The sequence below is a fragment of the Janibacter limosus NBRC 16128 genome, assembly GCF_001570985.1.
Classification (GTDB): Bacteria; Actinomycetota; Actinomycetes; order Actinomycetales; family Dermatophilaceae; genus Janibacter; species Janibacter limosus.
In genome coordinates this window covers 55677-110670 of sequence record NZ_BCSS01000006.1, presented here as the reverse complement: position 1 = coordinate 110670, position 54994 = coordinate 55677, and the positions used below count along the sequence as shown (strand labels likewise).

55 protein-coding genes and 1 tRNA gene (2 of these 56 only partly in view) are annotated in these 54994 nt (G+C 70.8%); 29 read left to right on the top strand and 27 right to left on the bottom strand.

All coding sequences use genetic code 11. The features are described from left to right. Both JLI01S_RS03685 and JLI01S_RS03680 read left to right on the top strand, forming a co-directional pair. A protein-coding gene (locus tag JLI01S_RS03685) for an ABC transporter ATP-binding protein (RefSeq protein WP_068260092.1) crosses the window boundary here: on the top strand, window positions 1–688 show its 3' portion. 290 nt of this gene lie to the left of the window's left edge; the window shows 688 of its 978 coding nt (coding positions 291–978); its start codon lies off the left edge, out of view; its stop codon occupies window positions 686–688. Continuing rightward, window positions 685–2274 (top strand): ABC transporter permease, encoded by a 1590-nt coding sequence (locus JLI01S_RS03680; RefSeq protein ID WP_068260089.1) that lies wholly within the window; start codon window positions 685–687, stop codon window positions 2272–2274. Before JLI01S_RS03685 ends, JLI01S_RS03680 begins: the two co-directional genes overlap by 4 nt. Window positions 2275–2407: 133 nt before the next feature. On the opposite strand, the gene JLI01S_RS03675 is transcribed toward JLI01S_RS03680, so the two are convergent. Continuing rightward, complete coding sequence (locus JLI01S_RS03675; protein WP_157074810.1) at window positions 2408–3133, bottom strand: hypothetical protein; 726 nt, start codon at window positions 3131–3133, stop codon at window positions 2408–2410. 156 nt (window positions 3134–3289) lie between these two features. Here JLI01S_RS03675 and JLI01S_RS03670 point away from each other — a divergent pair, with 156 nt between their 5' ends. Further along, window positions 3290–4537, top strand: coding sequence for a YncE family protein (locus tag JLI01S_RS03670; protein ID WP_068260084.1), 1248 nt, complete (start codon window positions 3290–3292; stop codon window positions 4535–4537). After that, entirely contained in the window at window positions 4534–5424 is an 891-nt protein-coding gene (locus JLI01S_RS03665; protein WP_068260081.1) for a diacylglycerol/lipid kinase family protein, read from the top strand. The genes JLI01S_RS03670 and JLI01S_RS03665 overlap by 4 nt, the downstream gene beginning before the upstream one ends. On the opposite strand, the gene JLI01S_RS03660 is transcribed toward JLI01S_RS03665, so the two are convergent. The 3 genes from JLI01S_RS03660 to JLI01S_RS03650 all read right to left on the bottom strand — a co-directional run bounded on the left by JLI01S_RS03660 (window position 5421) and on the right by JLI01S_RS03650 (window position 7832). After that, entirely contained in the window at window positions 5421–5690 is a 270-nt protein-coding gene (locus tag JLI01S_RS03660) for a WhiB family transcriptional regulator (RefSeq protein WP_281177447.1), read from the bottom strand. The genes JLI01S_RS03665 and JLI01S_RS03660 overlap by 4 nt on opposite strands. Then, complete coding sequence (locus tag JLI01S_RS03655) at window positions 5687–6154, bottom strand: pyridoxamine 5'-phosphate oxidase family protein (protein ID WP_068260078.1); 468 nt, start codon at window positions 6152–6154, stop codon at window positions 5687–5689. Before JLI01S_RS03655 ends, JLI01S_RS03660 begins: the two co-directional genes overlap by 4 nt. A gap of 187 nt (window positions 6155–6341) precedes the next feature. Continuing rightward, entirely contained in the window at window positions 6342–7832 is a 1491-nt protein-coding gene (locus JLI01S_RS03650) for a peptide MFS transporter (RefSeq protein ID WP_068260075.1), read from the bottom strand. 165 nt (window positions 7833–7997) lie between these two features. Here JLI01S_RS03650 and JLI01S_RS03645 point away from each other — a divergent pair, with 165 nt between their 5' ends. Both JLI01S_RS03645 and JLI01S_RS03640 read left to right on the top strand, forming a co-directional pair. After that, the gene (locus tag JLI01S_RS03645; protein ID WP_068260072.1) at window positions 7998–9062 is read left to right on the top strand and encodes a phosphotransferase family protein; all 1065 of its coding nucleotides are present in this window, start codon (window positions 7998–8000) and stop codon (window positions 9060–9062) included. A 31-nt stretch (window positions 9063–9093) separates the two neighbouring features. Continuing rightward, window positions 9094–9852 (top strand): SDR family oxidoreductase, encoded by a 759-nt coding sequence (locus JLI01S_RS03640; RefSeq protein WP_068260066.1) that lies wholly within the window; start codon window positions 9094–9096, stop codon window positions 9850–9852. Between the two features lie 49 nt (window positions 9853–9901). On the opposite strand, the gene JLI01S_RS03635 is transcribed toward JLI01S_RS03640, so the two are convergent. After that, the gene (locus JLI01S_RS03635; protein WP_068260061.1) at window positions 9902–10873 is read right to left on the bottom strand and encodes a helix-turn-helix transcriptional regulator; all 972 of its coding nucleotides are present in this window, start codon (window positions 10871–10873) and stop codon (window positions 9902–9904) included. Between the two features lie 111 nt (window positions 10874–10984). On the opposite strand from JLI01S_RS03635, the gene JLI01S_RS03630 reads away from it, so the two are divergent. The 4 genes from JLI01S_RS03630 (at window position 10985) to JLI01S_RS03615 (ending at window position 14515) form a co-directional block, all read left to right on the top strand. Continuing rightward, window positions 10985–11575 (top strand): mycothiol transferase, encoded by a 591-nt coding sequence (locus JLI01S_RS03630; protein WP_068260053.1) that lies wholly within the window; start codon window positions 10985–10987, stop codon window positions 11573–11575. 7 nt (window positions 11576–11582) lie between these two features. After that, window positions 11583–12227 (top strand): VOC family protein, encoded by a 645-nt coding sequence (locus JLI01S_RS03625; RefSeq protein WP_068260050.1) that lies wholly within the window; start codon window positions 11583–11585, stop codon window positions 12225–12227. 150 nt (window positions 12228–12377) lie between these two features. Further along, window positions 12378–12884, top strand: a complete 507-nt coding sequence (locus JLI01S_RS03620; protein WP_157074809.1) for a MarR family winged helix-turn-helix transcriptional regulator — start codon at window positions 12378–12380, stop codon at window positions 12882–12884. Further along, window positions 12881–14515 (top strand): MDR family MFS transporter, encoded by a 1635-nt coding sequence (locus JLI01S_RS03615; RefSeq protein ID WP_084349179.1) that lies wholly within the window; start codon window positions 12881–12883, stop codon window positions 14513–14515. The genes JLI01S_RS03620 and JLI01S_RS03615 overlap by 4 nt, the downstream gene beginning before the upstream one ends. 196 nt (window positions 14516–14711) lie before the next feature. Here the strand turns inward: JLI01S_RS03615 and JLI01S_RS03610 are convergent, their stop codons facing one another. Then, window positions 14712–15626 carry a pseudouridine synthase gene (locus JLI01S_RS03610; protein ID WP_068260042.1) on the bottom strand — a complete coding sequence of 305 codons (915 nt, stop codon included), beginning with the start codon at window positions 15624–15626 and terminating at the stop codon, window positions 14712–14714. 138 nt (window positions 15627–15764) lie between these two features. On the opposite strand from JLI01S_RS03610, the gene JLI01S_RS03605 reads away from it, so the two are divergent. Next, window positions 15765–16787, top strand: a complete 1023-nt coding sequence (locus tag JLI01S_RS03605; RefSeq protein ID WP_084349178.1) for a pirin family protein — start codon at window positions 15765–15767, stop codon at window positions 16785–16787. A 38-nt stretch (window positions 16788–16825) separates the two neighbouring features. Here the strand turns inward: JLI01S_RS03605 and JLI01S_RS03600 are convergent, their stop codons facing one another. From JLI01S_RS03600 to JLI01S_RS03580, 5 genes are all read right to left on the bottom strand, one after another. Continuing rightward, a complete protein-coding gene (locus tag JLI01S_RS03600; RefSeq protein WP_068260040.1) occupies window positions 16826–17272 on the bottom strand; it encodes a hypothetical protein in 447 nt (148 codons plus the stop codon). Beyond that, window positions 17269–18456, bottom strand: coding sequence for a hypothetical protein (locus JLI01S_RS03595; protein ID WP_068260037.1), 1188 nt, complete (start codon window positions 18454–18456; stop codon window positions 17269–17271). The genes JLI01S_RS03600 and JLI01S_RS03595 overlap by 4 nt, the downstream gene beginning before the upstream one ends. Before the next feature lie 104 nt (window positions 18457–18560). Then, on the bottom strand, window positions 18561–19646 hold the full coding sequence (gene rsgA, locus JLI01S_RS03590) for a ribosome small subunit-dependent GTPase A (RefSeq protein ID WP_068260035.1): 1086 nt from the start codon (window positions 19644–19646) through the stop codon (window positions 18561–18563). A gap of 52 nt (window positions 19647–19698) precedes the next feature. Further along, the gene (locus JLI01S_RS03585; protein WP_068260030.1) at window positions 19699–20208 is read right to left on the bottom strand and encodes a hypothetical protein; all 510 of its coding nucleotides are present in this window, start codon (window positions 20206–20208) and stop codon (window positions 19699–19701) included. After that, window positions 20205–20726: an ATP-binding protein gene (locus JLI01S_RS03580; RefSeq protein ID WP_245634515.1), complete on the bottom strand. Its 522-nt coding sequence runs from the start codon at window positions 20724–20726 to the stop codon at window positions 20205–20207. Before JLI01S_RS03580 ends, JLI01S_RS03585 begins: the two co-directional genes overlap by 4 nt. Before the next feature lie 59 nt (window positions 20727–20785). Here JLI01S_RS03580 and JLI01S_RS03575 point away from each other — a divergent pair, with 59 nt between their 5' ends. Genes JLI01S_RS03575 through JLI01S_RS03560 form a run of 4 tightly spaced genes read left to right on the top strand, consistent with a single transcriptional unit; the run spans window position 20786 to window position 24792 of the window. Further along, a complete protein-coding gene (locus tag JLI01S_RS03575; RefSeq protein ID WP_068260027.1) occupies window positions 20786–21670 on the top strand; it encodes a DUF5926 family protein in 885 nt (294 codons plus the stop codon). A 2-nt stretch (window positions 21671–21672) separates the two neighbouring features. After that, a complete protein-coding gene (locus tag JLI01S_RS03570; RefSeq protein ID WP_068260024.1) occupies window positions 21673–22374 on the top strand; it encodes a glycosyltransferase in 702 nt (233 codons plus the stop codon). Further along, complete coding sequence (locus tag JLI01S_RS03565) at window positions 22371–23828, top strand: MptA/MptB family glycosyltransferase (RefSeq protein WP_068260019.1); 1458 nt, start codon at window positions 22371–22373, stop codon at window positions 23826–23828. The genes JLI01S_RS03570 and JLI01S_RS03565 overlap by 4 nt, the downstream gene beginning before the upstream one ends. A gap of 34 nt (window positions 23829–23862) precedes the next feature. Next, the gene (locus tag JLI01S_RS03560) at window positions 23863–24792 is read left to right on the top strand and encodes a hypothetical protein (protein WP_068260016.1); all 930 of its coding nucleotides are present in this window, start codon (window positions 23863–23865) and stop codon (window positions 24790–24792) included. 8 nt (window positions 24793–24800) lie between these two features. On the opposite strand, the gene JLI01S_RS03555 is transcribed toward JLI01S_RS03560, so the two are convergent. After that, window positions 24801–26945: a DUF2339 domain-containing protein gene (locus JLI01S_RS03555; protein WP_157074808.1), complete on the bottom strand. Its 2145-nt coding sequence runs from the start codon at window positions 26943–26945 to the stop codon at window positions 24801–24803. Window positions 26946–27001: 56 nt separating this feature from the next. On the opposite strand from JLI01S_RS03555, the gene JLI01S_RS03550 reads away from it, so the two are divergent. The 3 genes from JLI01S_RS03550 to pheA are packed head-to-tail and all read left to right on the top strand — an operon-like array spanning window position 27002 to window position 29654. Then, window positions 27002–28273 (top strand): glycosyltransferase 87 family protein, encoded by a 1272-nt coding sequence (locus tag JLI01S_RS03550; protein ID WP_084349177.1) that lies wholly within the window; start codon window positions 27002–27004, stop codon window positions 28271–28273. Between the two features lie 9 nt (window positions 28274–28282). Next, on the top strand, window positions 28283–28690 hold the full coding sequence (locus JLI01S_RS03545; protein WP_068260008.1) for a DUF4446 family protein: 408 nt from the start codon (window positions 28283–28285) through the stop codon (window positions 28688–28690). A 31-nt stretch (window positions 28691–28721) separates the two neighbouring features. Continuing rightward, the gene (gene pheA / locus JLI01S_RS03540; protein WP_068260005.1) at window positions 28722–29654 is read left to right on the top strand and encodes a prephenate dehydratase; all 933 of its coding nucleotides are present in this window, start codon (window positions 28722–28724) and stop codon (window positions 29652–29654) included. A 133-nt stretch (window positions 29655–29787) separates the two neighbouring features. Here pheA and JLI01S_RS03535 read toward each other — a convergent pair whose 3' ends face one another. The 6 genes from JLI01S_RS03535 to JLI01S_RS03510 all read right to left on the bottom strand — a co-directional run bounded on the left by JLI01S_RS03535 (window position 29788) and on the right by JLI01S_RS03510 (window position 37564). After that, the gene (locus JLI01S_RS03535) at window positions 29788–30765 is read right to left on the bottom strand and encodes an alpha/beta hydrolase (protein ID WP_068260003.1); all 978 of its coding nucleotides are present in this window, start codon (window positions 30763–30765) and stop codon (window positions 29788–29790) included. Continuing rightward, window positions 30762–31790 (bottom strand): 1-acyl-sn-glycerol-3-phosphate acyltransferase, encoded by a 1029-nt coding sequence (locus JLI01S_RS03530; protein ID WP_084349176.1) that lies wholly within the window; start codon window positions 31788–31790, stop codon window positions 30762–30764. Before JLI01S_RS03530 ends, JLI01S_RS03535 begins: the two co-directional genes overlap by 4 nt. Beyond that, window positions 31787–32611 carry a patatin-like phospholipase family protein gene (locus JLI01S_RS03525; protein ID WP_218005451.1) on the bottom strand — a complete coding sequence of 275 codons (825 nt, stop codon included), beginning with the start codon at window positions 32609–32611 and terminating at the stop codon, window positions 31787–31789. Before JLI01S_RS03525 ends, JLI01S_RS03530 begins: the two co-directional genes overlap by 4 nt. A 10-nt stretch (window positions 32612–32621) precedes the next feature. Further along, window positions 32622–33629: a transglutaminase family protein gene (locus JLI01S_RS03520; protein WP_068259993.1), complete on the bottom strand. Its 1008-nt coding sequence runs from the start codon at window positions 33627–33629 to the stop codon at window positions 32622–32624. Continuing rightward, window positions 33626–36220: a circularly permuted type 2 ATP-grasp protein gene (locus JLI01S_RS03515; protein WP_068259990.1), complete on the bottom strand. Its 2595-nt coding sequence runs from the start codon at window positions 36218–36220 to the stop codon at window positions 33626–33628. The genes JLI01S_RS03520 and JLI01S_RS03515 overlap by 4 nt, the downstream gene beginning before the upstream one ends. 78 nt (window positions 36221–36298) lie before the next feature. Next, the gene (locus JLI01S_RS03510) at window positions 36299–37564 is read right to left on the bottom strand and encodes an endonuclease/exonuclease/phosphatase family protein (protein ID WP_068259987.1); all 1266 of its coding nucleotides are present in this window, start codon (window positions 37562–37564) and stop codon (window positions 36299–36301) included. Window positions 37565–37678: 114 nt separating this feature from the next. Here JLI01S_RS03510 and JLI01S_RS03505 point away from each other — a divergent pair, with 114 nt between their 5' ends. Next, window positions 37679–38263 (top strand): ArsR/SmtB family transcription factor, encoded by a 585-nt coding sequence (locus JLI01S_RS03505; protein ID WP_084349175.1) that lies wholly within the window; start codon window positions 37679–37681, stop codon window positions 38261–38263. Beyond that, on the top strand, window positions 38256–39536 hold the full coding sequence (locus JLI01S_RS03500; RefSeq protein WP_068259981.1) for an MFS transporter: 1281 nt from the start codon (window positions 38256–38258) through the stop codon (window positions 39534–39536). The genes JLI01S_RS03505 and JLI01S_RS03500 overlap by 8 nt, the downstream gene beginning before the upstream one ends. 51 nt (window positions 39537–39587) lie before the next feature. Here the strand turns inward: JLI01S_RS03500 and JLI01S_RS03495 are convergent, their stop codons facing one another. The 4 genes from JLI01S_RS03495 to JLI01S_RS03480 form a co-directional block, all read right to left on the bottom strand. Beyond that, entirely contained in the window at window positions 39588–40751 is a 1164-nt protein-coding gene (locus JLI01S_RS03495) for an acyl-CoA dehydrogenase family protein (RefSeq protein ID WP_068259978.1), read from the bottom strand. A 70-nt stretch (window positions 40752–40821) separates the two neighbouring features. After that, window positions 40822–41709, bottom strand: a complete 888-nt coding sequence (locus JLI01S_RS03490) for a CoA transferase (RefSeq protein WP_157074807.1) — start codon at window positions 41707–41709, stop codon at window positions 40822–40824. A gap of 5 nt (window positions 41710–41714) precedes the next feature. Beyond that, complete coding sequence (locus JLI01S_RS03485; protein WP_068259975.1) at window positions 41715–43889, bottom strand: 3-hydroxyacyl-CoA dehydrogenase NAD-binding domain-containing protein; 2175 nt, start codon at window positions 43887–43889, stop codon at window positions 41715–41717. A 25-nt stretch (window positions 43890–43914) separates the two neighbouring features. After that, window positions 43915–45135, bottom strand: coding sequence for an acetyl-CoA C-acetyltransferase (locus JLI01S_RS03480; RefSeq protein ID WP_068259971.1), 1221 nt, complete (start codon window positions 45133–45135; stop codon window positions 43915–43917). A gap of 108 nt (window positions 45136–45243) precedes the next feature. Between JLI01S_RS03480 and JLI01S_RS03475 the strand changes: the two genes are divergently transcribed. After that, on the top strand, window positions 45244–45816 hold the full coding sequence (locus JLI01S_RS03475) for a TetR/AcrR family transcriptional regulator (protein WP_068259968.1): 573 nt from the start codon (window positions 45244–45246) through the stop codon (window positions 45814–45816). Here JLI01S_RS03475 and JLI01S_RS17620 read toward each other — a convergent pair whose 3' ends face one another. Beyond that, entirely contained in the window at window positions 45817–45948 is a 132-nt protein-coding gene (locus tag JLI01S_RS17620; protein ID WP_281177448.1) for a DUF8730 family Cys-rich protein, read from the bottom strand. It abuts the gene before it with no gap. 79 nt (window positions 45949–46027) lie between these two features. Here JLI01S_RS17620 and JLI01S_RS03470 point away from each other — a divergent pair, with 79 nt between their 5' ends. Together JLI01S_RS03470 and JLI01S_RS03465 are read left to right on the top strand one after the other, a co-directional pair. Continuing rightward, window positions 46028–46318: a YrhK family protein gene (locus JLI01S_RS03470; protein ID WP_068260133.1), complete on the top strand. Its 291-nt coding sequence runs from the start codon at window positions 46028–46030 to the stop codon at window positions 46316–46318. Window positions 46319–46345: 27 nt separating this feature from the next. Further along, a complete protein-coding gene (locus JLI01S_RS03465) occupies window positions 46346–46894 on the top strand; it encodes an NYN domain-containing protein (RefSeq protein WP_055989593.1) in 549 nt (182 codons plus the stop codon). 275 nt (window positions 46895–47169) lie between these two features. Here the strand turns inward: JLI01S_RS03465 and JLI01S_RS03460 are convergent, their stop codons facing one another. From JLI01S_RS03460 to JLI01S_RS17430, 4 genes are all read right to left on the bottom strand, one after another. After that, window positions 47170–48090 carry an acyltransferase gene (locus JLI01S_RS03460; protein ID WP_068259965.1) on the bottom strand — a complete coding sequence of 307 codons (921 nt, stop codon included), beginning with the start codon at window positions 48088–48090 and terminating at the stop codon, window positions 47170–47172. 52 nt (window positions 48091–48142) lie between these two features. Continuing rightward, the gene (locus JLI01S_RS03455; protein WP_068260128.1) at window positions 48143–49030 is read right to left on the bottom strand and encodes a crotonase/enoyl-CoA hydratase family protein; all 888 of its coding nucleotides are present in this window, start codon (window positions 49028–49030) and stop codon (window positions 48143–48145) included. A gap of 78 nt (window positions 49031–49108) precedes the next feature. Further along, window positions 49109–49191, bottom strand: a tRNA-Leu gene (locus JLI01S_RS03450). Window positions 49192–49271: 80 nt separating this feature from the next. Beyond that, window positions 49272–49427, bottom strand: coding sequence for a hypothetical protein (locus JLI01S_RS17430; RefSeq protein ID WP_245634514.1), 156 nt, complete (start codon window positions 49425–49427; stop codon window positions 49272–49274). A 342-nt stretch (window positions 49428–49769) separates the two neighbouring features. Between JLI01S_RS17430 and JLI01S_RS03445 the strand changes: the two genes are divergently transcribed. From JLI01S_RS03445 to JLI01S_RS03420, 6 genes are all read left to right on the top strand, one after another. Next, entirely contained in the window at window positions 49770–50267 is a 498-nt protein-coding gene (locus JLI01S_RS03445; protein WP_068259955.1) for a DUF4188 domain-containing protein, read from the top strand. A 147-nt stretch (window positions 50268–50414) separates the two neighbouring features. After that, window positions 50415–51335, top strand: a complete 921-nt coding sequence (locus tag JLI01S_RS03440; protein WP_068259953.1) for an FHA domain-containing protein — start codon at window positions 50415–50417, stop codon at window positions 51333–51335. A 26-nt stretch (window positions 51336–51361) separates the two neighbouring features. Further along, a complete protein-coding gene (locus JLI01S_RS03435; protein WP_068259951.1) occupies window positions 51362–51853 on the top strand; it encodes an FHA domain-containing protein FhaB/FipA in 492 nt (163 codons plus the stop codon). Window positions 51854–51855: 2 nt separating this feature from the next. Next, window positions 51856–53091: a Stp1/IreP family PP2C-type Ser/Thr phosphatase gene (locus tag JLI01S_RS03430; RefSeq protein ID WP_068259948.1), complete on the top strand. Its 1236-nt coding sequence runs from the start codon at window positions 51856–51858 to the stop codon at window positions 53089–53091. Next, on the top strand, window positions 53091–54464 hold the full coding sequence (locus JLI01S_RS03425) for an FtsW/RodA/SpoVE family cell cycle protein (protein WP_068260124.1): 1374 nt from the start codon (window positions 53091–53093) through the stop codon (window positions 54462–54464). Before JLI01S_RS03430 ends, JLI01S_RS03425 begins: the two co-directional genes overlap by 1 nt. After that, window positions 54461–54994: the start of a peptidoglycan D,D-transpeptidase FtsI family protein gene (locus tag JLI01S_RS03420; RefSeq protein WP_068259945.1), read on the top strand. It continues 921 nt past the right edge of the window; only the first 534 of its 1455 coding nucleotides appear in the window; it begins with the start codon at window positions 54461–54463; its stop codon lies off the right edge, out of view. Before JLI01S_RS03425 ends, JLI01S_RS03420 begins: the two co-directional genes overlap by 4 nt.

Genomic DNA, 54994 nt, shown 5'->3' with positions numbered 1-54994 from the left:
CCAGTGCATCGACGTGCTCGGTCGAGCGCACGGCGGCCTGGACGAGTCGCGCCGCACGGACCTCGTCGAGCGCTTCGACCTCGACACCCGCAAGCGCACCCGCGACTACTCCACCGGCAACAAGCAGAAGGTCTCGCTCATCGCCGCGCTGGCCGCCGACGTCGACCTGCTGCTCCTCGACGAGCCGACCTCCGGGCTCGACCCACTGATGGAGCAGGTCTTCCAGGACGTCGTCCGCGAGCGCGTCGCCGGCGGCACGACGGTCCTGCTCTCGAGCCACATCCTCGGTGAGGTCGAGGCGCTGGCCGACCGGGTGAGCATCATCCGCGCCGGCAGGACCGTCACGACCGGCACGCTCGCGGACCTGCGCCGCAGCACGAGCAGCCGGGTCCACGCCGTCACGGACACCTCCCCCGGGCTCACCGCGATGGAGGGCATCACCGCACTGGACGAAGGGAACATCGACGGTCGCATCGAGACCCGCTGCCATGTCGAGGCCCCCGCGGTGAGCGAGGTCGTGGGCCGGATCCACGCCGCGGGGGTCCACACGCTGACGATCACCCCGCCGAGCCTCGACGACCTCTTCCTCGAGCAGTACCGGGAGGAGCCCTCCCTTCGAGACGGTCGCGGGGCGACCTCCGCCCACGCGGAACGTGGGACCCATGGGAGCGATGGGGTGCAGCGATGAGCGCCCTGAGCACCGCCGGCATCGGCACCAGCCTGCGGGTGCAGTGGCGCACCGGGTGGAAGGTCGTGCTCGCCTGGGTCCTCGGCCTCTGTGCCGTCGTCGTGCTGACCACCTCGTCCATCACCAGCCTCTACGACACCCCCGACAAGCTGCGCTCCTACGCCGAGACGACCACGAGCCCGGGGATGCGGGTCCTCAACGGCGTCGTGGCCGGCACCGACACCCTCGGCGGGGCGATGGTCAACGAGCTCGGCTTCGTCGTCGCCTTCGCCGTCCCGCTCCTGGCCATCGCGCTCACCCTCCGCGGGACCCGCAGGGAGGAGGAGGCCGGCCGCCTCGAGCTGCTCCTCGCCTCCCGCGTCGGGCGGCAGGCACCGCTCCTCGCGGCCGTCGTACTGGCACTCGCTGCGCTCGTCGCGCTGGGCCTGCTCACCGCACTCGCCTTCGTCGCCGTCGGGGCCGAAGCGACCGGCGCACTCTTCTACGGCGCGGCGGTCGCGTCGCTGGGCGCGGTCTTCGTCGGCGTGAGCGCCGTTGCGGCGCAAGCCTTCGGCCACACACGATCGGCGTGGGCCGCCGGTCTCGGACTCGCCCTGCTCGCCTACCTGGTCCGTGGTGCGGGAGCGGTGGACGAGACGTCCTTGCTGTGGGCCACGCCGCTCGGCTGGTACGACAAGGTTGCGGCCTTCGGTGAGCCGCGAGCGCTCCCCTTCGTCCTGAGCCTGTGCGCCACCCTCCTGCTGCTCGCGCTGGCCCTGTGGCTGTCCACCACGCGTGACGTCGGCGGCTCCCTCGTCGCCCCCCGGACCGGACCGCACCGGGCGAGTACCGGGCTGCGATCCCCCTTCGGACTGGCAGTGCGGGAGCACCGCACCGTGACGCTCGGCTGGGCCGTGCTGGCGGCCGTCCTCATGGGTACCTACGGGTCGCTCATGCAGACCGTCATCGACGCGATCGAGGGCAATCCCGACCTCGCGGCCTGGCTGGCGGGCGGGGAGGCCGGGATCGTCGAGCCGATGGCAGCGATGTTCGTCCTGCTGCTTGCCCTGCTCGTGGGCGGCTACGTGCTGCAGGCGCTCGGCTCACTGCGTCGCGAGGAGGTCTCCGGCCGTCTCGAGCTGCAGCTGAGCGAGGCCCGTGGCCGCGTCGCCTGGCTGGGCCCGCACCTCGCGACCATCGCCCTTGGCACGCTGCTCGTCGGCGCCGCCGGCGCGCTGGCCCTGGCGATGAGCACCGCAGCGGCACTGGGCGACTCGTCCTGGATCTCGACGCTGCTCCTCGCCTGCGCCCAGTACCTGCCCGTGATGCTGCTGCTCGCCGGGATCTCGCTGGCGCTCTTCGGATGGGGGCCCCGGGCGCAGGCCGCCGTCTGGGTGGTCTTCGCCGTCGCCGCGGTCATCGGCTACATGGGGCCGGGGCTCGATCTACCGACCTGGCTGGTCGAGTGGGCGCCCTTCGGCCTCGTCGGCGATGTCCCGGCGGAGGACCTCGACGTCACCGGCGCGCTTGTCGCGGGGTTCGGCGGGGTCGTCCTCGCCGGGCTCGGGCTTCTCGGCTTCACCCGGCGGGACATCCCGCACCGGTAACCCGCGGCCAGTCAGCGCTTGTGACCTGCGGGTACGACGTGCACGTCAGTCATGGCACTGCCGGCGGACCCCGAAAACTCGAGGATGCCTCGCCTTGCTCGCGCGCAGGTGCACGTCGTACTCGCAGGTAACATCACCGGTCTTCGCTGCTCGCGGACGGATCCCGCGCGGCCAGCCGCTCACGCAGCTCGTCCTGCTCACGCCGACGCCTCATCTCGCGCCGGCCGAGCGCGACCCCGATGAGGATCGGGATGACGTACTTCGCGTGCTCCGCCAGCCAGACCAGCCACCCCGGGGCATCCCAGTCCAGCCGCGGCAGCTCCCAGTCCGGCCACGGGATCGACGGGAGGCTGATCGACGGCAACGGCACGGAGGGCAGGTCCCAGCCGGGCCAGGGGATCCGGCCCGCGAGCCAGATCATGAGCGCCGTGAAGAGCAACGGCATGACGACCTTGGCAACCCCACCCACGACATGCCGGGCCGCGTGGAGCCGCGGGTTGGTGCGCATCCGCTCCTCCCGCAGCGCCGCCGGCGAACCCGCCTCCGGCACGAGGTCGACACCGCCCACACCGATCCGCGCCGCGGTCTCGGCCGCGGTCCGGCTGCCCTCGAACCAGGTCGCCCTGACCGGCTTGCTCAGGCTGGTGAAGCGAGCTCGCACCGCACCGAGGGAGCCGGCAAGATCGTGGCCCCGGCCGACCGACAGATACAGGTTGTCCTCGACCTTGGAGCTGGCGGTCGCGACCTGCTCGCCGTCGACCCACCACGTGGCCTCGTTGCTCCACCCGTCACCCACGGAGGTCTCGACACGGTGATGCCGCCCCTCGATCTCCATCTCGTAGACCTGTGCCTTCCCCATGACGTCCACGGTACGAGGACACCGGTGGGGGTCCATCAGCCGCAGGTCCCTCCCTTCGTCATCCTTTGGTAGGGCTTTGGCCGACCCCGGTGCGCCTCCACCGCTTCGCTGCCGCCCGGCCATAGGTTCGCAGGAGTCGACTCCGAGGTGTCCCGCGTGAAGATCAACAACGACCCGGTCTATGTCCGGCGACGTCGTGTCGCCCTGGCCGTGCTCCTCGTCATCCTCCTGGTGCTCGTGCTGTGCATCGGCAAGCTCTTCGGTGGCGACGGCAGTGCCGCCGCTGCCAAGGCACCGGCGAGCGCGCCGCCCGCGGCCGCAGCCTCGCCCGCCGACGTCGAGAAGGCAGCCCCGAAGGAGAGCGCCGAGGTGACCGGCAAGCCCGCCGCCTCTGCTGACTCGACGATGGTGCGCGTGCAGCGCCTCACCGGTGGGCTGACGCCCAAGTCGGTCGTCGCCTCGCCGTCGGGCCAGGTCTTCGCGCAAAACATGATGTACACCCACACCGTCAGCGCCTTCACGGCCGACGGCGCGCTGCACAAGACGATCTCCGACGCGGTCGACCTGTCCGACTTCGGCATCAAGGACCACCCCGGTACGAGCAAGGGCGCGCCCGTCGAGATGGCCTTCAGCCCCGACGGCAAGACCGCCTGGGTGAGCAACTACTCGATGTACGGGCAGGGTTTCGAGCCCGAGGGCAAGGACTCCTGCACCGGCCCGCAGGGCATCTCCGACAGCTACCTCTACAAGATCGACACCGCCAAGCTCGAGATCACCGACGTCGTGCGCGTCGGCGCGGTGCCCAAGTACGTGGCCGCAACCCACGACGGCGCCAAGGTCCTCGTCACCAACTGGTGCTCGATGGACATGGATGTCGTGGACACCAGGACCAACAAGGTCACCGAGACCATCAAGCTGCCCGGCAAGCACCCCCGCGGCATCGCGATCAGCCCCGACGACACGGTCGCCTATGTGGCGATCATGGGGTCGGACGAGACGGTCAAGGTCGACCTCGGCTCCGGCGAGGTCGTCGACTTCGCCGAGACCGGCGACGGCCCGCGCCACCTGCTCGTCTCCCCCGACGGCTCGCGTCTGTACGTCTCCAACAACGGCTCCGGCACCGTGAGCGAGGTCGACACCGCCACCGGCAAGACGCTGCGCGAGGCCAAGGTCGGCAGCCAGCCCCGCTCGATGGCGATCAGCCCCGACGGCGGCGCCCTCTACGTCAGCAACTACGCGAGCAGCACGGTGAGCAAGATCCGTACCAAGGACTTCACCGTCGTCCAGACCGAGCAGACCGACGGCCTGCCGATCGGCATCACCTACGAGCCCACCAAGAAGCGTGTGTGGGTCGCCAGCTATGGCGGCTCGATCGTGGTCTTCGACGACTCGCACGCGGCGTGAGGGTCGCGCTCGTCCTCAATCCCTCGAAGGGGGGTTGGGAGCGAGTCCTCGACGAGGTCACCTCGACGGCCTCCGCGGCCGGCTGGCCGGATCCGACGGTCCAGCTGACGACCCGCGAGGAGACCGGACGGGCGCATGCCGCGGCCGCGGTCGCCGAGGGCCACGAGCTGGTCGTCGTCGGGGGTGGTGACGGCACGGTCCGCGCGGTCGCGCACGGGCTGTCGGGCAGTGGCGTGGAGCTGGGCATCGTCCCGATCGGCACGGCCAACCTGCTCGCGCACAACCTCTCGCTGCCTCGCAGCATCCCTGCTGCCGTGCACCTGGCGCTCACCGGGCGAGCCCGGCCGGTCGACCTGGGCCTCGCGCACGTGGACGACCAGGCGCAGGACCTCCCCTTCGTCGTGCTGGCGGGGATGGGCCACGACGCGGCGACGGTCGCGGCCACCCGCCCTGGCCTCAAGGAGCGCATCGGCTGGCCCGCCTACATCGCGCCCGCCGCGGTGAGCGCACTGCGCCGGCCGGTCCGGGTGACGGTGCGCCACGAGGGTGGGGACCCGGAGCACCTGCGGGTGTGGAGCGTGCTCGCGGCCAACTGCACGCGGGTGCGCGCCGGAGTGCACATCGCGCCCGGCGGGCTCGTCGACGACGGGCTCTTCGACGTGCTCGAGGTGACCGTGACGCGCCCCGGCCACTGGATCGGCGTGGCGGCGAAGGGGGTCCTGCGCCTCCCCGGCGATGTCGCGGGGCTGTCCACCCGCGCCTCCCGCGAGCTCGAGATCGTCAGCGAGGAACCCCTGCACGTCCAGCTCGACGGCGATGTCGTCGGCCCGGCGCGGCGGCTGCACGTGCGGTGCCTGCAGCACGCGCTGCTCGTGCGGTCTCCTTAGGCGCCGCGCTTCCACTGCCTGCGCAGGTCCCGGCGCTCTTCGCTCGTCAGGCCGCCCCAGATGCCGTGGTCCTGGCCCGTGCTCAGCGCATAGGAGAGGCACTCCTCGGTCACCGGGCAGCCGGCACAGATCGATGTCGCCCGCTGTGCCTGCCACAGCGCCGAGCCGACGGGGAAGAAGGTGTCGAGATCCTCGCCCTCGCAGGCTGCCCGCTCCCGCCAGCCGGGAGCATCGCGTCCCGGTCGGCCGCTGCTGCTCGGGATCAACAGCAGCCGCACTCGCTGCGGCTCGAGCCCAGCTCGCGCCCGGCGACCTCTTCCCAGCGGATCGCTGTCCAGAAGGCGTCCTCGGGCGGGCCCTGCCAGGCGACGTCGAGCAGCGCCTCGAGGCGATCGGAGACGACCGGGTCGGAGACGACGCCGGCGGTCCCGCGCACGAGGACGCTCCAGCCGGTCTGCTCCAGGGGATCGTAGTGGTCGACCTGGAAGGTGACCGACTCGTGGTTGACGGCCGCCGCGAGGGTCGAGTCCCACCTCGTGCGGAAGCCGATGACGCCCTCGTCGATCACGTGGTTGACCGGCAGGACGATCACCTCGCCCTTGTCCTGGAAGGCCACTCGTCCCATCGGTCGCGACGCGACACGCAGCAGGCACTGGTCGAGGGTGAGCACGTCCAGCCCACGGTGGTCGACCGGTGCGGGTGATCGGCCGGGGCTCTGGATGGTTGTCATGGTGACCTCCTGGTGTGCTTCGCGTGTGGAACGCTCCGTGTGATGGGTGGGGTCTGACTTATTTTATACGGTTTTGACCGTGAATAATAGAGGTGCCCTGAGCACGCAGGAAGGCCGGCCCCGCCCTGAGGGCAGTGCCGGCCTTCCACGCAGTGCCGCCAGACAGTGCGGTCACCCCGATCCGGGGTCAGGCGCGCTCGGGCTCGGCGTCCTTCATCCGGGCGTGCACCCACGGGGACAGCGCCGCGAGCGCCAGTCCCACGACGACGGCCATGACACCGAGCGTGAGGAAGAAGGTGCCGTCCGGCAGACCCTCCATCGCGCGGATCAGCTGCGCAGCGAGGGACTGGCCGGTCGCGACGGCGAGGAACCACAGGGCCATCGCCTGGCTGGCGAAGGCCTTGGGCGCCAGCGAGGTCGTCGCCGACAGACCGACCGGCGACAGGCACAGCTCACCGAGGGTCTGGATGACGAAGACCCCCACGAGGACCCACACCGGCGAGGTGGCGCCGGGGAAGGCCGCCGCGGCCGCCGACAGCACGACGAAGGAGACGCCGGCGAGGATGACACCGGTGGCGAACTTCATCGGCGTGGAGGGGAATCGACCGGCCCGGCGGACCCACAGCACGCCGAAGAGCGGGGCCAGCAGCATGATCGAGATCGGGTTGATCGACTGGAACCACTCCTCCGAGAAGTGGAAGCCGAGCGAGTCCAGGTCGGTCCGGTTGGCAGCGTAGGCAGCCATCTTGGAGGCCGCCTGCTCGAAGATCATCCAGAAGAGCACCGCTCCGACCCACATCGGCAGGTAGGCCGTCAGGTGGGTGCGCTCACGCGCCGTGACGGCCTTGCTGCGGAACATCACGACGAAGTACGAGATGGATGCGACGACCGACAGGATCGAGATGGTGTCGATGACGGCGCCGACCCAGCCGCCGCGCAGCAGGCGGGTGACGACGAGGAGCGCGGCGATGAGGACGAGCAGCCCCAGGGCGAGGAGCGGGGTGCGGGTCCGGTCGTGCGGCTGCAGGGGGTTGGGGATGTCGTTGGAGATCGGGGCCAGCGTGCCGCGCCCGACCACGTACGCCACGAGGGCGAAGAGCATGCCGACCGCGGCAGCGCTGAAGCCTGCGTGGTAGCCCCACTGGTCGCGCAGGAAGGCCACGACGAAGGGGGAGAAGAAGCCGCCGATGTTGATCGACATGTAGAAGATGGTGAAGCCCGAGTCCTTGCGCGGGTCCCGCTCGCCGTAGAGGTGGCCGACCATCGTCGACACATTGGGCTTGAGCAGACCCGTACCCAGGGCCACGAGACCGATGCCGAGCCACGACGTCGTTGCCGTCGGTATCGCGAGGCTGACGTGGCCGGCCATGATGACGACGCCACCGAGGAAGACCGAGCGCTGCGCACCGATCACCCGGTCGGCGAGCCAGCCGCCGACGACGGAGAGCAGGTAGACCGCTGCGCCGTACGTCGCGACGACCGCCTCACCGAGGGGCTGGTCGAGGCCGAGTCCCCCGCCAGCCGCCGTGTCGACGATGTAGTAGAGCAGGATCGCGCGCATCCCGTAGTACGAGAAGCGCTCCCACAGCTCGATGTTGAAGAGCGTGGCCAACCCTCGGGGATGCCCGAGGAAGGTGCGTTCGGCCTGCGCGGACGGCGGCGTCTCGGCGGTGGTCATGGAGCTCCTTGGGTCCGGTGGTGACCGGACGTCGACGGCCCGGACGCACGATCTGCACGACCCGGGGGCAAAAACGCGGCCCACGATACGCCCGGGGGCTGGGTGGGTCGGTCCATCGCCGGGTAGGTTCGACGGCATGAACCTCGATTCAGGAACGATGTCGCGATGAGCGCGGGAGCAGTCCGCGAGGAGGACACCTTCGACGTGACGCGGGTGGCGACCTGGCTGCGCGGTCAGGTCACCGACGAGCTCGCCGCGGCGCTCCAGGGCGACCCGCAGGTCCGTCAGTTCAGCAGCGGAGCGTCCAACCTCACCTATGAGCTGCGCTGGCCCGCGCGGACGCTCGTCCTGCGCCGGCCGCCCCACGGTGCGCTCGGAGGCTCGGCCCACAACATGCGCCGCGAGCACGACCTGCAGGCGGCACTCGGCCCCGTCTACCCGCACGTGCCGGGCATGGTCGCGCTGTGCACCGACGACGCCGTCCTCGGCAGCGACTTCTACGTCATGGACAAGATCGAGGGCACGATCGTCGGCAAGGACCTGCCGGACGGGGTGAGCCTGACCCCCGAGCAGGCACGCGCGCTGTGCGACAACGCACTGGCGGCGCTCATCGAGCTCCACGAGGTCGACGTCAGCGCGGCCCCCGCGCTCGCCGCCCTCGACCGGGGTGAGGGCTATGTCCGTCGCCAGGTGGAGAGCTGGATCAAGCGCTTCCGCGCGGCGGCCACCGACGACGTGCCCGACTTCGCCGATGTCATCGCCTGGGTCACCGAGCACCAGCCGCCCGACCTGCCGCACGCCTTGATCCACAACGACTTCCGGCTCGACAACCTGGTGCTCGGCGCCGACGACCCGACACGTGTCGAGGGCGTCCTCGACTGGGAGCTGGCGACCGTCGGCGACCCGCTCATGGACCTCGGCGGGGCCCTCGCCTACTGGACCCAGGCCGACGACGACGCGACCTCGCTCTCCCTTCGTCTGCAGCCGACGCACCTGCCGGGCATGCGCACGCGGGCCGAGATCGTCGAGCGCTACTGCAGCGCACGCGGACTCGACGTGAGCGAGCGCGACCTCACCTTCTACGAGGTCTTCGGGCACTTCCGTCTCGCCGGCATCGCCCAGCAGATCTACCAGCGCTATCGGGCAGGCAGCACGACCAATCCGCGCTTCGCCGTCTTCGGCCCGATGGTCACCCACCTCGACGCCCGTTGCCGATCCCTCATCGGCTGATCCGCCCCCTCATCCCACCCAGGAGCACCACATGACCTTCACGACCCTCATCACCGGCGCCAGCTCCGGCCTGGGCGCCGAGATGGCCCGCCAGTTCGCCGCGCTCGGCCACGACCTGGCGCTCACCGCCCGCCGCACCGACCGACTCGACGCACTCAAGGCCGAGATCGCGACCGCCCACCCCGAGCGTCGCGTCGAGACCTACGCCCTCGATGTCACCGATGACGACGCGGTCACGCGGGTCTTCGAGCAGGCGAAGGGGGACCTCGGTCGTCTCGATCGCGTCATCGTCAACGCGGGGCTGGGCAAGGGTGCGCCGTACGGCAAGGGCAGCCACTACGCCAACCGCGAGACGATCACGACCAACGTGCTCGGTGCCGCGATGCAGACGGAGGCCGCGATGGCGATCTTCCGCGAGCAGAAGGCTGGTCACCTCGTGCTCATCTCCTCGGTCACCGCGCTGCGCGGCATGCCGAAGTCGATGACGACCTACGGCGCGACCAAGGCCTTCCTCGCATCGCTCGGCGAGGGGATCCGCAGCGAGATGATGGGCAAGCCGGACCTCGACATCGACGTCACCGTGCTCTACCCGGGCTACATCCGCACGGAGATGAACGAAAAGGTCGAGCAGAAGACGAAGTTCATGGTCGACACCGAGGTCGGCGTGCGCTCGATGGTCGTCGCGATCGAGGGCCGCAAGGCCAAGGCGCTCGTCCCGCCCAAGCCGTGGGTGGCCGTCGGCTCCGCGATGAAGGTGCTGCCGCTGTCCGTGGTGCGCAAGCTGCTCTGACGGACCGGCCTCGCACCTCGACCACCGTTGGTCGAGGTGCGAGGGCCCGCTAGGGCGTGAGCCTCGAGACCCTCGTGGCGGCGAGCGCAGCGATGAAGTCGTCGATCGCGTCAGCGAGCTCTGGTGGGTCCAGCACCGTCAGGCTCGCCCCCACGTCGTAGGCCGCCAGGACGAGGTGTCGGGCCAGATCCTGCAGATCGTCCGCGGCGCTGGCCACCTCGGTCATCCCGGGCGCGACCTGCGTCGAGGTGCCGTACTCGGCCGGGATCCGACGCCGCACGGCCTCGACGTCGGCGCTCAGCCGTACCCGCACATGGTGCGCAGACCCGGTCCGGTGGATCGCCTGCTGCACGTGCTCCACCGCATCCGGCGCCTCCCGCGGCGTGAAGCGGAAGGTCGATGCCCGCACCCCGGCCATCCGGTCGAGGCGGAAGGTGCGCCAGTCCTCCCGGCGCAGGTCCCACGCGAGCAGGTACCACCGGCGGCCGGTCGCGACGAGGCGGTAGGGCTCGACATCGCGATCGCTCGCCTCCCCCGTCCGACCGGTGTAGCCGAAGCGGGCGCGCACGTGGTCGCGGATGGCGTGCGCCAGGGCGACGAGCACTCCGGTGTCCACGTCGTCAGTGGCTCCGGGGAGCAACGCGGTCGCGTCGGCGAGCGCCGCGACCTCGCCGCGCAGTCGTGGCGGCATGACCTGGTCCAGCTTGGTCAGCGCGCGGACCGCTGGCTCACCGATGGCCGAGATCCCTTGTGCGCCAACGCGAAGGGCGACGGTCACCGCGACGACCTCGTCCTCCTCGAGCAGCAGCGGCGGCATCCGACCACCCGAGCCCAGCCGGTACCCACCACCAACTCCCGGCGTCGCCTCGATCGGGTACCCCAGGTCGCGCAGCCGCTCGACATCGCGCCGCAGGGTGCGGGTGGTCACGCCCAGGAGCTGGGTCAGCTCGGGACCAGCCCACACCGACCGGGTCTCGAAGAGCCCCAGCAGTCGCAGCACGCGTTCGGTCGTCTCTGCCATGCCCCCAGTCTGCTCGGATCGGTGACAGAAAGTGTCCGCAATCGAATGGAGGGTGGTCACAGACGAAGGGCGACGGACACCCCCTTCGCACATCGAGACAAGGAGCACACCATGTATGCACCCGCCGTCCACGACGAGATCACCGGCTACGCCGAGTACGTCGACCAGCAGCTGGAGGGCCTACGAGCCAGCGCCCACGGTCTGACCGAGGAGCAGGCCCGGCTCACCCCGACCCGCTCGGCGCTGTCGATCGGCGGGATCATCAAGCACACCTCGTACGTCATCGCGTCGCCCGAGGAGAAGTCCGGTCGTGTCGAGGAGGGCGGCGAGATCAGCGAGGACGCGTACGCGGCCTTCATGGACAACTTCGCACTGCGGGCCGACGAGATGCTCGCCGAGACGATCGAGGTCTTCGACCGTCGGCGCGTGGCCGTCGTCGAGTGGATCCGCTCGAGCGATCCCGACGCGGAGCAGACGGTTCCTCCGGCCCCTTGGTACGGCTTGATGAACTCCTCCCGGGCGACCCTGCGCTTCTCCTTCGTCCACTTCGTCGAGGAGCTGGCCCGGCACGCCGGTCACGCCGACATCATCCGCGAGCAGATCGACGGGGCCAACAGCCTCGAGCTCCTGCTCGCGGACACGGGCCGGGCCGCGACCCCCTTCGCCCAGCCCTGGACGCCGAAGGAGCCGGCCACGACATGATGGGCGGGTGAGGATCACCGGACTCGTCATCAGCTCTCCCGACGTCGCCGCCGCGCAGGCCGCGTGGCGGCGGCTCGGCACACTCGACCGCGAGGTGCAGTTCGAGACGGGGGATGAAGGCCGTCTGACCGCCGTGGTCCTCGGCGTCGAGGACGTGGCCGCGACCGAGCGCCTGCTCCAGCGACGCGGACTCACCGGCGACGCCAGCGGCTTCGACGTGGGCGGACTGCACTGGCGACTGACCCCCTTCGTCAGCGGCCATCACGACGAGGGGAGGGGCGACCTCACCCTCGATCACGTCGTCGTGCGGACCGGTGACGCCGAGCGTGCGACCGCCGACCACGGTGCCCGGCTCGGCCTGGACCTGCGGCTGGACCGCCGACTGGAGGAGCACGGCTTCCGCGGGCTCTTCTTCCGCTGCGGCGACGCCGTGGTCGAGATCGTGGCCCCGACGAAGGGGGTCGACGGTCCCGATGTCTTCGGCGGACTCGCTTGGCGCACAAGCGATCTCGACGCAACCCGCGAGCGCCTGACCGGCGACGGGGTGGAGATCTCCGAGATCCGGTCCGGCCGCAAGGCCGGCACCCACGTCGCGACCGTCCGTGACCCCGCCCTGGGCACCCCCACCCTCCTGATCAGCGCATCTGCCTAGGCAGATGCGCGGGAAGGGTCGGGGGCGCCAGCGCGATGACGGTGGCTGCCCTGGCCTACCGGGCGAAGGGAGCCTGACCCCCTTCGCCCTCGGCGCCGTCCCCCACGGGTCAGTTTGATTGGTTGTGCCATGCAGGCATATAGTTGATGGGTGCACACAACCACTCCAAGCGCGACCCATCTGCAGGAGACGCTGGGCCGGGTCTTCGGGCAGTTCGCCAAGATGATCGCCCGACGCCAGGCCACCGACCCCCAGGCCATGAGCCGCACCGACTACTCCCTCCTCGGGATCCTCGAGCACTGCCCCCACGAGGCCGGCATCCGCATCTCCGCGCTGGCCACCGCCGTGGGGCATGACCTGTCGACGATCAGCCGTCGGGTCAGCCACCTGGAGGGGCAGGACCTCCTCGAGCGTGCGCCCGACCCGAGCGATGGACGGGCCTTCACCGTGTGCCTCAGCCCAGCGGGCAGGACGGCCCTGCGCGACGAGCGCATCGCCCGCACCGGCCTCCTGGGCGCGATCCTCGTCGACTGGCCCGCGACGGACCTCGCCGAGCTCGACCGTCTCCTCACCCGCCTCAGTGACGACCTCGCCGCCGACGCCGAAGCCGCCCACCGCCCGTCGTCCCCCTCCACCATCGCAAGGACCGCGTCATGAGCACCGCACCCGTCACCCCGTACAAGATGAGCAAGGAGCATCAGCGCGTCTTCATCGGCCTGATGCTCGGCATGCTCGTCGCCTCGGTCAGCCAGACCATCGTCGGTCCCGCGCTGCCGCGCATCGTCGCCGAGCTCGGCGGCATGGACCACTACAGCTGGGTCGCCACCGCGGCCATGCTCGTCTCCGCCGTCACCGTGCCGATCGTCGGCAAGCTGTCCGACCTGTACGGCCGTCGCAGCTTCTACATCGGCGGCATCGTCGTCTTCATGGTCGGGACCGTCTTCGCCGGCTTCGCCCAGAGCTTCTGGATGCTCGTCATCGCTCGTGGCATCCAGGGCCTCGGCATGGGCACCCTGATGCCGCTGTCCCAGACCATCATCGGTGACATCATCCCGCCGCGTCAGCGCGGCAAGTACCAGGGCTTCATGGGTGCCGTCTTCGGCGTCACCTCCGTCGCCGGCCCGCTCGCCGGCGGCGTCGTCACCGACCACCTGGGGTGGCGCTGGCTCTTCTTCGTCACCCTGCCGATCGGGCTGATCGCGCTGACCTTCATCGTCAAGTTCCTCCACATCCCGCACGAGCCGCGCAAGGCGGTCATCGACTACCCGGGCATCGCCACCCTGTCGACCGCCCTGATCGCCCTCCTCGTCGCCGTCTCCTCCGGTGGCACGTCGTGGGCCTGGGGCTCGACGACCTCGATCGTCCTCTTCGCCATCGCGATCGTCTCGGGCATCGCCTTCGTCTTCATCCAGCTGCGCGCCGTGGAGCCGATCCTGCCGCTGCGTCTCTTCGCCGACCGCACCATCGCCCTGAGCCTGATCGCCTCCTTCGGCGTGGCCATCGTGATGTTCGGCTCGATCATCTACATCCCCGTCTACGCGCAGGGCGTCATCGGGGTCAACGCCACCAACTCCGGCCTGATCCTCATGCCGCTGATGATCGGCTTCATCGTCTGCGGCATCCTCACCGGCCTGCTCATCACCCGGACGGGGCACTACCGACCCTTCATGCTCGCTGGCATCGCGATCATGGGCGGCGGCGTCTTCATGCTGACCCGCCTCACCCACGAGGCGACCGCCGGCCAGCTGACCCTGTCGATGGTCGTCCTCGGTATCGGCCTCGGCATGGCGATGCAGCAGTACACGCTCATCGTGCAAAATGTCGTCTCCCGCAAGGACATGGGTGTGGCCACCGCGTCGACCCAGTTCTTCCGCAATGTCGGCTCGACCGTCGGCATCGCGATCTACGGCACGGTCATGGCCAGCGGCCTGGGTGAGCGGGTCGCCTCCCACCTGCCCTCCGGGCTCCCGGCCGACGCCACCTCGCACGTCGACGCCGGCGCCGTCCTCGACCCCACCGTGCTCAGCACCCTGCCGCCGCAGGTCGCCGAGGCCGTCCGCTGGGGCTTGGCACAGCAGCTCGGCGACGCCTTCATGATCGGGCTGCCGGTCCTTGCCGTCGTCTTCGTCGCGACGCTCTTCATCCCGCACACCCCGCTGCGCGAGAGCAACGAGGATCACCCGGTCGAGGACGCGGGCCAGCACGTGCTGGACGCCTACGCCTCGGAGTCCGCCGGAGACGACCCGCGCAGCACCGAGCCGGAGATGGCGACGGTCCGGCGGACCTGAGTCACTCCCTTCGTCCCGTCTCGGCCCCGTCCCGCACCCGCGGGGTGGGGCCGTTGACGCGTCGATCGAGCCGGCCGCCGCGACGTGAACTTGCGGGTACGACGTGCACCTCGCGACCGGGGCCGACCACGATCCCCGGAATCATGGGGCCCGCCATCGCAGCCACCGGGGAGGTGCACGTCGTACCCGCAGGTAGCTACGAGATCGGCAACCGGCGGGCGCTGACAAAACGCCGTTCGCTGCCATCGACCGGGTCGACGAACTCCAGGGTGCTGGCCAGGAGCTGGAGCGGTCGGGTGAAGTCGTCGACCGAGACCTCGTGCACCTCCGGGTAGAGCGGGTCGCCTACCATCGGGATCCCGAGACCGTTGAGATGCAGGCGCAGCTGGTGGGTGCGGCCGGTGAGCGGTGTCAGTCGGTAGACCGCCAGGTCGCCGAGGCGGGACTCGACCTCGACGATGGTCTCGGCATTGACCGGCGCATCGGGCACCACCTCGGCCCGCAGCACCCCACGCGTCTTGTGGATGTGGTTGCGGACGGTGACGGGCAGGCTCAGATCATCGCGCCACGGCGCCAGCGCCAGGTAGGTCTTGTGCACCCGTCGGTGCTCGAAGAGACCTTGGTACGCGCCCCGCCAGCGGCGCTGCGTCGCCATCATCAGCACGCCGGACGTCACCCGGTCGAGGCGATGCATCGGGGAGAGCTCCGGCAGGCCCAGCTCGTCGCGCAGCCGGACGACCACGCTCTGGCGCACGTGCTGCCCGCGCGGGATCGTCGAGAGGAAGGGTGGCTTGTCGACGACGACGAGTCGCTCGTCGCGGTGGAGGATCGTCAGCTCGCCGGGGACCTCGACCTCCTCGCGCAGGTCGCGGTGGAACCACACGAAGGTGTGCGGTCGGTAGTCGTCATCGGCCAGGACCGGGCGCCCGTCGCCGTAGACGAAGCGGGAGTCGGCGAGCAGCCGGTCCACGTCGACGGGGGCCGGGCACTTGTGCCGCAGCCAGGCCGACATCGTCGACCACTCGGGGACTCGGCCCGGCTCCCGGTCGGGCGTGCGCACCCACGCCGCGCTGAGTCCGTGGCGGGTGGGGAGCGGTGAACGTGGGGGCACGTCGCGAGACTAGGCGCCCTGCGAGGGGGTTGCTGCACAACCTCCGCAGGGACCGGTGGATTCCGCGGGCGAAGGGAGCGGAATGTTTCAGTTTCAACTACTGTTGGGACAGGTGACCGCAACCCGAAGGAGCACCCGATGCCCGCCGTGACCGTCGACAACCTCCTCACCCTCCCGCGTGTGACCCAGCCGCTGTCCGACTCGGTCTCGCGCCCCGTGCTGTCGGTGAGCACCGCGCCCAAGAGCTTCGAGGGTGAGGGCTTCCCCGTCCGTCGCGCCTTCGCCGGCGTCGACATGGCCCACCTCGACCCCTTCATCCACATGGACCAGATGGGCGAGGTCGAGTACGCGCCGGGCGAGGCGCGCGGCACGAGCTGGCACCCGCACCGCGGCTTCGAGACCGTCACCTACATCATCGACGGCACCTTCGCCCACGAGGACACCCACGGTGGCGGCGGCCTGATCACCGACGGCGACACCCAGTGGATGACCGCCGGGTCCGGGCTGCTGCACATCGAGGCCCCGCCCGAGGAGCTCGTCATGGGCGGCGGCGTCTTCCACGGCCTGCAGCTGTGGGTCAACCTGCCCAGCCACCAGAAGATGTCCGACCCGAGGTACCAGGACATCCGCTCCGGCCAGGTCGGTCTGCTGTCCAGCCACGACGGCGGCGCGCTGCTGCGCGTCATCGCCGGCGCGCTCGACGGCCACGAGGGTCCGGGCATCACGACCACCCCGATCACGATGATCCACACGACGATCGCGCCGGGTGCCCGCCTGCACATCCCGTGGCCCCAGGACTTCAACGGGCTGGCCTATGTGCTCTCGGGGCATGGCCTCGTCGGGCCCGAGCGTCGCCCGGTCCGTGAGGGTCAGCTCGCCGTCTTCGGCACGGGTGGTGCGCTCGAGATCGCGGCGGACGACCGTCAGGACTCGCGCAGCGCCTCTCTCGAGGTCATCCTGCTCGGCGGCCGGCCGATCCGTGAGCCCGTCGCGGCCTACGGACCCTTCGTCATGAACACCCGGGAGGAGCTCGTCACCGCCTTCGAGGACTTCCAGGCCGGGCGCCTCGGTGTCATCCCCAAGACGCCGAAGGTCCGCCCCGCGCTCGAGGTCGTCGAGGCGATGGAGCGCGGCGGACACCCGGGCCACGACGTCCTCTGAGCTCGCAGGTCCCCCTTCGACAGCCTGGCGAAGGGGGATCAGCGCGTCAGTTGCTGCAAGGAGACGTGCACAGTGGCCGGGTCGCCCGGCTCGATGAGCACGAAGCGGCCCCACAGACCGCCATTGCCGGTCGAAGCGCTGCAGCCTCGGGTCTCGGGGCCGGCCTCGACGTCACCGAGGAGCTCCTGGTGCATCGTGGGGACGAAGGACTGACGGCCCGCTCCACCCATCGGCTCGCAGATCGCCTCGGCCTCGCCGCGCGGGGCCGTGAAGGTCAACGCCCACGCGTGCTTGCGGTCGGGCAGGTCAGACGACGTGATCGTGACGTCCTGCGCGCCTGCCGGCAGCTCCAACCCGGCCTGCTGCATGGCCTCGCTCGGGCTCGGCAGGTCCTCCGTGGGGTCCTGCCCACCGAAGGGGAGCGTCGAGCAGGCGCTGAGGGCCAGGGCCAGCACCCCGACGACGACGATGGTGCGCGCTGTCACTGGATCTCCCCTGAGGTCGACATGGTCGAGGACTCACCGTACATCTCGAACTCCTGCGCGATCCCTGCCCGGTGCAGCGCCGCCAGCTGGGCATCGCTCACCGTGAGCGGTCCGATCCCGGTCTCCTTGGACCCGTCCCAGTTGTACTGGTCCTGGTAGGTGACGGTCGTGTTCATCTCGTAGCGGTAGGGGCCGCCGGGCTCGGTCGGCGGGTAGACCGTGACCGACCCGGTCTGGCTGTACTCCATGCCACCCGTGGCATAGAACCAGTCCGCGCTCTCGTCGGGGCCGATGTAGTACGAGTCCCACGGCGTGCTCACGGGATAGGTCACCGGCTCGGTGATCCCTCGCGATCTGGCATCGTCCACCGCGTCCGCCGCCAGGTCCTGACGCTGGTTGGCCGCCTGGGAGTCCAGTGCGGGGACGTCCTCGAGCATCTGGTCCACGTCCTGCTCCAGGGGCTCGCCACCGTTGTCGAGGAAGTGATCGAGGTTCTGCGACGCGTTGGGCCAGTCGTCGGCCTTGAGGTCGGCACCGATGCGCGCCGCTCGGTGCGTCGCATGGTCCACGGGTCCGGCGAACTCCGAGTCGTGCTCACCCGCCCCGCCGTCCACGGGCGTCCACGGCGGTGGCTCCGGGTCCTCGTCCAAAGAGGTCCCCGGGACGGGCTCCCCGAGTGCGGGACCGGCGTCCGGCCGCTCCTCACCGGGCAGGCTCTCGGGCGTGCGCTTGCGGCCGTTCCACTCGTCGCGGCCCTGGCGGTCGTCGTGCTCCTGACGGGCATCACCCGGAGCCTCGCGACCGCGGTCACCCGGCTCCTGCCGATCACGTTGACCGGACACCTCCGCGGCGACGGGCGGACCACCATGACCCGGCCCGCCGACCGGTATGCCTGCGCCACCTCCGCCGGATGCCGCGCCACTCGCTCCGTCCTGCTCCTCCGCCTGCTGCAGGGCCACACCCGCGAAGGCGCGCAGGCGGTCGGTCGCCTCGCCCGTGGCTGTCTCCACCTGCTGCCAGCTGCCGCCGAACCACTCCACGTCGGGACCGGACCACGCGTCCATCAACAGGGTCAGCAACCCCGACCCTCGTGGTGCGACGTCGGCGAGGAGCTCCGCCTGGTGGCTCAACGCCTGACTGATCTGTCGCAGTCTCGCTGTGTCCGCACCATGGCTGACCTGCATGGCTCCCCCTTCGACGACGTGGCCAGGGCCACCCTACGAAGGCCTCGCCGCGGGCTCCATGGGGAGAACTCCCCGACGCGAGCCGTCCGGACCGGCGAGCCTCGTCAGGCGAAGGGGTCCTGGCCTCGCTTGAGAGCCGCCTGGGCCTTGCCGGCCTTGCCCGTCGCGGCCCAGCGCTTGCGGGCAGCGGACCTGGCGGCCGGGTCGGCACGCATGGCGATCCACTCGGCCTCCCGCTGCAGCTTGTGCCAGCTGTGCCAGCGCCGCTCGTCCAGGTCGCCGTCGGCGAGCGCGGCGCGCACCGCGCACCCCGGCTCGCTCTCGTGACCGCAGTCGCTGAAACGGCATGCCGCGATGAGCTGCTCGACGTCGGGGAAGGTGAGCGCCACCCCTTCGCCGTCCTCGTGCAGGCCGATCGACCGCAGCCCCGGGGTGTCGATGAGCACCCCACCGTCCGTGAGCGCAATCAGCTCGCGCGCGGTCGTCGTGTGCCTGCCCTTGCCGTCCTGCCGCGTGTCCGAGACGACCTGGAGCGGTTGCCCCGCAAGGACGTTGACGAGTGTGGACTTGCCGGCCCCCGACTGACCGATGAGGGCCGTCGTGCCGCCGGTGAGCATCGCGGCGAGGCCCTCGAACCCTTCGCCGGTCTCGGCCGAGACGGCGAGGACGCTCACCCCGGGCGCGGCCGCCTCGACCTCCGCGATCGTGGCCTCGGGGTCGAAGGCCAGGTCCGCCTTGGTGAGCACCACCAGCGGTTGCGCACCCGACTCCCACGCGACGACGAGGTAGCGCTCGATCGTCGACAGGTTGACCCGGGTCTCGAAGGGCACCGCCACCAGCACGTGGTCCAGGTTGGCCGCCATGATCTGGGCATCGGACCGCTCGCCCGCCGCCTTGCGCACGATCGAGGTGCGCCGCGGCAGGACCGCCCGCACGATGTCACCACCTGGACGGCGCTCCAGGCCCACCCAGTCACCGGTCGTCGGCTGATCCTCCAGAGCGGCCCCGGCGGGCAGACGCACGAGTGCGGGGACGGGACCACTGCAGGTGTGCACGGTGACACGGCCTCGGTCGACGCGCCCGACGCGACCCGCCTCGACGTCGAAGGGGGTCGCCCCCTGCGCGTCCTCGAAGGCGCTCTCGCAGGCGGCATCCCAGCCCAGGCTCGTCAGATCGATCGTGGTGGTCATCCCCACCACGGTGGCAGCGGGCCCCGCCCACCGCCACCGAATTACGAGCGGCTCAGGCGCGACGGCGCCGGCTCAACCAGAGGACCAGCCCGACGGCGAGGATGACGACCGCGAAGCAGCAGAGCATCGAACCGAAGGTGGCCATGACGATCCCGCCGACGGACATGTCCTCGCCGACGACGAAGGGCGCCGTGCAGCTGACCGTGTGGTCGCCGGCCTCGTCCGCCTCGAAGGACATGACCCGTTCGAAGCTCTTGCCGCCCCAGCTCGCCGACGACTCACCCGTGGAGGTGTCCGTGACCATCGCTGCGTCCGGGCCCCTGACCGTGCAGCTGGCGCCCGCTGTCTGCGACCACACCGCGCGGGAATCACCCTGTGCGAGCTGCACGGTCTGCGGAGCCGTCTGCTCCGGCTGGTCGGCGAGGTCCATGATCGGAGCGACGCCCAGGAAGCCGCCCACCGCGCACAGCAGGAGCGAGATGAGCAGGAGCACCGAGCCGACGATGAGCACCCACGGGCGCCCCTGCTTGGCGGGCGGGGTCGAGTACTGCGGGTGGCTCATGGTCCGACCCTGCGGCGGGAGGGCCCTCCGAGGGCCGCCCACACGGTGGTCTGCCGCTCATCGCGCTGCACGCCCCACTCGTGGGCGATGCTGCGCACGATCCGTAGCCCGCGGCCGGACGTCGCCCACACCTGACGCGGCGCGGGCGCCGGCTCGGTCTCGGCTCCACCATCGCTGACCTCGATCTCGACCGAGTCGCCGCGTGCCTTCCAGTGGATGCGCACGGTCCGGTCCGAGAGCGGAGCGGCGTGGCGAAGGGAGTTGGTCACGAGCTCGGTGGCGACCAGCTCGGCCTCGCTGACGATCTCGTCGGAGACTCCCCGCGCGGTGAGGTCCAGTGCGATCGCCTCGCGGACCCGGGTGACGGTCTGCAGCTCCCAACGGGCACGGATGGTGCGCGCCTGGCCACGGCCGATCTCACCGCCGAAGGAGTCGACAGTTCGCTCGGCATCGATGCCGTCGTGTGCCTGGCCCATGATCTGGAGGGGTCCCTTCGTCGCGGTCGCTGGCACGGTCATTGTCCCTGCTCCGGCGGTGCTGCCCAACCCGGCCACGCCGAGGGCCTACGCTGACCGCCATGGGTAAGGCATCTCGTCGTAAGAAGGACGCACAGGGCAAGACCACCAAGGTCGCCCCGGCGCCCTATGTGGCACGCCCCTTCGAAGGGCTGCCCGGTGAGCCCGACTGGGTCGCCGCCTACGAGATCCTGCCGGCGGCGACCGCCGTCCTCACCCTCAAGGCGGGTGCCGTCCCCGAGGGCTCGCCCGAGACGGTCACCCTCGCGAGCGTCCTGCCGATGGCCTGGCCGGCGCTGCGCCGCCAGGACGGCGAGATCCTCATCGCCAGCCAGTCCGGATCCAGCAGCAGCGACCCGAGCCGCGACCTCGCGCAGGCACTGCTCACCGCCCTCGCCTCCGAGCCGGGCGCGCCGATCCCGCAGCTGCCCCGCACGACCGTGGAGACGCCGCGGCTGCAGGAGCTCATCGACACCGACGCTCCCTTCGAGATCACCGTCCACGACGGCTTCGACTTCTGGGTCGATGGCCAGGAGGTGACCGGCGAGGCCGCCGCGTCGCTCGAGCGGGCCAACGAGTCGGTCGTGCCGACCACCCCGATCGCGGGCACCCCGAGCGCCTACTGGTGCCGCATCGGCGAGCGCACCTACATCCGCCACGTGCTCGCCGACGACGAGGACACCGCGACCACGGCCCTCGCCCGACTCCAGGCGCAGGGCGCGGCCCACCTCGACGAGGAGCGCCGGCTCCTCGGTGCCTTCCGCGCCGGTGGCCTCCTCGTCCCCGTGTGGGAGGTCCCCGCCGACTCCGACCCGTCGGAGCACGAGAGCGCCATCGCCGACTTCGCCACGCGGTATGCCACGGCTGCCGCATCCACCGATGAGCTCACTGCCGAGGAGCGCCGGGCCCGGTCCGGTCTGCTCTCACGGCAGGTGACGCTGCGCTGATCATGTCCGCGGGGGTGGCCGCGATCGTCCCGGCCAAGGACGAGGCCGATCGCGTCGCCGCGACCGTCACGGCCCTCCTCTCGCTGGATGCCGTGGACCTCGTCGTCGTCGTCGATGACGGGTCGACCGATGCCACCGCCGCCGTCGCTGCTGATGCAGAAGCCCTGGTCGTGCGCCACCCGGCCAACCGGGGCAAGGCCGCCGCCCTGGAGACGGGCGTGGCCCGACTCCTCGAGGAGGAGACCCGCACCGGCTCCACCTCGCACGTCCTGCTCTTCGCCGACGCCGACCTGGGTGCGTCCGCCGCCAACCTCGAGCCGCTGCTGCGCCCGGTCCTCGCGGGTACCGCCGACCTGGCCGTCGCCAATATCCCCAGGAGCGCGTCATCACTCGGCACCGGACGCGTCGTGCGCCTGGCCCGAGCCCAGATCGAGGCGATGACGGGCCGCACGATCGAGCAACCGCTGAACGGCATGCGAGCACTGACCCGCGAGACCTTCGCCGACGCGACACCGCTGGCGACCGGCTGGGGTATCGAGGCCGCCATGCTCGTCGACGTGCTGCGTGCCGGGCGCCGGGTCGTCGAGGTCCCCATCGAGCTGACGCACCGTCGCACGGGCAACGACTTCGCGGGGCGTCTGCACCGGGCCAAGCAGCTGCGTGATGTCTCGACCGCACTGCTCGCCCGCCGCTTCCTGTCGTGACGGACCCCCGCGCCGACCGCGACCCGATCGGGCTCGTGCTGCTCACGGCCGGGATCGGGCTCCTGCTCCTCGTCGGTGCCAGCGGTACCTCGCTGGCCCTCCCTCCCCTCGGCGCCAATGGTTGGGCGCCACCGAGCCTGCCCTGGCAGCTCGGTGGCTGGAGCGTCGTCGCCCTCCAGACCGCCGGCTACGTCCTCGGCGGGATCTCCCTGTGGCGGCACGTGCGGCGGCCGACCCCCCTTCGTCTGCGGTGGTGGCATCTCACCCTGCTCGCCGCGCTGGTGCTGCTCACGGCCCCCTTCGGCACCGCGGACCACACCAACTACGCCGCATACGGCCGGATCCTCGTCGAGGGCGGGGACCCGTGGTCGGCCGTCCCCGCGGACTGGCGCGGTGGTCTCGACCCGGTCGTGCAGCGTGTGCAGGACCCGTGGCGGGAGGCGACGAGCGTCTACGGGCCCGTCGGCACCTGGCTGATGGGCCTGTCGGCGTGGCTGGGTGGCGAGGTCGCCCGGCAGGTCGTCTGGGTCTGGCAGGTCCTCGTCGTCGTCGCCTGGCTGGGCACCCGCGAGCTGCTGGTGCGGCTCGGGACGGCACGACCGACCGTCGACCGCTGGTGGACGACCAATGTCGTCGTGCTCGGTGCCGGCGTCTTCGGCGCGCACGTCGACACGCTCGCCGCCTGCGCCGTGGCGGCCGCCCTGGGGCTGGGACTCGCCCGCCGGCCGCTGCTGGCCGGACTCGCGACGGGTCTCGCCGCGAGCACCAAGCTCACGGCCGGGGTGGTGGGCATCGCCCTGCTGTGGGCCCTGCTCGAGACGAAGGGGGGTCCCCGCCCGTGGTCGCGGGCTGCCCGGCTCGTGCTCGGCGCACTGCTCGTGATCGTGCCGGCGCACCTGCTCATCGGCGTCCATGCCCTGACCCGGATCACCGAGGCGGGCGGCGGCATCTCCTACGCCATGCCGTGGCGCTCGATCTACACGGTGCTGGACCTGGTGACCAGCGAGCCGGTCGCCCGGACGGCGACGACCTGGATCGCCGCAGCCGGGTGCGTCGTGCTCGCCCTCGCCCTGTGGCGCCTGACCGAGGGGCTCACCGAGGTCGTCGCGGTGCGGGTGCTCTTCGTCCTCACCACCGCCTACTCGCTCGGGGCCGGCTACGTCCTGCCCTGGTACGAGCTGCCGCAGTGGCTTGCGACCGCCGCGCTCGTCGGGCTGCTGTCGGCCGAGGGCTGGCGCCGCTTCCGCCCGCTCCTGCTCCTGCTCGTCGCCCGCTCGGTCGTGCTCGCGCTGGCCTATGTCCCGGGACGGGTGCGCCTGCCCGATGACATCGAGACGGTGACGCTGGGATTCCGCTTCGTCGCCTCGCCGCTGATGACCCTGGCCGTGTGGGCCGCGCTGTGGGTCATCTGGCGGCGTCTCCGCGGATGTCGGACTGTCGCACCCCGGACATAGACTGGGGCTTCCGTTGGGGAGATCGGGGATCGAGATGCTGTGTGACAGCTGTGGGACGACGGGGACGGGCGCCTTCTGCGCCCAGTGCGGAGCACGACTGAGCACCGGGGAGGCCGATCCGTCGGCCGTCTTCTGGGCGGACGACGAGCCGACCATCGCGCAGCAGCAGCCGGCCCCGCAGCAGCAGCAGCCTGCCTACCCCGAGGCCAGCTGGGACGACTGGCTCGTCTCTCGACAGCCCAGCGACATGTCGACCGCCAGTGGCCGTGCACCCATGAGTCCCGGTCCGGCTGGCGTGCCGCCCCTGGGACCGGGACTGCCACCCCCCTCGGGAGGCGGTCCGCGGTGGCCGCTGATCGTTGCCGCCGGAGCTGCCGCTGCGCTCGTGCTCGCCCTCGGAGGCGGCGCGGCCTGGTGGGCCACCACGCGCGAGGACCCGACGGCCGCCGCCACTCCCTCGACGAGCACCGCCACGGCCGTCGTGACCACGGTGACCAGCACCGCTCCGCCACCACCTCCGACGACCACGGTGACCACCACGTCGACGACGACTGCTCCGGTCTCGGCCGCGGACCAGCTGGCAGACCTGCGCGACGAGTCCCTCGGCCGGCTGGTGACGGACGACTCCTGGGGCCTGAGCCTGTCGGCCAAGCAGGACGGGACGCTCGACGAGTACCAGCTCACGAGCTCGGGCTCGCACGTGTTTCGTCTGCCCGACATCCTCGAGCTGCACGAGGCCATCGACTCGGCCTACTCGAGCACGACCACCACCTACCTGCTCAAGGCCGAGGACCTCGGCAGCACCCAGGGGCCTGACGACGACAAGATCTGGATGACGATCGTCGACCCCGGTGGTCTCCCGTCACGTGACGACGCCCAGTCGTGGTGCGAGCGCGAGTTCTCCTGGTTGTCAGGCGATGAGCTGGCCAACACCTGCTACCCACGGCAGCTCTCGGCACCCTGACCGGGACCTCATGACGAGGCCGGCTCACGCCACAGCCCGACCCACAGGACGACCAGGGCCGGACCGAGGACGAGCGCTGCGGCGGCCGGGATGGCCGTGCCGGAGTCATTGAGCAAAAATCCGACGGTCAGCGCGATGACCAGCCCGATCAGCCCGACACGCAGGGCCGGGTAGGTCTCGAACGTCGGCTGCAGCCGTTGCCCCACAGTGCTGCTCGGACGAGCGAGCACCCAGATGAGCGCGATCAGCAGCACGGGCACCAGGAGCGCGGCGCGCTCCGGCCCGAGCAGGAGATCGACATTGGTCTGCAGCTTGCGTCCGACGATGCCCCAGGCGTCTCCGTCGAGCAGGCTCTGGAAGAAGCGGCCCAAGTGGGTTCGCTCCTGCTCCGGCCGCAGCCAGTCAGCGCCGGCCATGGCGAGGAAGCCGACGACCGTCGCGACCGCGATCCCCAGCACCTTGGGCCAGGTCAGGCGCACTCCGGCGACGGCGAGGACGAGGTAGCCGACCGACGGGATGAGCGCGAGCGCCCCGCCCCCGTCGGCGCCCAGCCAGGCGTCGACGGCGAAGGTCGCCACACCCACGAGCACCACGAGGAAGGCTGCGTCGCGCCGTCGCCCCTCGGCCAGCAGCGGGTCGGCCAGGGCGGTCATCAGCAGGAAGGCGGCAGCGACGAAGATCGCGAAGGGGACATTGCCGAAGCCGTGGAAGCGCCCACCGTCCAGGGGGAGGAGCCCGAGGACGGAGAGCATCGTCATCCGTCCGCTGCCGAAGAGCAGGTCACCGGCAAGCACCGCGAAGGTCACGGCACTCACCACCCCGACGCTGACCAGCGCCGTGGCCGGGCCGTCGGATCGCTCACGCAGCGGTGTCCAGCGCAGGGCGGCCCAGGTGACCCCGAGCGCCAGGGCGACCAGGGCCAGGGCGATCACGGCCAGCCGCAGGACGAAGTCGGCCATCGGCATGGCTGAGTCGAACCAGCGCGTCAGGGTGACCAGGTAGGTCGAGGCGGGCACGGCCATCGCCGCGAGTCCGACGAGTCCCACCCCGCGGGCCAGCACCGGGCCCCAGCGCTTGGGACCGAAGCGCCCCACGAGCGCGGCAGCACCGAGCAGTGCGACCAGCCCGATGCCAAAGCTGCGGAAGAAGGGCGGGATGACCGCGTCCGCGGCCTGCAGCTGCGCGTCGTCGTCGACGAGGGAGGCGATCCGCTCGTCGACGGGGGCATCATCGCCGACGGGTCGCATGGCCGGTCCGTCGATGCGCGTCGGCTCGACGCCGCTGACCGACATCACCGTGTGCGTGACGTCCGAGACCTGGGCCATCTCGTCGCGGGTCGTCGAGTCCGAGTGGAGCCACCCGGGACGGATCCCGCCACCGCCCATCGCGAGGGCCCGCAGGCCGGGCTGTCCGCCGTCGTCGGAGAGCCCGGCGAGGATGACGACGGTGTCGGAGTCCACCGAGGCGAGGACGTCGTCGACGACGCCATCCACCGCTGCCACCTGACGGGAGCGGACATCGCCCTCCTCCGGCACCGAGATCGGCGGCGCGCCGACGAGGGTCACTCTGCAGTGGTCCGCCTCGAGGTTCGTGGGCACCTCGCCGTCGGGGTCGGGCATCGCCAGCACGGCACCAGGGCCCTCGCCCGCGATGCAGTCACCGTTGCGGTCGATGGTCTGGCCGAGCCTGCCGATCTGCGCGTCGAACCCCTGCTGCGACACCCGGGCCCCCAGGTCCCGCCAGTAGGCCCGGTCCACGTCCGACGCCGACCAGGAGCTGCTCGTGGGCAGCGGGCTGCAGTCCGGCAGTGCCCGCGGGTGGGCGCGCAGCTGCGCGCGGGTCACGTCGCGCGGCTCGGCTGCGCGGGTGCCCGCGGAGAGGCCGAGCCACCCGTCGGCAGGGCAGGAGGTGAAGTAGGTGGAGCGCACGTTGAGGTTGGAGATCGCGGCACTGCCGGCGAAGGAGTGGATCGCCGGGGTCGCCTCGGGCGTGACATCGCTCCACGACAGGCCGGGCGCGCCGATGAGGACGACGTCCTGCGGGTCGGAGTCGCTCGCGGACGCCGGGCCCGCGGTGAGCCCGATGGTGGTGAGCAGGAGCAGCAGCACCGGGAGCACGCCACGACGACGAAGGGGGTGGCGCGCGCTCATCATGTGCCCACCGTAGTGACCTGCACGGTCTGCGAGCGCGCGTCGGACACAATGGCGCCATGTCTCGCGTGAGCCGTCCCCATCTCCTGCTGGGAGTCGTGCTCTTCGTGCTCATCGCGGCATGGCCGGTCGCCAAGTTCCTCCTGCTCTTCCCACAGGACCAGTGGCAGGTCGACGTGCAGGTCTACCGCGAGGGCGGGATCTCGGTGCTGCAGGGCCGCGACATCTACGCGCAGATGACCCAGCCGCCGCAGCTGCTGCCCTTCACCTACCCGCCGATCGCAGCCTTCCTGTCGATCCCGCTGGCCTTCGTCCCCTTCCCCGTCGCGGCCTGGGGCTGGACGATCACCCAGCTGCTCGCCAATGTCGCCATCACGTGGATCGCCTGGTATCGGCTGCGCGAGCGGGTCGGCGTGTGGGCGCCGGTGCTTGTCGGGGTCGTCGCGGCCGGGTTCCTGTGGACGCAGCCGGTCGGCGACGGGATCCGCTTCGCCCAGGTCAATGCCTTCCTCGTGCTCATCTGCCTGCTCGACCTGCAGCGCCCGCGGGCCCGGTGGCTGGCCAAGGTCCCGCCCGGCGTCCTCGTCGGCATGGCGATGGCGATCAAGCTGACCCCCGGCGTCTTCGTCATCCACTACCTGCTGGGCAGGCGCTGGCGCGAGGCCGGGTGGGCGATCGGCACCGCGACCTTCGTCTCGCTCGCGGCGTGGGCCGTGCTCCCGCAGGCCTCCTTCGCCTTCTGGGGCGGGGCGCTGTCCGACCCGACCCGCCTGGGCCCCAACGACGGCTCGGCCAACCAGGCCTTCCGCGCGACCCTGCTGCGGCGCGGGCTCGATGGCGCCGAGCTGACCCTCGCCTGGGCGCCGTGGCTGCTCGTCATGGGCGCGATCGTCTTCTGGGTCGCGCACCGCGCCCACCGCCAGGGCGACTGGGTCGCGGAGGCAGGCGCGGTCGGCCTCGCCGGGTTCCTGCTCTCGCCCGTCTCGTGGGTCCACCACCTGCACTGGACCATGGTCATCGTCCCGGCGATCCTCGGCTGGGCCGTCCTGCGAGCCCAGCCCGATTGGCGCCGCGTCGGCGCCGCCGCCGTGGTCATCGCCTGGTTCGTCTGCACGATGCCCTTCTGGGGAGTGCTGTGGAAGCGCGAAGGGAGGCACCCGCGCTGGTTCGGCGACCTCCTGATCGAGGGCAATGTCATCGGCAGCGTCGTCGTCCTCGCACTGCTCGCGTGGGCGGTGCGGAGGACCGGTCGTGAACTGGCATCCGGTGAGGTCACCCCGGCGCTGCGCCCGGCACGGACAACCCACACCACCGTCGCGGCCGGTGACTAGGGTGACGCCATGAGTGCCGTCGAGATCGCCCTGCTGTGCGGTCTTGCCCTCGCGCTGGTCGCCCTGGTCGCCCTGCTGGTGCGCATGCGCGCACTCACCGACCGGGTCGCGGTCCTCGAGGACCGCTCGCCCGTGGGCGACGGCGACCTCGCCTCCCTTCGTCATGACATCGCGCAGGCGCTGCGGCACGTGGCCGTCGTGCGCTACGACGCCTTCGGCGACATGGGCGGACGCCTCTCCTTCTCCGCGGCGATCATCGACGACACCGGCGACGGGCTGGTCGTCAGCAGCATCCACGGCCGCGGCGAGTCCCGCACCTATGCCAAGGGCGTCGTCGGTGGCGACGCCGATGCCACTCTGACCCCCGAGGAGCGCCAGGCGCTCGCCGCGGCCCGGACCGGGTCACCCGATGCCTGATCCCGTCGTCCGCACATCTCCAGGAGGAGACATGACCCGCTACGCCTATCTCGGCCCCGAGGGGACCTTCACCCAGCAGGCCCTCCTGTCGTGGGTGGCGGACACCGACCACGAGCAGGTACCGCTGGGCTCGGTGGACGCGGCGCTCGACGCGCTGCGGGCCGGCGACGTGGACGCGGCGGTGGTCCCGATCGAGAACTCCGTCGAAGGGGGCGTCTCCGCCACCCTCGATGCCCTCGCGTCGGGCGACCCGCTCGTCGTCGTCGGTGAGGTCCTGGTGCCGATCACCTTCGTCGCGTGCGCGCGGCCGGGGACGACGCTGGGCGCCGCGCACGCGATCGGCACCCACAGTCACGCGTGGGCGCAGGTGCGCGGGTGGGCCGGCAAGCAGGTGCCGCAGGCGATCTACGTGCCGACCTTGTCGACCGCTTCCGCCGCCAAGGACCTCGCGGAGCACCCTGACGACCTGGGGTACGACATCGCGGTGTGCGCCCAGATCGCGGCCGAGCACTTCGGCTTGGATGTCCTGGCCCACGACGTGGGTGACATGACCAATGCCGTGACCCGTTTCGTCATCGTCGCTCGACCGGAGTGGCAGCCCGCTCCGACAGGGCGCGACAAGACGACGGTCGTGCTCTTCCAGCGCAGCGACCGCGCCGGTGGCCTGCTCGAGCTGCTCGAGCAGTTCTCGGTCCGTGGCATCAACATGACCCGGCTCGAGTCGCGGCCCACCAAGGACTCGATGGGCTCCTACTGCTTCTCGATCGACCTCGAGGGGCATGTGCAGGACGAGCGGGTCGGTGCGGCCCTGATGAGCCTGCACCGCATCTGCGCTGATGTCCGATTCCTCGGCTCCTACCCTGCTGCCTCCGAGGCCGAGATCACGATCGACCCGATCGCGACCGACAGGGCATTCGTCGCCGCCCGGGAGTGGCTGGACCGGCTGCGTCGCCTCGGCGGCTGACCGTCATCCCGCGTCAGCCAGTACCGCCACGCTCTCTGCGTCGCGCCCCTGCCGGTGCTCCGTACTCTGAGCCCGCTCATCGTACGGAGCAGCGGCAGAGGGAGCAGACAGGATCGGCATCGGACCGCAGCGATCAAGGCCGCGCCAGGATGTCCTCGCACCAGTCGAGCAGTCGCGCCAGGAGCGCGGCTGACTCGGGCAGCCGGGAGTCGGAGAGGTAGGAGTGCCACATCCCCTCTGCCAGCACCATGTCCGCCTCGCCACCAGCGGCCCGCCAGGCCGTGTGGATCTGCGCCGTGTCCGACAGGAAGAGATCACGGGTCCCGGTCGTGAAGAACGCCGGTGGCAGTGCCTCGCCGGTCCAGTCCGCGTGCACGGGTGAGACGAGCGGGTCGCGCAGGTCGGCGTCACCGGCATAGGCGAGCGCGAACTTTTGCTGCTGGCCGCGCCAGCGCAGGTAGGCGTCGCGGCCCTCGTTGACCCGGTACGAGTCGCCCTCCCCCGCCAGGTCGCCGAAGGGAGTCAACGCCACCACACCGAGCGGCAGCACCGGTCCGTCACCGGCCGCACGCAGCTCCCGGATCCGTTGCAGCACACCGAGGGCGAGGTTCGCTCCGGCAGAGACGCCACCGAGCAGGACACGCGGTCCACGCTCCTGCACGCCGGCGAGATAGGCGTCGAGGCAGACGTCGATGGCCACGGGGAAGCGCGCCTGGGGAGCCAGCGGGTACTCCACCGACACGATCGGTCGACGGAGCCCTGCCGCCAGCCACAGCCCCGTGCCGTCGCGAGCCGAGCCCCAGCAGAAGCCGCCACCGTGGATCCACAGCACCCACGCGTCGTCGCCCTCCGCGCCCTCCTCACCCGTCGGCCCCACGTCATGCGGACCGGGAACGGTCATGACGAGGTGCCCGCGAGCATCCCGCTCGGTGCGCACTCCCAGCGCCGCACGGTCGGCCTCGAAGCCCGCGATCCGCTGCGTGGCCCCCTTCGCCCGCAGCCTGGCAGTGATCCGGGGCGTGAGCGGCCACCGGTGGATGGTGTTGTCCGCCTCCGCTGCCGCAGCGACGGCCACCGAGCTCACCGTCGACGGGAAGGGTGGCAGCCTCACAGGTGCTCCCGACCGCTGATCCGGTTGTCGACCCAGTAGTTGACCTCACCCCAGCGGGCCTCGAGCCAGGCAGCGACCTCGTCCGGGTCGGTCGGCACGTCCTCGCTGCGGTAGGTGCGGCCGCGGATGAGCAGCCGGTTGCGGAAAGGCACGGCCCGGATCACCGCGGCCGGACCCGAGATCATGTCGAGCCCGGTGTGCGCGATGACGAGAACATCGGCATCCGGAGCGTGCTCGCGGATGGCGGCGACCCCACGGGAGCGCGCCTCGAGGACCCACGGGCGAGCGACGGCCGTCGCGAGCCGGTCGGCCTCACCGCGCGCCTTGAGGTCGCGGACCTGGTCCTCGTGCCGGTCTCGGGTCCAGTTGCGCCCCTCGGGGAAGATCAGCAGCGCGTCCTTGGCCAACAGGGTGGCGGCCAGATCAGCGACCCCCTGGGTCCGGTCGTCGCCGGCACCGGAGCGCGACGGGACGAAGTAGGAGCCCACCCGCTGCAGGACCATCGCGATACCCGGGTCCCAGAGCATCGCGTCGGCGAGGATCACCCGCGGGACCCGCCCGGCCGTCGCGGCCAGCAGCCAGGCGATCGCGAGCGAGTCGGCGGGTCCCGCATGACGCGAGATCACGACGAGCGGATGCCCGGGGCGGCCGACGGTGAGCTCACCCTCGATCTCGACGTGGAAGCCGACGACCCGCTTGGCCGTGAAGAGCACGTTGTGCAGCGCCTGCTGGATCAGCGCGAAGTGGTCCGCGTCCCAGGTCGGGCTCGTCCCGCGCGGTGAGCGCAACCGCAGGTACCAGCACTCGACGACGAGCCCGATGTCCTCCCACATGACATAGACGGTGAGGAAGAGGACCCGCAGCAGGGCCAGGTTGCGGTCCCACGGCCACATCAGCAGCAGGACGGGGACGAGCAGCAGGAAGAGCAGGGACATGATGATCCCGAAGAGGGGGTAGAGCCCCTGCAGGACCATGCGCAGCCACAACGGCGGAGCTCCGAGCGAAGGGAGCGAGCTGATCCTCATCGCGTGGTCCCCTCGAGATAGGTGCTGGTCGCCTCGAAGGCCCGGGCCACCCGGTCCTCGACCTTGGCCACGCTCGCCTGCCCGCGCAGCGCCGCGGTCGGCGTCTTGTCGACGCCGCTGGGCAGCACGTGCAGCCGCACCGAGTCGGGGACCTCGGCGATCTCCTCGACGAAGCGGTGCCGGCGCGCGATCTCGAAGGCGACGAGCCCGACGTCGAGCGGATTGGTCGGCGCGCTGAGCAGCTGCTCGACCCGCCCGACCTGCAGCACGTGGATGTCGGTGGCACCGAGCGCGATGGCCCGCCCCACCGGGATGGAGTGCACGAGCCCACCGTCGTAGTAGTGCGCCCCGTCGATCTCGACGGGCGCGAAGAGACCCGGCACGGCACAGCTGGCCGCCACCGCGGGGCCGATCTCGCCGGCGGTGAACCACCGGGAGGCGGAGCTCTCGATCTCCGCGGCGACGCACTGGAAGGGCACCGGCAGGTCCTCGATGAGGTCCACCCCGAGGTGCCGGACCACGAGGTCAGGGATCAACCCGCGGCGCATGACGTGGGTGCGGTACTTGACGAAACGGGCTGCCTGCCGCACCGGGCTCTCGCTCATCTCGCCGGAGCGGACGACATCCCGCCACAGCTCCTCGAGCCGGGCGACGCCCTCGACCGTGGGGTCGGCCGCGACGAAGGCACCGTTGAGCGAGCCGATGCTCGTCCCCACGACGAGGTCCGGGGTGATGTCCGCGGCGAGCAACGCCTGCAGCATGCCCACCTGGGTCGCTCCGAAGACGCCGCCGCCACCGAGGACGAAGGCAGTCATGGGCATGGGGGCCAGATTACTGCGGCGCGGTGTCGGCGCGCGGGTCGGACCCGTCCTGGGGGATGACGTCCACGCCGACCTTGAGGCTGGAGCCGCCCCCTTCGCCGAAGATCACGCCCTTGAGCGGCGAGACATCGCGGAAGTCCCGTCCCCACCCGGTGACGATGTACCGCGAGTCCGCGAAGTGGTTGTTGGTCGGGTCGACGTCGACCCAGTCCCCGTCCGGCGTCATCGCGGCGACCCACGCGTGCGAGGCGTCCGAGCCCGCAAGCTTGACCTCGCCGGCCGGCGGGCGCGTCTCGATGTACCCCGAGACATAGCGCCCGGGGATGCCGACCGCCCGCAGGCAGCCGGCGGCGAGGTGGGCGAAGTCCTGGCACACGCCTTCGCGCTGCGCGAGCAGCTCCGGCAGGGTCGTCTTGACGCTCGTCGTGCCCTTGGCATAGGTGAAGTCGCGGTAGATGTCGGAGTAGAGGGCCACGAGCCCCTCGCCGAAGGGCCGGTCCGGAGGGAGGATCCCCGCGGAGTAGGCGACGACCTCGGGAGCGATCTCGACGAGCTGCGAGGGCAGCAGGTACTGCGCTGCTTCGGCTCGATCCAGGTGCTCTCCGGCGGCGACGAGCTCGGCCACCTCGGCGACCGTCCACGCGTTGAGCCGGTCCATGTCCGGGGCCGGCCAGTCGATCTCCATGAGGCTGCGCTTGTGGACGTCGAGCACCGTGTGCGGGGTGCGCACCTCGTAGAAGCTCGAGTGGTTGCCGAAGTGGTCCACGTGCTCGGTGAGGATGTGCGGCTCCGGCGTGATCTCGACGCTGTGCTCGATGATCCGCTGCTGATCGGTCTCCCTGGGGCGCAGCAGCGCCCGACCGAAGGAGTCGGTCACGTACTCCTCGTAGGTGTAGGTCGTGCGGTGGCGCACCTCGTACTGGCGAAGGGTGTGGTGCTCCGGCTTGATCACGGGCACCAGCGGGTCGCCGGTGACGACCGGCTCGGGAGCCGGGGGCCGGGCGGGGGTGGCGCTCACCAGGACTCCTCCCCGCCGTTCCACTGGACCCACTGGACGCTGCGCCCCGGCTCCTTGCGGCCGAAGTACGCCCGGTCGATCGACTGGTGCGCTGCGCGCAGGTCGGCCCCGAGCTGCGTGAGGGTCGCGGCGAGCGGCCGGCGGCCGTCAGCGAAGAGCTCGTCGAGGTCGAGCGCGGCGATCTGCTCCATGAGCTCACGCACCGCAGGGAGCGCGGCCTCGTCCTCGATGAGCTCGAGGTCCTCGGCAAGGCGCTGGACCTGGAAGGCCACGGATCGCGGGTTGGTCGCATCACGCAGCAGCAGGTCGACCGCCGCCTGCAGGGAGGACATGGCACCGAGACCGGCCGTCAGGCGGCGACGGTAGGTGATGACCGACTCGGCGGCGAGGAGCGCCGACTCGGTGGTCGTCCCCTCGACGACCGGGGTGCGCTCGATCGCCAGGACGCTGCCGAGCAGCCGGATCGTCTGCTGAGCGCGCTCGACTCGCTTGCCCGCGTCGGCGAAGGCCCACGCCGGGTCGCGGACCAGCGACTCGACGCCGATCCCGGCGAGTGCGAGCAGGCCCTCGATGGTCTCCATGAGCAGCTCCTGCAGGTCGTCCTGCGGGACGGCGTGCTGCAGGGTCCGCTCCAGGCGGGACATGACGAGCCAGGTGTCGACGGAGAGGGTCTCGCGCACGGACTGCGCCGCGATGACCGCCCGGTGGGTGCTGTAGGCGACCGAACCGACGATGCGGGGCTCGAGCGTGAGCTCGCGCAGGTAGGGCAGCGGGTCCTCGCGCCGTGCCGTGCCCTCGTCGCCGATGAACCCGGGATGCACCGACATGACCTCGGTGACCCCCTCGAGGATCGCGAGCATCGCCGTGTGGCCCGTGGTCCCCGGACGCGCAGCGTGGTCGTCGACGAGGTTGTCGGCCACCCGCAGCAGTCGGGCGGCGGCCTCCGCCCGCTCGGCATAGCGACCCATCCAGTAGAGATCGGCAGCGACGCGGGGCGCCGGCGCGGCGTACCCGGACGGAGAGCTGCCTGCGAGCGCGCTCGGGACGCTCTGGAACTCTCCCTCGCCGGGGGCGCTGTCGGAGTCGACGCGGACCCACACGTCCTTGCTCATGGCGCCGGTGATGCTCGAGACCGTGCCGGAGTCGGCGCGCACGGCGACCCGACCCAGACCACCCGGCATCACCGCGTAGTCGTCCTCGTCGGCGACGGCGAAGGTGCGCAGCACGACGCTGCGCGGCTCGAGCCCTCCGGCGGTCACCACCGGTGCGCTCGACATCGTCATCGGGTCCTGCGCCGTCCACCGCCACGGCTCGGCCTGGATGCGCATGGCCAGGTCGTCGCGCTCCTGCGCCGAGAGCTCCCAGCCGTAGACCGAGTTGGTGTTGCCCGTGCGCGAGGCCGGCTTGACGACGAGGCTGCCGAGCTGGGTGACGATGTGGCTGAGGTGGGTGGGGTCGCCCGCCCACCACGTCTGCGTCGACGCGAGGCTGAGGTCCTCGCCGAGGACCTGCCGGCAGATCTGCGGCAGGTACGGGATGAGCGCGGGGTTCTCCAGCACGCCGGAGGAGATCGGGTTGACGATCGAGACATTGCCCAGGCGCGCGGCCTCGACGACCCCGGGCAGCCCGAGGCGGGAGTCACCGCGCAGGTCGAGCTGGTCGATGGCGTCGCCCTCGACACGACGCATGATCACGTCGACCGGGGAGAGTCCGCTCGTGGTGCGCATCCAGATCCGGCCGTCGCGGCTGACCAGGTCCTCGGACTCGACCACCGGCACCCCCAGGACGGTCGACTGGAGGGCCTCGTCGAAGGCGGTGTCGCTCAGGGCGCCAGGGGTGAGGATGACGATGCGCGGCATGTCCCCGGTCTGCGGGGCCGCGGCCACGAGAGCCTTGTGCATCTGGAAGAAGAACCCGCGCAGTCGAGCCAGGTCGACCTGGCGGTGCAGGTTGGGCAGGACACGGGCGATGATCCGGCGGTTGGCCATCGCGAACCCGGCGCCGCTGGGTGCCTGGGTCCGGTCCGCGAAGACCCGCCACGTACCGGTGCGGTCACGGGCGAGGTCCATCGCCGGCATGACGAGCTGTCGGGGGCCGGGCAACCGGATGCCGTCGGCCTGGGGCAGCCAGCCGTCGTGCCCGTAGACGGCAGCGCCGGGCAGGATCCCCGAGCGCACGAGCCGCTGCTCGCCGCCGAGGTCGCTGAGGACGGCGTCGAGGAGGACGGCCCGCTGCCGCACCCCCTGCTCGAGACGGCTCCACTCCGTGGGACCGAAGGTCAGGGGAAGGGGGTCGAGCTCCCACTCGCGCGGCTCGGTCGGGATCTGGCGCCCCTCGGGGGCCTCGCTGTCCTCCGGGGAGACACCGGCGCCATAGGTGATGCCGTCATCGGCGACGAAGCGTCTGGTGGCCGAGCGCGCAGCCAGCAGGGCGGGCAGGCCGGCCGAGCCGATCTGGTCGGCCAAGGGCTGGGAGGCCTCGCGGATCCCGTCGAGGGTGACGAGCTCGTCGACCCCCTCGCTGCTGGTGACCACCTCGCGGTAGTCATCGAGCAGGGTCGGGTGATGGTCACCGAGGGCCACGGAGGACATGTTGCGACACTAACGCGCTCGGCACCCCGCACCGCAACGCCCGTCACCCCCTTCGCCACGTCACGCTCGAAGGGAGGGTCAGTCCCGCTGTCCGTGTCCCCCGCCGACCTCGGTGTCGACCCAGACCATCCGGTGGTCGCTCGTCGGGAAGGGGTAGGCGCCGGTGAGGCGGGACAGCGGGTCCTGGCTGGTGGGCCAGAAGACCCGGGAATCGCGGATCGGCAGGTCGCGGCTCGGCAGGACGTAGTCAGCGCGGATGTTGCCCGGCGGCTCGGCGAAGTCGGCCGTGTCCTGAGCCGGGTTTCCGACATGCTCGGCGTTGATGCCGCCCTGCTGCTCGCTGGCCTCGACCGCACCCTGGCTCGTCGGGGTCGTGGAGGTGTTGACCCGCGGGTGGTCGAGGAGCTGGTGGATGGCGTTGTCGGTGCTGTCGCCGTCGTGGGGGTCGGCGTTCTGGTCGCCCGCGATCACGAAGCTGGTGCCCTGCGAGAGGCCACCTCGACCCCCTTCGTCGTCCCGGATCCAGCGCGCCTGCCGGCCGCCGCTCACGTAGTCGGCCCAGAAGCGGATCTCGTCGGCGTTGCGCCGCCCGTTGCGGTCCTCGGGTCCGTCGAAGGTGGGCGGCGTCGGGTGGCTGGTGAGGAAGTGGACGGTCTTGTGGCCGATCTCGATCGGCAGGTCCCAGTGGCTCTTGGAGCTCAGCCGCAGGTCGGCCTGCTCGGCGGGCGAGTAGAAGTCGGTGGGGATGCGGTTGCCCGGCATCGCCTGCCACTTCAGCTGCTGGAAGGTGCGCACCCTGCGGGTGTCGATCGGGTACTTGCTGTAGACGACCATGCCGTACTGCCCGGGGAAGAGCCCGAAGCCGTACGCGTCGTCGCCACCACCGACGGTCCCGTCGTTGTTGAGGTCGTGCCCGCTCGGCACGCCCGTGTTGCTCGGGGCGATGTAGTGGTACGGGTACTCCACCGGGTCGGCGCCGCGCTGGCCGACGGCCAGGTAGTTGTCGTGGAAGAGCCGAGCAGCCTTGCGGGAGTAGTCGAACTCGTTGACGAGGACCACATCGGGGTCGGCCCGCTGGATCGTCTCCGCGACATTGCGCGCCTGCTCGTCGTCGCCCGCGGTGAGGTCCCGCTCGAGCTCCCCCTCCTCGGCCCGGTTGAGCGAGGCGTTGAAGGTCGCGAACCGGACCGTCGAGTCATGCCGGTGGTCACCCCGGTCGTGGCGGTGGTCGTCTCCGCGACCGGGGTCACGGTCATGTGCCGTCGCGGGAAGCGCGGCTGTGGTCAGGGTCAGTGCGGCGACACCGGCCAGGCCCGCGTACCTGCGGGCGCGGAAGGTCCTCATGAGACCTCACGCTAAGCCGTCTCGGCGAACAGTGCCTGTCGTGTGGGCGAACACGAAGGTGACGAGCGCAAAGACATCTTTGCAAACATCTCTTTGCGATCTAGTCTGGTGGGCATGGATACCGCCGTGCCCGATGTCACGCAGCTTAAGGCCCTCTCCCACCCGGTGCGCCTGCGCATCCTCGGCCTGCTGCGCACCCTCGGCCCGGCGACCGCCAGCCAGGTGGCCCGTCGCCTCGGTCTCAACTCGGGCGCGACGAGCTACCACCTGCGCCAGCTGGCCGACCACGGCTTCGTCGAGGAGGCGCCCGAGCTGGGCAACAAGCGGGAGCGGTGGTGGCGGGCGGCCAGCCTGATGACCTCCGTCCGCGACGAGGACGTCACCACGGACGAAGGGAGGGACGCCACCGACGCCTTCCACCAGCTGGCCGTGACCCACTCGGCGAGCCGGATGCAGGCGGCTGCGGCCCGGCGTGGAGGCGACAGCGACGAGTGGCGTCCGCTGACCTCGACCAGCGACCTGCAGGTGCCGGTGACGGCGGAGCAGGCGGCGGCCATCCAGTCGCGTTTCGAGCGGCTCGTCTGGGACGTCCTCGAGGAGCACCCGCCGACCCCCGGGGCGCTCGAGGAGGGGCAGCGCCGCTACGCGGTCATCGTCTCGAGCTTCCCCACCGAGGACGAGGCCGCTTGGGATGAGTGAGGCACTCTCCCCGGCCGCAGCCCGGCGCGTCTTCCTCACCCTGACCGCGACCCGGTGGCTGCCGATCGGCTTCGTCGTCGGCCTCTTCACCCTGTGGCAGCTCGAGCGCGGGCTCACCCTGGCCCAGGCGCTCACCGCGTCCGCGGTGATGGGGATTGCTGTCCTGGCCCTGGAGCTGCCGACCTCCGGCTTCGCCGACGCGCTGGGGCGCCGTCCGGTGCTCATCACGGCCGCAGTCGCCAATGTCGCGTCGATGATCGCGCTCCTGCTGGCCCAATCCTTCGTCGCCTTCGTCCTCGCGTCGGTGCTCATGGGGGTCTTCCGTGCGCTGGACTCCGGCCCCTTGGAGGCCTGGTACGTCGACACGGTCCACGCCAGCCACCCCGGCGCAGACGTCGACCAGGACCTCTCCCGCTCGACCTCGATCCTCGGTCTGGCCATCGCAGGAGGCGCGCTCGTCTCCGGTGGGCTCGTGGCGTGGCATCCCGTCGCGTCGCACTCGGCGCTGTGGCTGCCGGTCGTCATCTGCCTCGGGCTGTCGGTCGTGCATCTGATCGCCGTCGTCGTGCTCATGCGTGAGCCGACGACCCACCTCGACTCGACGGGGTGGGCGCGAGCCGCGGACTCCGCCCGTGCCACCCCCGGGGTCATCGGGTCCGGCCTGCGGCTCCTGCGCGACAACCCGGTGCTGCGCGGACTCGTGCTGCTCGAGTGCTTCTGGAGCACCGCGATGATCGCCAGCGAGTCCCTCACGCCGGTGCGCATGGCCGAGCTGCTCGGCAGCGAGGAGCGAGCGGGCGTCATCATGGGGCCGCTGGCCGCGGGAGCCTGGGCCGTCTTCGCCGTCGGTGCGTGGCTCTGCGGCAAGGCGTCCACGCGGTGGGGCGTGGCCCGCGCCGCGATCCTCGGTCGCGTGGTCCACAGCGTGCTGACCATCGGACTGGCGCTCGCCGTCGGCCCGATCGGCCTCGTCATCGCCCACCTGCTCACCTACACCGGCCACGGCATGCAGGGCCCGGCGTACAGCGCGCTCCTGCACCGCGAGGCGCACGCCGCCAACCGCTCGACCGTGCTCTCGCTGGCCTCGATGGCTGCCTTCGGCTTCACCGCGTTGACGATGCCCTTGGCCGGCCTGCTGGCCCAGACGACATCGACCCCGGTCGCGATGGCGGCAGCGGGCGTCTTCGGACTGGGTGGCATCTGGTGCCTCGTGCCGGCCCTGCGCGCCGAGCGTTCCCGCCCGGGACGCGTCGAGGTACCACCGTCCGGATAGCCGGTCCCTGGTACCTCGACGCCCGTCAGCAGAGTGGGCTCATCGCGCCGCTCAGAGCGTGCGGGAGATGAGTTCCTTCATGATCTCGTTGGTCCCGCCGTAGATCTTCTGCACGCGCGCGCCGGCGTAGAGGCGGGCGATGGGGTACTCGAGCATGTAGCCGTAGCCACCGAAGAGCTGCAGGCAGCGGTCGATGACATCGCACTGCACGTCGGTCGTCCAGTACTTGGCCCGGGAGGCGGTGGCCGCGTCGAGCGTGCCGTCGATGTGCAGCGCGATGCAGTAGTCGAGGAAGGTGCGCGCCGCGAGCACATCGGTGCTCACCTCGGCGAGGGTGAAGCGCGTGTTCTGGAAGGCCGAGATCGGCTTGCCGAAGGCGGTGCGCTCCTTGGTGTAGGCCGTCGCGAGCTCGACGGCGAGGTCCGCGGAGCCGACCGCACCCACGGCGATCGCCAGGCGCTCCTGCGGCAGCTGCAGCATGAGCTGGTAGAAGCCCTGCCCCTCCTCCTCGCCGAGCAGGTTGGCCGTCGGCACCCGCATGTCGGTGAAGGAGAGCTCGCGGGTGTCCTGACCGTGCTGGCCGATCTTGTGCAGCACCCGCCCCCGCTCGAAGCCGTCCAGCCCGTCGACCTCGGCCACGACGAGCGAGATGCCCTGGGCTCCTTCTCCGCCCGTGCGCGCCACGACGACGACGAGGCCTGCGTGCGAGGAGTTGGTGATGAACGTCTTGGAGCCGTTGATGACGTAGTCGTCACCGTCGCGCTTGGCCGTGGTCTTGATGTTTTGCAGGTCCGATCCCGTGCCGGGCTCGGTCATCGCGATGGCGCCGACGAGCTCGCCGGAAGCCATCTTGGGCAGCCACTTCTGCTTCTGCTCCTCGGTGCCGTAGCCCAGGATGTAGTGCGCGACGATCGAGGAGTGCACGGAGTACCCGAGCGCGTCGTCACCGGCGCGCCCCTGCTCCCACATGACAGCCGCCTCGTGCGCGAAGGTGCCCCCGCCGCCGCCGTACTCCTCAGGGATGGAGATGCACAGCAGACCCGCGGCACCCGCGGCCAACCAGGTCTCCTTGTCGACCTGGTGCTGCTCGGCGAAGCGCTCCAGGTGGGGGACCACCTCTCGCGCGAAGAACGTGCGGGCGAGCTTGGCGACATCGGCCACCTCGTCCTGCATCCACGGTGAGACATAGGGCTGGGGCATCAGGATCTCGGGCATCGTTGCCTTCCTTCGGGTTGCGTCGGTCCGGGGATCTCGAGGCTCGGCCGCAGACGGCCTCACACCTCGATCACCGTTGGTCGAGGTGCGAGGAGCTCTGCGACGAAGCCTCGAGACCCGGTGAGCGGACTGCGGTGAGCGGGATGTCGTGCTCGTCCGCCCAGGTCTGCCAGTCGGCTGCGGTGCGCTCGGCGAAGACCTCGGCGAGGCGCTCACGGGTGCAGTCCTGCGGCTGGAGACGAAGGGCGGTGAGCAGCGACGTCGTGAAGTGCGGCTCGAGCGCCGCGAGCGCGATCTTGCCGTCGGCGGTGTCGTAGATGCCGTAGACCGGGAGGCCGCCACCGAGCAGGGAGCCCGGCGAGGTCAGGCCGTGGGCCAGCGGACGCGACATCGTGTCGGCGAGGTCGGACAGGGGCACCTCGCGACGGACGCCCTTGCCCAGGCGGGCACGAGCGACGAGCGCGGCCGACGCCTCGGCAGCCGCCCGCTCGGACCCGGCGAGGTCCACCACGAGGGTCGTGGGCATGCTCCCTTCGCCCAGCAGTCCGGTCCCGGCCTGGTAGGTGAGGTCGTGCCCGGCGGTCTCCGCCCGGCCGCCCGGGTAGCCGACGATGTCGACCTGGCAGACCTGCGGGTGCCGCGCGTGCACGGACTCGAAGTCCAGCCCCAGGCGCACAAGCGCCGACGGGCGAGAGGAGGTGACGAAGACGTCGGCGGTGGCCAGCAGCTCGTCGACCTCGGCGCGGCCGGCCTGCGACTTCAGGTCGACCCGCCGCACCTCTTGCCCGACGTGCAGCTCGTCGTAGTACGCCGTGGCGAACTGCTCCATCGGGTCACCCGACGGAGGCAGGACGGTGACGACGTCCGCCCCCTGCCGGGCCAGCCGCGCGACGGCGGCCGGCCCGGGCAGGTTGATGGCGATCGACAGGACCCGAACGCCGGTGAGCGGAGCGTCCACGTCGATCAGGCCTCGTCGGCCAGGGTGCCGGAGGCGACGCGACCGCGCAGCCACTCGGACGGGCGGAAGCGCTCGCCGTAGGTGTCGGCGAGCTCGTCGGCCCGGGCGACGAAGCCGGCCAGGCCCCCTTCGTAGTTGGTCATGAAGGTCGCCGGACCACCGGTGTGCGGCGGGAAGCCGATCCCGAAGATGCCGCCGATGTTGGCCGACACGGCGTCCGTGAGGACACCGTCCTCGAAGCAGCCGGCCGTCTCCAAGGCCATGATGAAGAGGTAGCGGTCCTGCAGGTCCTCGAAGGGGATCTCGGTGCCCTTGCCCCAGCGCTCGCGCAACTCGGGCCACAGGACCTTGGGGCCGTCGGCCGGGTAGTCGTACATGCCCGCGCCGGCGGCGCGACCCTTGCGGCCCTCCGCGACCATCGTGTCGATGAGCTCCTCACCCGGACCCTTGGGCAGGGTCTTGCCCTCCGCAGCGGCAGCCTTGTCGGCCTCCGCGCGAATGTGCTGCGTCAGGGTCAGCGAGACCTCGTCGAGCATCGCCAACGGCGGGGCCGGGAAGCCGGCCTGGGTCGCGGCGCGCTCGACGAACTGCGGGTCGATGCCCTCGGCGAGCGCGGTCGCGCCCTCGAGGATCAACGTGCCGAAGACGCGGCTGGTGTAGAAGCCACGGCCGTCGCCGACGACGATCGGGATCTTGCGGATCTGCTGGACGATGTCGATCGCCCGGGCGGCCGCCTCGTCGGAGGTCTGCTCACCCCGGATGATCTCGACGAGCTGCATCTTGTCCACGGGGGAGAAGAAGTGCAGACCGATGAAGTCCTTGGGGCGGCTGGAGAAGCCCTGGAGCGAGGTGATCGGCAGGGTCGAGGTGTTGGAGCACAGCAGCGTCTCCGGACCGACGACGGCCTCGATCTCGGCGAAGACCTGCTTCTTGAGGTCGTAGTCCTCGAAGACGGCCTCGATGACAGCGTCGACGCCGGCCAGGTCGGCCACGTCGATGCTCGGCGTGATGCGAGCCAGGACCGCGTCAGCCTTGGCCTGGTCCATCTTGCCGCGCTGGACGGCCTTGGCCAGGAGCTTCTCGGAGTAGCTCTTGCCCTTGGCCGCACCCTCGGCCGTGACGTCCTTGAGGATGACCTCGATGCCGGACATGGCGGCGGAGTAGGCGATGCCCGCTCCCATCATGCCGGCGCCGATGACGCCGATCCTGGCGACCTTGGTCTTATCGACCCCGGCGGGGCGCAGCTTGCCGCTGCTGATCGCCTGCATGTCGAAGAAGAAGGCCTGGATCATGGCCGTCGACTCACGACCCGCGGCGAGCTCGGTGATGTAGCGCGACTCGATGCGGCTGGCGGTGTCGAAGTCGACCTGCGAGCCCTCGACCGCGGCCGACATGATCGCTCGGGGCGACTTGGTCGGGGCGCCCTTGAGGGTCTTGCGCAGGTTGGCCGGGAAGGCCGGGAGGTTGGCGGCGAACTTCGGCACGCTCGGGGTTCCGCCAGGGATCCTGTAGCCCTTGACGTCCCAGGGCTTCACGGCCGCGGTCTCGTCGTCCTTGTGCTCACGGATCCACTGCTTGGCGGCGGGAACGAGCTCCTCGCGGGTGGCGACGAGCTGGTCGATGACGCCCTTGTCCAGCGCGGCCGCGGGGGTGCGCTGCTGACCCTGCAGGAGCCAGCCCATGAGGGCCTCCTGGATGCCGAGCATCCGGACGAGGCGCGTGACCCCACCGCCACCGGGCAGCAGTCCGAGGGAGACCTCGGGCAGGCCGAGCTTGATCTTGGGGTCGTCCACGGCGATGCGGTGGTGGGTCGCGAGCGCGATCTCCAGACCGCCACCGAGTGCGGCGCCGTTGATGGCGGCGACGACCGGCTTGCCGAGCTGCTCCAGGCGACGCAGCTGCGACTTGATGCCCTCGATCTCGGTGAAGAACTCACCGGCGGTCTCAGGGGTGGTGCTCTGCAGGTCTGTGAGGTTGCCGCCGGCGAAGAAGGTGTTCTTCGCGGAGGTCAGCACGACACCGGTGATGTCGTCGCGCTCTGCCTCGAGCCGGTCGATGGTCTCGCCCATCGCGGCCTTGTAGGTGGCGTTCATCGTGTTGGCGCCCGCGTCGGGGTCGTCCATCGTCAGGGTGACGATGCCCTCGTCGTCGCGCTCATAACGGATCATGTTCTCGCTCATGGTTCTTGGGTTCCTATCCGCTGGTTCAGACGCGCTCGACGATGGTGGCGATGCCCATGCCACCGCCGATGCAGAGGGTGGCGATGCCGCGCTCGAGGTCCCGGCGCTCGAGCTCGTCGACGAGGGTGCCGAGGATCATGGCGCCGGTGGCACCCAAGGGGTGACCCATCGCGATTGCGCCGCCGTTGACATTGGTCTGGTCCTCGCTCCAGCCCATGTCGCGCATGAGCTTCAGGGCGACCGCAGCGAAGGCCTCGTTGATCTCGACCAGGTCGATGTCCTTGGCGGTCATGCCGACGCGGTCCAGCGCCTTGCGGCAGGCCGGGGCCGGGCCGGTGAGCATGATCGTCGGCTCGGAGCCGACGACGGCGGTGGAGACGATGCGGGCCCGGGGAGTCAGGCCCATCTCCTGACCGGTCTTGTCGTTGCCGATGAGCATCAGCGATGCACCGTCGACGATGCCGGAGGAGTTGCCGGCGTGGTGGACGTGGTTGATCGCGTCGACCGAGTGGTACTTCTCCAGCGCCACGGAGTCGAAGCCACCCTGCTCACCGATCGCGGCGAAGGAGGGCTTGAGGCCACCGAGCGAGTCGACGCTCGTGCCGGGACGGATCGTCTCGTCACGGGCGAGGATGGTGATGCCGCTGGCGTCCTTGACGGGGATGACGGACTTGTCGAAGTAGCCGTTGTCCCACGCGGCGGCAGCGCGCGCGTGCGACTGGGCGGCGAAACGGTCGACCTCGGCGCGGTCGATGCCCTCGAGGGTGGCGATGAGGTCGGCACCGATGCCCTGGGGGACGAAGTCGGTCGCGAGCGCGGTGGCCGGGTCCATCGCCCAGGCGCCGCCGTCGCTGGCCATCGGCACGCGGGACATCGACTCGACGCCACCGGCGAGGAAGAGGTCCTCGAAGCCGGAGCGGACGCGGGCCGCGACCTGGTTGATGGCCTCGAGGCCGGAGCCGCAGAAGCGGTTGAGCTGCACGCCGGCGACGGGCTCGGGGTAGCCGGCCTTGAGCGCGGCGATGCGCGGGAGGACCGCGCCCTGGTCGCCGACCGGGGAGACGATGCCCATGACGAGGTCATCGATCTGGGCGGCGTCGAGGCCGGGGTTGCGCTCGCGCACGGCGTTCAGGAGACCGACGGTCAGGTCGATCGGCTTGACCTCGTGGAGGGAGCCCGAGGACTTCCCCTTCCCACGGGGAGTGCGGACGGCGTCATAGATGACGGCCTGGGGCTGCTCGGGCATGGACCGGCTCCTTCGGTGAAACGATGGTTTCCAGTCACCCTACGCATCCGTTGAACACCTGTGCAATGGTGTGCAAAGAGTTCACCATCACACCGCAGGGAGATCGGCATGAGTTCACGGGCCACCGCAGCGGGCGACACCCGCGAGCGGATCCGCACTGCCGCACTGGCTCTCTTCGCCGAGCACGGGGTGGCCGCGACCAGCCTGCGCGAGGTCGCCCGGTCCGCGGGCGTCGCCCCGGGTCTGGTCGGCCACTACTTCGGGAGCAAGGACGGCCTGCAGGAGGCGGTCGAGGACTGGGTCGTCGGCCTTTTCCGGGAGACGCTGGACGCCATACCCCTCGAAGGCGCCGTGGCCGAGATCGTCACGGCGCGCGACAGGGCGATCCACCGGATGTTCGTGCGCAACCCGCACGTCGTCGACTACCTGCGCCGGGTCGTCGTCACCCCCGGGGCGGGTGATACGCGGCTGGTGAGGGAGGTCCTCGTCGAGCAGGTCCGTCAGACCCAGCAACTGCGCGATCACGGCATCGGGGGCAACCAGATATCCGTCACGGAGCAGGCCGTGACGGTTCTCGTGCGGCAGCTCGGCGCTTGGCTGCTGCAACCGGCGCTGGGCCGCATGTGGGCGCTCTCCGGTGCGGAGGGCCCCGAGCCGCAGGTCCACATCACCCTGCGTTGATCAGGCCTTGGGGTCGGCATTCTCCGCGCACTGGCACCACTGGTCGGCGGGCACTTGGGCCCGGACCTCGGCCACGTGCTCACCGCAGCCGCTCCACGTCGTCTTGCCGCACTGCTGGCACCGGACCGGCATGCACATACGCGCCCACTCCCCTTCGTCTCTCTGGAGGGACCAGCCTATGGGTCGGCGAGGCGCACCCATGATGGTGGGCATGGCACACGACAATGAAGCCCGTGACCTCACCCTGACGATCGGTCGGGAGGAGCTGCGCGTCAGGGGGATCTACGAGACGCTCTCGATCGCCAACGACTTCCTGGCCGGGCTCCTCTTCCTCGTCGGCAGCATCCTCTTCTTCCGGGAGTCGACGATGTTTGTCGCCACATGGCTCTTCGTGCTCGGCTCCGTGCTCTTCGTCGCGCGACCGACGATCCGCCTGGCCCGTCGTGTCCATCTCGGGCGGGTGGCCCCGGCCTCGGCGGGCGAGACGGCTCGCGACTTCTGAGCGGCCGCCTCGCAGTAAGGTCGGGGCATGACCGAGCGCAGCACCTACCTCCTGGTTGACGGGGAAAACATCGACGCCACCCTGGGGGTCTCGGTCCTCGGACGTCGCCCCGAGCCGCAGGAGCGGCCGCGGTGGAACACGCTGCTGGACTACACCGAGGCGGCCTGGGGCCAGCCGGTCAAGGGACTGTTCTTCCTCGCCGTCGCCGGTGAGCTGCCCGCGTCCTTCGTCCAGGCCCTGCTCGCGATGGGCTACCGGCCCGTCCCGCTGCGCGGCGAGGGCAAGGTCGTCGACATCGCGATCCAGCGCACGGCGGAGGCGCTCATCGAGCGCGATGCCGACGTCATGCTCGTCAGCCACGACAACGACTTCACCCCCCAGATGGAGGCGCTGGCGCAGGACGACGACCGCCGCGTCGGCATCGTCGGCTTCAGCGAGTTCATGGCGACGGGGCTCAAGCAGGTCCCGGGCGTGGAGTTCTTCGACCTCGAGTACGACGTCTCCGCCTTCAAGAGTCGCCTGCCGCGCGTCCGGGTCATCGAGATCGACGACTTCGACCCGCTCGAGTTCATCTGATCCGCGCCGCTCCGGCGCACCGGAGCGGCAGGACCGCAGAGGTTACGCGCGGGTACGACGACATGCTCCTGTGGCGCGCTCCAGCAGAGTATTGATTTTCCGGGGTTCTTGATCGGCGCCCATCACCAGGTGCACGTCGTACCCGCAGGTAACGTCGGGCAAGCGCGGACGCCGACTCCGCCCTCTGCGATCGCCGGGCTGCGTTGGCTGGTCACCGGGGCGTCACGGCAGGTCGACCGTGACACCCCACCCGGTCGTGGTCGTCACGAGCAGTGTCATCGCAGACCGAGCGAGCGGATCAGCGCCCGACGTCGCGCCCCTCGCCGGGGATCTGCCGCTGTGCTGGGGGAAGCCGCTGCGCCCGCAGGGGGGCCCGACGCATCCCGGTAGAAGCGCTCGCGGGCGGTCAGGGCATCCAGCCGGTGGCACCACTCGGCGCGCTCCTCGCCGCTGGTGGCGGCGTCGAGCTCGGCCTCCAGCGTCTCGGGGTCGAGCACGCCCGGTCCCGTGCCGTAGATGAACTCGTCGCCCTTGTGCTTCTGGCTCTTGAGGGTCTGCGCGCGCGTGTAGGTGTGCACCGACGGTCGCGTCCAGAAGATGTCGGAGCCGACCACCCTCGCCGGCGAGCCTGCCGCTGATGCGTTGGACGGGACGTCCTTGGTCAGCACGGACCGGGCCCCGAGGATGGAGCCGGAACCGATGTGCGCGCCCTTGAGGATCAAGGCCTCCTGGCCCAGCCACACGTGGTCCCCCACCCAGATGGAGCGGCTCGGGTTCACCCGCTTGTGAGTGGTGGCGGAGTAGACGAGGTGCGGGTCCGCGGTGCGGAAGGTCACCTGATGGGAGAACATCGCGTCCGAGCCGATGATGACGTGGGTGCGCTCGCTCGGCAGTGCTCGCGCAGGGCTGGTGAAGGACGCGCCCGGCCCGAGGTAGAGGACCGACTCGTTGTACGTGGTGACCTTGAGCTGGGTCGTCCGGCTGGAGGCTCGGATGTGGATGACCGAGTCGTTGCCCCGGAAGCGCAGGGTGCAGTTCTTCAGCTTGGCGCCGTCCTCGACGTAGAGCACGTTGCCGGTGCCGAAGAAGGCGATCGAGCTGGACTGGAAGGTCGAGCCCTCCGTCTCCCGCAGGTGGACGACGTTGTCCCGGACCTGCGCGACGTCGTCGTAGGACCTGATGACCTCTGTGCTCATGCGTGGCCTTGCTCTCTTCAGGGGACGGGGGACACGGCGGCCGGGCAGGCTCTCACCCGCCGTGCGACTCCACCCACTCATCGTAGAAGTCCGGCATCTGCGAGGCGCGCCCGGTGAACTGCGCGTCCCGCTTCTCGAGGAAGGCGGCCACGCCCTCCTTGCCATCGCCGACGCTCGTGTGCCACATCGCGAGGGAGTCGATCCGGTGCGCCTCGACAGGGTGGTCCTGCGCGGCATTGCGTCGCAGCATCTGGCGGGCGAGCGCCACCGCGACGGGGGACCTCCCCTTCGTCCAGCGGTCGGCGAGCGCCCGGGCTGCCGTGAGGAGCTCCTCGGGCTCGTGCGGTCCCGTGGCCAGTCCGGCGGCGACCGCCGCGTCCGCGTCGAGGATGTCGGCGGAGAGCACCAGGTCGAGCGCGGCCGGCAGGCCGACGATGCGTGGGAGGAACCACGACGACGCGGCCTCCGGCACGATGCCGATGCGGCCGAAGACGAGACCGACGCGCGCCTTGGACGAGACGAGCCGCGCGTCCATCGCGAGGGTCATGGTCGCGCCGATGCCGACCGCAGCGCCGTTGATCGCCGCGATGACCGGCTTGCGGCAGTCGTGGATCGCCAAGGTGACCCGACCGCCGGTGTCGCGCACCCCGGCGGTGAGCGCCGGGTCCTCCAGCCGGTCCATGTCCGCGAGCGACGGGTCCAGGGTCTCGTCGAGACCGAAGACATTGCCGTCCTTGGTCAAGTCCATGCCGGCGCAAAAAGCCCGCCCCGCCCCGGTGACGATGACCGCTCGCACGCTGTCGTCGTCGTTGACCTCACGGAAGGTCCGCTCGAGCTCGTCGGCCATCGTGGGCGTGAAGGAGTTGAGCTGGTCCGGTCGGTCGAGGGTGACGGTGAGGATCCCGTCCTCGATCTCGTGGCTGATCGTCGTGTACGTCATGGTCCGACTCTGCCGCACGACCCGGGCGACCACGACGAAGGGCGTCCCACCAGCTGGTGGGACGCCCTTCGGTATGTGTGCGCGAGGGGGGATTTGAACCCCCACGCCCTTTCGGACACTGGCACCTGAAGCCAGCGCGTCTGCCGTTCCGCCACTCGCGCAAAAGTGGTGCTTGCACGCCTTCCGACGCACGAGCCGTCTCATTGTGCCCCATGACCTGCCGGATTCCCAAAGCGAGCGGTCAGCCCCCTTCGCTCACGGTGAGGTGCTGCTGAGCAAGGCGGCGAAGGGGGGCCAGCACCGGGTCGACGAGGACGGTCCCGAGGACCACCTGGCGCACCGCGCCGGCCGCGTCCTGCGGCACGGACTCGACATGGGCGCGCGCGATCTGGAGCACCCCCTGGGCATAGGCCGTCTCCGGAGCCGTCGACGCACGGTGGGTCGGCGACGAACTCCTCCCCGAGCAAGGCCCGCTGTGCCGCACCGAGGACGTCGACCCGGCCGGTGCCGGGCTGCGCGATGACGTCGAGCACCCGGCGCGTCGTCGCGACCGACAGACCGCCGACGCTCGTCAGCGCACGGATCAGCCGGACTCGCACGACGTGCTCGTCGCCATAGGCGGCGCTGGGTGGGTCAGCGGCTCGCCCGGCGGCAGCAGGCCTTCGCGCAGGTAGTACAGATCCCCCCAATACTGGAGAGCGTCACTATCCACGTCGAAGCCACGTCGAAGGACACCGCCATGCACCAGCTCACCCACGCGCACGAGGGCGACGTCGTCGTCTTCAACATCGGCATGACGGTCCACAAGCCTCACCGCCCCGACCTGTGGGGGCCGGTCTTCACCGCGATGCCGGCCATGCTCGCCGAGCTCGGTCGCAACCGCGCCGCCGCGGAGCGCGGCGAGGCGGAGGACCTCGGCTTCCTCGGCGGGTGGACCCTCATGGGGCGACGCGGCCCGTGGGTCGTGCAGTACTGGCGCAGCACCGAGCACCTCTACCGATATGCCAGCTCGGCCGACGCCCGACACCTGCCGGCATGGAAGCGCTTCAACGCCGTCGCCCGCACGCACCCCGGCGCGGTCGGCATCTGGCACGAGACCTTTGCCGTGCCCGCCAGTGGCATCGAGACGCTCTACGGCAACGGCGCGGTCATCGGCCTGGGCCAGGCGACGGGCACGATCGAGGCGACCCGGCGAGGTCGCGGAGCCCGGGAGCGGCTGAGCTCCACGACGAGCTGATCTCCCTTCGCGTCCCGGGGCACCCTGCGGATGACGGCAGCACGATGACTGCGTCCCCTCCCGGCGCGGTTGCAGCGAGCGCCCAGAGTGCGCGGTTAGGATCGCCGGACCCATGTCCGTGATGACCGCTGCCCGAAGGGAGGACGCGTGAGCCTCTTCGAACGTATGGAGCGCAAGCTCGAGCGCACCGTCAACGGTGTCTTCGCCCGCGCCTTCCGCGCCGAGGTCCAGCCCCTCGAGCTCGCGTCCGCGCTGCGCCGGGCCATGGACGACCGCGCCACGATGCTCGGCCGTGGCCGCACGATCGTGCCCAACCTCTTCACCGTGGAGCTGGCCCCGAGCGACTTCGAGCGGCTCACCGAGTTCGACGAAGAGCTCGAGGACGAGCTCATCGCCGCCGCCCAGGAGCACGCCGAGTCGCAGCGCTACCAGCCCGGTGGTCCCCTCCAGGTCCTCTTCCACGAGGACGAGGAGCTCGAGACCGGCGTCTTCCGGGTACGCCCGGCCACCGCCCGCCAGCGGGTCGACCAGGTCCGTACCGACGCCGACGAGCAGCGCAGCGACGACTACGACGACTACGACGAGTACTCCGGTGGCTGGGAGCTGTCCGAGGACGACGCGGAGCCGATGGCCGCCCCCGAGCGGACCGTCCCGCGCCCACCACCGACCCGGACCCCGGCCCCGGCACCTGCCCCTGAGCCGGCCGTCGACATGCCCACGGCAGTCCACCGTCCGGAGCCGCCGCGCGCTGCCTCCGCACCCGTCTCGGTCCACGACCGCCCGTGGCTCGAGGTCGACGGCGAGCGCTACCCGCTCATGGCCGCGATGACCGTGCTGGGCCGCGACGAGAGCGCGGATGTCGTGCTCGACGACCCCGGCATCTCCCGCCGGCACTGCGAGGTCCGGGTCACCCACGACGGCCCGCGCCTGGTGACCCACCTGCGTGATCTGCGTTCGACCAATGGCACCTTCGTCAACGGCGAGCCCACCGACGCGGTGCCGCTCGAGGACGGCGACCGCATCACCGTGGGCCGCACCCACGCCATCTTCCACGCCGGCCGGCGCTGACCGGTCCACAGACAGGAGCACCTGAGTTGAGCGAGCTGACGGTCACCGTGCTGCGCCTTGGCCTGCTCGTGCTCCTGTGGGTCTTCGTCATGTCGATCGCCTCCGTGCTGCGCACCGACCTCTTCGGCACCCGGGTGGTCAACCGACGTCCCGCCGCCCCCAAGAAGGCCAACCGCGCCGCATCGGCTCCCGAGGCGACCACGCCCCGGCCGCAGCGCAACCCACGCGTGCCCACCCAGATCGTGCTGACCACCGGCCCGCTGACCGGCACCTCCCTCCCCCTTCGTGACTCCGGGGTCCTCATCGGCCGCAACCCGGAGTGCACCCTCGTCCTCGACGACGAGTTCGCCTCCGGGCGACACGCACGCATCCTGCGGGCCGAGGACGGCTGGTACGTCGAGGACCTCGGCTCCACCAACGGCACCTTCGTCGGTCAGTACCGCGTCGGCGACCCCGTGCCCGTCGAGACCGGGACCGCCATCCGGATCGGGCGCACCGTCATCGAGCTGAGGAACTGACGATGGCGCTGACCTTCCACTTCGCGGCCCGCTCCGACGTCGGCCTCGTCCGCAAGGACAACCAGGACTCCGGCTATGCGGGGCCGCACCTGCTCGTCGTCGCCGACGGCATGGGCGGGCACGCCGGGGGCGACATCGCCTCCGCGACCGTCATCACCGAGCTCGTCGAGATCGACCACGACTCGCTCACCGCGTCCGAGGCGTCCACCCAGCTGAGCCGGGCGATCACCTCCGCCAACCAGGAGATCGCCCGCACCTTCGCCGACAACCCCGAGCTCGAAGGCATGGGCACGACGGTCACGGCGATCATGCGAGCCCGCAACAAGCTGATCCTCGCCCACATCGGTGACTCGCGCGCCTACCTCCTGCGTGAGGGACGCCTGGCACAGGTGACCAAGGACCACTCCTTCGTCCAGACCCTCATCGACGAGGGTCGGATCACCGAAGAGGAAGCCAGCACCCACCCCCAGCGCTCCGTCGTCACCCGCGTCCTCACCGGCGCCGTCGACGACGAGCCCGACGTGGGCGCGCGTGAGGCCCGCCTCGGGGATCGCTACCTGCTCTGCTCCGACGGCCTGTCCGGGTTCGTCGCCCTCGACACCATCGAGGAGATCCTCGCCGGCGGCACCCCACCCGGTCGCGCCGCCGACTCCCTCGTCTCGCTCGCCATGCGAGCCGGTGCACCCGACAACGTGACGGTCATCGTTGCCGACGTCGTCGAGTCCGGGTCCACCCCCTCCACGCAACCCCAGGTCGTCGGCTCTGCGGCCCTGCGACGTCCGGCCAAGCGCGTCGACAACTCGCCGGCTGCTCGCGCCGCGGCCCTGACCGCCCAGGACGATGACGAAGGGGTGGAGCTGGACGAGGAGCGCTCCTCCAGTCGCGCAGGACGGTGGGTGCGCCGCATCGGCGGCCTCGGCGTGGCCCTCCTGCTCATCGGTGCCGTCGCCTACGCGGCGTACGCGTGGACCCAGCAGCAGTACTACGTCGGCGCGCAGGACGGCCGGGTCACGATCTACCGCGGCGTCTCACAGGACCTCGGTCCGATCACCCTGCACTCCGCCGTCGACCAGACCGACATCGAGCTGTCGGAGCTGCCCTCCTTCTACCGCGACGAGGTCCAGGCCACCATCTCGGTCGACTCCCGGACCTCCGCCGACCAAAGGGTCGACAGCCTGCGGGTCGCCGCCAAGAAGTGTGGCCAGCTGCGAGCCACCGGGGAGCCCTGCGGCCGATGATGCGGGCCATCACGACCATCACGCCAGCACGCGGTCGCAATGTCGAGCTGGTGCTCACGGCGCTGGCCATCGGCGTCGTGATCCTGGCCTACGTCAATGTCTCCGTGGCGGAGTCCGGTGAGGTGCCACCCGACCTGCTCGGGCACACCGGCATCCTCGCGGGCATCGCCCTCGCCGTGCACCTCGTCCTGCGCTGGCGGGCCTCCTACGCTGACCCGATCATCCTGCCGATCGTCACCCTGCTCAACGGCATCGGCCTGGTGATGATCCATCGACTGGATCTGGCCGCCGGGCGAGACTTCAGCTCGGGCCTGGCACTGCGCCAGCTCATCTGGACCGGCTTGGGCGTCGGGATCGCCCTCGCGGTGCTCATCGCCCTGCGCGACCACCGCGTGCTGCGCCGCTACACCTACACGGCAGGTCTTGCCGCCCTCGTCTTCATCGCCCTGCCCCTCACCCCTCTGGGCCACTCCGTCTACGGAGCCAAGATCTGGATCAAGCTGGGCGCCTTCACCTTCCAGCCGGCCGAGATCGCCAAGATCCTGCTCGCGATCTTCTTCGCCGGGTACCTCGTGCAGACCCGCGACATGCTCGCCCTCGCCGGACGCAAGTTCCTGGGGATGACCTTCCCCCGCGGGCGTGACCTCGGTCCGCTCGTGATCGCCTGGCTCGCGGCAGCGATGGTGCTCGTCCTGGAGAACGACTTCGGGACCACGCTGCTCATCTTCGGACTCTTCGTGGCCATGCTCTACGTCGCCACCGAGCGGATCTCGTGGGTCGTCCTCGGCCTCGGTCTGGCGGCTGGCGGAGCGCTCATCGTCTACCAGTTCGCCTCCCACGTGCAGACGCGCGTGCTGTGCTGGACCGACACCTTCTCCGAGGAGGGCATGCAGCAGTGCGGCCAGCTGGCCACGGGGATCATGGGGATGGCTGCCGGCGGGATCTCGGGCACCGGGCTCGGGCGCGGCCGGCCGTGGCTGACGCCGCTCCCGGAGTCCGACTTCATCTTCACCAGCCTCGCCGAAGAGCTCGGCCTGATCGGCATCTTCGCGATCATCATGCTCTACGCACTCCTGGTCGAGCGTGGCATGCGCTCCGCCATCGGCCTGCGTGACGGCTTCGGCAAGCTGCTGGCCACGGGCCTGACCTTCGTCCTGGCCATCCAGGTCTTCGTGGTCATCGGTGGCGTCACCCGCGTCATCCCCCTCACCGGGCTGACCCTTCCCTTCGTCGCCTACGGCGGGTCCTCGCTGCTGACCAACTGGACGCTCATCGCGATCCTGCTGCGCATCAGCGACCACGCACGTCGTCCCGAGCCGGAGTTCGACCCTGCCTCCATGGATGCCCCCACCCAGGTGGTGAAGGCCCGATGAACCAGCCGATCCGACGTCTGTCCATGCTCGTCTCGCTCCTCTTCGTCCTCCTGCTCGGATCGAGCACGTGGATCCAGGTGCTCGGCTCGCAGGACATCAACGACCGTCCGGGCAACCGCCGCACCCAGCTCGAGAGCTATGCCCGCGAGCGCGGTCAGATCCTCATCGGCGGCCGACCGATCGCCAGCTCCACGCCCACCGACGACGACCTGCAGTGGCAGCGCACGTACAGCGAGCCCAGGCTCTACAGCCACATCACCGGCTACAACTCCTTCACCTACGGGCCCGGCGGAGGCATCGAGTCCGCGGAGGACGGCCTGCTCTCCGGCCGTGACGACAAGCTCTTCTACGACAGGGTCACCGGCACGATCGCCGGACGCGAACCCAAGGGCGCCAGCCTGGAGCTGACGATCAACCCCAAGGTGCAGAAGGCCGCCACAGAGGCCCTCGGCGACCAGCGCGGCGCCGTCGTGGCCCTCGACCCCCGCACCGGCGAGATCCTGGCGATGGTCTCCCACCCCGGCTACGAC

What these genes read in the sequence shown, in the direction of transcription:
- rsgA (WP_068260035.1), bottom strand. Translation starts at nt 19,646, where the DNA reads ATGACCACCACGATCGATCTGACGAGCCTGGGCTGGGATGCCGCCTGC.
- JLI01S_RS03485 (WP_068259975.1), bottom strand. Translation starts at nt 43,889, where the DNA reads ATGAGCGAGAACATGATCCGTTATGAGCGCGACGACGAGGGCATCGTC.
- JLI01S_RS03525 (WP_218005451.1), bottom strand. Translation starts at nt 32,611, where the DNA reads ATGCCCATGACTGCCTTCGTCCTCGGTGGCGGCGGCGTCTTCGGAGCG.
- JLI01S_RS03460 (WP_068259965.1), bottom strand. Translation starts at nt 48,090, where the DNA reads ATGAGCACAGAGGTCATCAGGTCCTACGACGACGTCGCGCAGGTCCGG.
- pheA (WP_068260005.1), top strand. Translation starts at nt 28,722, where the DNA reads ATGACCCGCTACGCCTATCTCGGCCCCGAGGGGACCTTCACCCAGCAG.
- JLI01S_RS03510 (WP_068259987.1), bottom strand. Translation starts at nt 37,564, where the DNA reads ATGAGGACCTTCCGCGCCCGCAGGTACGCGGGCCTGGCCGGTGTCGCC.
- JLI01S_RS03545 (WP_068260008.1), top strand. Translation starts at nt 28,283, where the DNA reads ATGAGTGCCGTCGAGATCGCCCTGCTGTGCGGTCTTGCCCTCGCGCTG.
- JLI01S_RS03480 (WP_068259971.1), bottom strand. Translation starts at nt 45,135, where the DNA reads ATGCCCGAGCAGCCCCAGGCCGTCATCTATGACGCCGTCCGCACTCCC.
- JLI01S_RS03680 (WP_068260089.1), top strand. Translation starts at nt 685, where the DNA reads ATGAGCGCCCTGAGCACCGCCGGCATCGGCACCAGCCTGCGGGTGCAG.
- JLI01S_RS03500 (WP_068259981.1), top strand. Translation starts at nt 38,256, where the DNA reads ATGAGTGAGGCACTCTCCCCGGCCGCAGCCCGGCGCGTCTTCCTCACC.
- JLI01S_RS03615 (WP_084349179.1), top strand. Translation starts at nt 12,881, where the DNA reads ATGAGCACCGCACCCGTCACCCCGTACAAGATGAGCAAGGAGCATCAG.
- JLI01S_RS03555 (WP_157074808.1), bottom strand. Translation starts at nt 26,945, where the DNA reads ATGATGAGCGCGCGCCACCCCCTTCGTCGTCGTGGCGTGCTCCCGGTG.
- JLI01S_RS03605 (WP_084349178.1), top strand. Translation starts at nt 15,765, where the DNA reads ATGCCCGCCGTGACCGTCGACAACCTCCTCACCCTCCCGCGTGTGACC.
- JLI01S_RS03570 (WP_068260024.1), top strand. Translation starts at nt 21,673, where the DNA reads ATGTCCGCGGGGGTGGCCGCGATCGTCCCGGCCAAGGACGAGGCCGAT.
- JLI01S_RS03575 (WP_068260027.1), top strand. Translation starts at nt 20,786, where the DNA reads ATGGGTAAGGCATCTCGTCGTAAGAAGGACGCACAGGGCAAGACCACC.
- JLI01S_RS17620 (WP_281177448.1), bottom strand. Translation starts at nt 45,948, where the DNA reads ATGCCGGTCCGGTGCCAGCAGTGCGGCAAGACGACGTGGAGCGGCTGC.
- JLI01S_RS03640 (WP_068260066.1), top strand. Translation starts at nt 9,094, where the DNA reads ATGACCTTCACGACCCTCATCACCGGCGCCAGCTCCGGCCTGGGCGCC.
- JLI01S_RS03470 (WP_068260133.1), top strand. Translation starts at nt 46,028, where the DNA reads ATGGCACACGACAATGAAGCCCGTGACCTCACCCTGACGATCGGTCGG.
- JLI01S_RS03675 (WP_157074810.1), bottom strand. Translation starts at nt 3,133, where the DNA reads ATGGGGAAGGCACAGGTCTACGAGATGGAGATCGAGGGGCGGCATCAC.
- JLI01S_RS03465 (WP_055989593.1), top strand. Translation starts at nt 46,346, where the DNA reads ATGACCGAGCGCAGCACCTACCTCCTGGTTGACGGGGAAAACATCGAC.
- JLI01S_RS03495 (WP_068259978.1), bottom strand. Translation starts at nt 40,751, where the DNA reads ATGCCCGAGATCCTGATGCCCCAGCCCTATGTCTCACCGTGGATGCAG.
- JLI01S_RS03585 (WP_068260030.1), bottom strand. Translation starts at nt 20,208, where the DNA reads ATGAGCCACCCGCAGTACTCGACCCCGCCCGCCAAGCAGGGGCGCCCG.
- JLI01S_RS03530 (WP_084349176.1), bottom strand. Translation starts at nt 31,790, where the DNA reads ATGAGGATCAGCTCGCTCCCTTCGCTCGGAGCTCCGCCGTTGTGGCTG.
- JLI01S_RS03425 (WP_068260124.1), top strand. Translation starts at nt 53,091, where the DNA reads ATGCGGGCCATCACGACCATCACGCCAGCACGCGGTCGCAATGTCGAG.
- JLI01S_RS03635 (WP_068260061.1), bottom strand. Translation starts at nt 10,873, where the DNA reads ATGGCAGAGACGACCGAACGCGTGCTGCGACTGCTGGGGCTCTTCGAG.
- JLI01S_RS03505 (WP_084349175.1), top strand. Translation starts at nt 37,679, where the DNA reads ATGGATACCGCCGTGCCCGATGTCACGCAGCTTAAGGCCCTCTCCCAC.
- JLI01S_RS03475 (WP_068259968.1), top strand. Translation starts at nt 45,244, where the DNA reads ATGAGTTCACGGGCCACCGCAGCGGGCGACACCCGCGAGCGGATCCGC.
- JLI01S_RS03595 (WP_068260037.1), bottom strand. Translation starts at nt 18,456, where the DNA reads ATGCAGGTCAGCCATGGTGCGGACACAGCGAGACTGCGACAGATCAGT.
- JLI01S_RS03515 (WP_068259990.1), bottom strand. Translation starts at nt 36,220, where the DNA reads ATGTCCTCCGTGGCCCTCGGTGACCATCACCCGACCCTGCTCGATGAC.
- JLI01S_RS03455 (WP_068260128.1), bottom strand. Translation starts at nt 49,030, where the DNA reads ATGACGTACACGACGATCAGCCACGAGATCGAGGACGGGATCCTCACC.
- JLI01S_RS03430 (WP_068259948.1), top strand. Translation starts at nt 51,856, where the DNA reads ATGGCGCTGACCTTCCACTTCGCGGCCCGCTCCGACGTCGGCCTCGTC.
- JLI01S_RS03655 (WP_068260078.1), bottom strand. Translation starts at nt 6,154, where the DNA reads ATGACAACCATCCAGAGCCCCGGCCGATCACCCGCACCGGTCGACCAC.
- JLI01S_RS03445 (WP_068259955.1), top strand. Translation starts at nt 49,770, where the DNA reads ATGCACCAGCTCACCCACGCGCACGAGGGCGACGTCGTCGTCTTCAAC.
- JLI01S_RS03650 (WP_068260075.1), bottom strand. Translation starts at nt 7,832, where the DNA reads ATGACCACCGCCGAGACGCCGCCGTCCGCGCAGGCCGAACGCACCTTC.
- JLI01S_RS03560 (WP_068260016.1), top strand. Translation starts at nt 23,863, where the DNA reads ATGCTGTGTGACAGCTGTGGGACGACGGGGACGGGCGCCTTCTGCGCC.
- JLI01S_RS03630 (WP_068260053.1), top strand. Translation starts at nt 10,985, where the DNA reads ATGTATGCACCCGCCGTCCACGACGAGATCACCGGCTACGCCGAGTAC.
- JLI01S_RS03580 (WP_245634515.1), bottom strand. Translation starts at nt 20,726, where the DNA reads ATGACCGTGCCAGCGACCGCGACGAAGGGACCCCTCCAGATCATGGGC.
- JLI01S_RS03645 (WP_068260072.1), top strand. Translation starts at nt 7,998, where the DNA reads ATGAGCGCGGGAGCAGTCCGCGAGGAGGACACCTTCGACGTGACGCGG.
- JLI01S_RS03550 (WP_084349177.1), top strand. Translation starts at nt 27,002, where the DNA reads ATGTCTCGCGTGAGCCGTCCCCATCTCCTGCTGGGAGTCGTGCTCTTC.